Below are 55,511 nucleotides of genomic sequence, written 5' to 3'. Positions count from 1 at the left end.
CTGCCGGTGGGAGGATATTCGGTCAACCCTTATGTAGGGTGTCCCCACGCCTGCAGGTATTGCTACGCATCGTTCATGAAACGGTTCACCGGGCACACCGAGCCGTGGGGTACGTTTTTAGATGTAAAAAACTGGAAGCCGATAACGAATCCTCATAAATACGACGGTGAACGTGTTGTAATAGGGTCTGTGACGGACGGTTACAATCCGTATGAAGAAGAATTCCACCGTACCCGAAGGCTGCTCGAAGAGCTGCGAGGAAGCGATGCCGAGATTATGATATGCACAAAGTCCGATCTTGTCCTTCGCGATCTCGACCTGTTGAAGAGTTTTCCCAAAGTGACTGTGTCATGGTCTGTCAATACGCTCGACGAGCAGTTCTGCGCAGATATGGACAACGCCGTAAGCATTGAACGCCGTCTGAAAGCGATGCGTCAGACATACGAGGCAGGTATCCGCACCGTATGCTTCGTCTCGCCCATATTCCCCAGAATAACAGACGTAAAGGCAATAATAGAGGAGGTAAAAGATTATGCTGATTTAATCTGGCTTGAAAACCTGAATTTACGCGGGCAGTTCAAAGGCGGGATAATGACGTATATCCGTGAGAAGTATCCTGACCTCATACCGCTTTACGAGGAAATTTACAATAAAAAAAGGCTTGAATACTGGCAGGCATTGGAGCAGGACATTTCAAATTACGCCAAGGAGCAGGGCTTCCCGTATCGTATAAACGATCTGCCATACGGACGCTCGGAAAAAGGCAAACCTGTCATCGTAAACTACTTCTACCACGAAAAAATACGATTGACAAAATGAGGCTATGCCGGACTGATGCAGAAAAGTTGTAGCGCGGATAAAAGCACCATGTATGTGGATAATATCCGGCAATCTTCCGAGCGTATGCGGGAGATGCTCAACACGCTGCTGGATTTCTTCCGTCTGGACAACGGCAAGGAGCAACCCAACCTTTCCCCTTGCAGGATTTCCGCAATCACGCATATTCTTGAAACGGAGTTCATGCCCATTGCCATGAACAAGGGGCTGACTTTGATAGTGGAGAGCCACACCGATGCGGTGGTTTTGACCGACAAGGAACGTATCCTGCAAATCGGCAACAACTTGTTGTCAAACGCCATCAAGTTCACGGATAACGGTAGTGTATCATTGGCAGCGGATTATGATAACGGTTTGCTGAAACTTATCGTTGAAGATACCGGTACGGGCATGACCGAAGATGAGCAACAACGAGTATTCGGTGCATTTGAACGTCTTTCAAATGCCGCCGCAAAAGACGGCTTCGGATTAGGCTTCCTGCAACCAGCCGTTATCCAACAGCCGGGTTAAATGCGTCCTCCCTATCTCGGCCGTCCCTTGCAGGACGACACAGCGGTCTTTCTCCTGGAGCTTTCTTAATTCCTCCAGTGAAGCCGCCATTTTCTCCGCCATTGTTGCCATAACCGTTTTTATTTAGATTCTGATTATTTTCGTGCAAATACTCGTTTTTAGACACGTGTAAATACTCGTTTTTAATTATGTGCATTTACTCGTATTTGTTGCAAAAATACAATATTTGTTCCGATAATCAGCTACTAATGAAGTCTTTTTTTACTTGTTGTATCGTCGAAACGGCCTTTCCCGTGAGCTTCGCCACGTTCCGGATCGAGTAGCCTTTCTTTAACAAGGCGATCGCCTCCCGGTATTCCTCTTTCCTCTGTTCGGCCGTTTTCCGGCTTCCCGGCTTCCGTCCCAGCCTGCCCCCTTTCTGGATGTACAACTCCCGTCCGCTATTAAGGCGGTCGATGATCCCCTGGCGTTCGATCGCGGCCAGTTCCCCCAACAGGGTAGTGATCAGAGAGGACAAGGGGTTTACCGTCTTGTCCGGCCGTAACGTTTCCAGGTTCAGGTTTTGAATATACACGCATATTTTATGCGTGTGCAGCGTATCGAGTGACTTTAGGATCTCCAGGGTTGAACGCCCCAGGCGTGAGATCTCGGTCAGCAACAACATATCCACCCGGTTCTGCGGATCTGTGCAGTATTCCAGGCAACGGCTTAAAACCGGGCGTTCGATATTGGCCTTTCGTCCGCTTATCTTTTCCTCAAAGACCGCCGTCACCTCGTACCCCCGTCCGGCTGCGAACCTCTCCAGATCGACAACCTGCCGTTCGGTCGATTGCCTGGCCGACTGCGAGCTTACACGTGAATAAATAACCACATTCATCCCTTTTGCTTTTGTTCTTCCTTATCTATTGTTTTAATCACCTTATCCACCTCTTTCAAGGAGGCATTATTTCCGGATCTATCCAAAAAAGAAATTCGCTAATTAACCTATAATTACTATCTTTGCATTGTAATGCTTGGTAAAGCCTCTGTTATCAAAACACGTAACCAAGTCAAGGATATACCCGTTCATCAAGAACGGGTTTTTCTTTTGCGACAGCCCATTCATAAGACAAAGGATATTATAACAGGTCAGTAATCACAGCCGCCGGAATATCCAGCTTTGAGAAAGCGAACATCTTTTTCCCCAGATCCTTTAACGAGGCTCCGATATGGTACACGTCCGTTTCATCAACGATCAGGAAACGGTCGTGACTGTCCCGGTACGTCCTGATGTCGATAGGTGGGTACTGGCTGTTATGCCTGTCAAGATCAAGTTGGAGTTGCTGCGTGATACGCTGGGTGTAAATGGTGGCCGAGACACCGACGCTGCGTTTACTCAACATGAGCAAGACCGTTTCGTCCACATAGTTGTCGATAAGCACGATCGAACGCCTGGCCGACTTTACCAGATCGGTAGCGAACTTGTACGCATCGAAAATCTGGCCGTTATAAAAAATGCCTTCGACCGGGGGCAAGGCAGTACGCACAAAAAAATCTATCTTCTCGGTATGTTGAGCGACAGTCCTTTCAAGTTCTGACAAACGTTTATTAATGGAATACCCTTTTAAAAGATAGTCCTTTAAAACCTTATTCGCCCATTGCCTAAATAAAATACCTCTTTTACTATTGACACGAAACCCAATGGATATGATCGCATCCAAATTGTAATAAGTCAGATTGCGCATCACTTGCCGTTTGCCTTCCTGTCGAACTGTTCGGAAATCCCGAACAGTTGAACTTTCCTCTAATTCTTTCTGATCATATATGTTTTTTATATGCTCGCTTATATTTGCTTTGCTGGATTGAAAAAGATCCACAATTTGCGCCTGTGTCAGCCAAACGGTTTCATCTTCCAGCCTCACTTCCAACTTGACCGCTTCATCCGGCTGGTATAATATGATTTCTCCCTGTTCCATTACTTATTTACCTTTTCTTAATTCATCAAGCCTCTGCATCGCACCGCTGAACTTCTCACTAAACATCATATCATCGGGCAAAACAAACCAGGTGGGAATACCTCTCGACTGTGGATTACCTATACATTCATCTTGCCCGTTCTGTTTGCGGTAATCGTCCCATTCACTATAAGCGATGTTCCAACGAATACCTAATTTATAGGTATTTTCCCATTTAATAATAGCCAGTGAATAGGCCGGATCATCTTTGCCGTCATAAATCACTTCTACAACTTCAACCATCCCTTTAGGGGAATTTATAAACTTCGGATTTTTATACGAATAAGTGCTCATGTCTTTTATTTTTTATTTATAGCACACAAAGATACTCAAAAACAAATATATACATATATACATACGTATGATTAACGTATAAAAACATTTATGGTTATTCTAATCTTTGATTAATTCCGGTACAGAAACAAAACGTACCGAAAGGTGGAAACCGGATTTATTTCGGTACGCTTCCCCGATCGGCACAAAAAACACGCAAAAAACGAAAAATACTACTTTTAGTATTTTAGTATATTAGTTTTTGACTATATTTGCGGACATGACAACCATTTAAAAAACTGAATTTATGAGCAAAGCAAAAGTAATCTCCGTATTGAATCACAAAGGGGGAGTAGGAAAGACTACAACCACGATCAACCTGGGCGGCGCGTTACGTCAAAAAGGGTACAAGGTTCTTTTGATCGACCTTGACGGACAAGCCAACCTGACCGAATCGCTGGGCTTCTCCGCGGAGCTTCCCCAAACGATCTACGGTGCGATGAAAGGCGAATACGACCTGCCGATCTACGAGCATAAGGGCGGTCTTAGCGTCGTTCCCTCCTGCCTGGATCTCTCGGCCGTTGAAACGGAGTTAATCAACGAGGCCGGGCGGGAACTTATCTTAGCCCACCTTATCAAGGGCCAAAAGGAAAAATTCGATTATATCCTGATCGACTGCCCCCCCCTCGCTGTCGCTGCTCACGCTTAACGCACTGACGGCCTCGGATCGGTTGATTATCCCGGTTCAGGCTCAATTCCTGGCAATGCGTGGAATGGCCAAACTTATGCAGGTCGTCCACAAGGTGCAGCAACGTTTGAACTCGGATCTTTCGATAGCCGGGGTTCTGATAACCCAGTACGACGGAAGAAAGAACCTGAACAAGAGCGTTTCGGAACTGGTACAGGAAACATTCCAGGGCAAAGTGTTCAGCACCCATATACGCAACGCCATTACGCTGGCCGAAGCCCCGACACAAGGGCAGGATATTTTTCACTATGCCCCCAAATCTGCCGGGGCAGAGGACTACGAAAAGGTATGTAACGAACTGCTAACAGAAATAAAGTAACCATATGGCAAAGAAGAACGATTTAAAAAACAGTATGTCGGCCGGGCTGACCGGGGGATTAGACAGCCTGATCCAATCCACGGCCGGGCAAAAAGAGGCTCAAAAGCCGAAGAAAGCGAAAACCGTGCATTGTAATTTTGTCATGGACGAAACCTATCACCAGAACTTAAAGCTGATCGCGATCCGCAAAGGCGATTCGCTAAAATCGGTATTGCAAGAGGCTATATCTGACTACTTGGATAAAAACAGTTCCCTGCTATAACAGCGTATCGGGAATATACAGGGCAAACACTCCACAAAAGAAATTCTCCAGGAAAAAGGTACGCAAAAAGCACCCCTACACATCAAAAAGTATATTGAAAATGCGATTCCCTATAAAGAACCCGTTGGCGGGATTAATCTTGCGTATGTTTAACCTGCCAACGGGTACGATATTGATAAACTTTTTGTTTAAGGTTTAACGTTTACGTTGCTATTTGCATCAACCCATTCTGTTGTCTCTGCATTAAACTGGATCGGATTCAACACAGCCTCTCCCTGATCAGTATAACCACCACCGAAAATCAACGTGTAGATATGACGCTTGCCCGCTACCCATGTATCTCCGAACGGAACATAAATTGTTCCGTAACTATCTGCTGAACCCAACAGATAACCTCCGGACTGCTGGATTTTGCAGGTGATCGACAGGTAACATTGATGCGCACCGTCGGCTTTTATCTTGGTATTGGTGGCTTCTTCGGAAACTTTCCATGCTGTCAGCTTCTGTGGTATATTCAGCATAGGAGTTTTTTCGGAAATATCGGTAGCTGTGGTATTACTATTGACCTCGATGGATTTGCCTTGCACTACGGTAATAAAACCTCCTCCTGTAGAGCTTTCAGGCCAATCACCCACAGCCCAACTTCCCGTTCCATCGGCTGTCGCAGGCAATGTGTAGACGCCGCCCATTTTTACATTAAAAATCTTGATGTCCTTTATATTCACCTGCATGTTATCGTATTCGGTCTTTGCTTTGAATACGACCTGTGACAGAATATGCTTGAAGTTAAATTTCACTACTCCGTTGTTCTTGTCTTTTGTCTGGCCTTTGGCTATGGCATACATCACGTCGTAGTTTTCATGAGCATTGATACCAGATCCATACTCATCGGAGCAGGAATAAGTTATCTTTTGAGTATCCTTGGTGGCTTCCCACATATAACTCCACTGCATGGCTTCATCAACCGTTCCGGGATTGAACGCGTAAAAGTCCAAAGGCTCGGTAGGCCAATAACGAAGATCGCCCGCATTTTTATAATCCCACTTATTATCTTTGTACACGATATTCACTCCGTCATGTCCAAATTCCGTGTCGACCTTTCCCATGAAGGCAGTACCATCCGCCGTAAAAGCGAACACGTCGAAATCGGTGTTCTTCAAGTTGGTGTTGGTAGTAGGGGTAGCCCTCGTTTCCGCCGCATTACTTAACACGTTAAAACCAATCGCATTTCGTGAGGAGGTTTCCACATTCGCAATCTCCTCGTCTGAGCAACCCATGAGTAGTGCTCCAAAGATTGCCCAAAGCATTACTGTACTTTTTTTCATAAATAAAAATAAATTAAATTGATACATATAATTAATAAACTCGATTACTTAATAGTTGACATAGCGTTTACCCGGCATCCAATCCGCACTGAAAACTCAAATATCCGTTTATAACACTATATCCACATTCACATCATCCCAATCATCAACGTCCACATCAAATCCCGCACCGTCACTTCCCGGCTCGAATGGTACCTCATAATCAAAATTCAACACCAGATGCACATCACCGACATGCCCCGCTACCGGGACATCATGCACTTGGTCGCTCACGTCCTGTTCCAATACAGACATGCTGCCGGAACGGTTCTTGAGATACAGCCGGAAAACATTGGGCTCTCCTTCAAGTGCGGAATGTCCAAACGTATAGAATCCGCCTATAATCTGATTCCGTGAAACCATTCCATCAAAGAGCAGGCTCTCCGAAAGACCGGCGGGCAAACTGTCGCCGGACATGTTAAGCGAGCCGGACATGCCGGAAAGAGCGGCCCGCAAATCCGCCACCCTATCCAGTCCCCGAAGACCGTTCACCTCATACGTGTAGTGACATACCATGTTTACGGGAGTTAGCCGTACTATCTCCGCGCTTCCTCCCGGAATGTCCTTGAGGATAACTCCGTCTATATGGTCGCCACACAGCCAGGGTGGGGTGACAGCCATTGTCCGGTTATCCGGTGACCGAACATCACGCGTATCGGCAGTAAAAAGCGTGTAACTGCCGTTTCCTTTCCAAACCATCCCGTCGGTATCGTAGTTGAAGCAAATTACCCGGTAATCATTCTCGGGGAGCTCCACTTCCCCCCCCTCTCCTCCGGGGAAATCAAATATCCACGTGTTGCTTTCATCATCGGTCGGATAAAATACGACCCTCATGCCTTCAGGCTTGTCATGATTGGAAATCTTGGTCCAGTCGAATATTACCCGCACCGTGGCAAAGTGCGGATGATCGTAACATAAATCCTTATGCTCACAAGCCGTCAGTCCTATCCATAAAAATATGAACACCAGACTAAAGCGTATCCGTATCACTGCCTGCCTCCTTTCTTCCGGCTATAATTCCCCCGCCCGATCAACCACACCAAAGAGATACCCGCCTTGGTCGGGCCGAACCAGCGGCGGTTTTTAGTGGTCTGCCATACATAGTGACCGTCCAAAGGGATGTACTCCTTGTACGATCCTCCAAGGTAGCCGATTCCCAACGTGAAATCCACATTGAACCGATGTCCCACAGGTAACGAGTAGCCGTAAGCCACGCCTCCCCCGTAACTCCATTTATCCCCCAAGTAACCTTTCCCACCCAATTCGAAATCATAGGTGACGATCTGCCCGTACAATCCGACATGATGCCCGGAAAACGGTTTTTCCACCGCTCTCCGACCGAACCAGCGGCGCAACTCCACATCTCCCCCATAGATACGCCAATAATTATGCTTCCGATCACTTTTCCACCAGGCATACATCCAATTCCCGGCCACAGACCAGTTCTTCCCCAAACAGAACTCAACCCCGATGTCAGGTATCAAAACAGCGTCATAAAGCAAGTTTGTTTTCACCGCCATGCAAAACGGCCGTTTCTTTACCGGAGCTATGACGGTAACGGTATCACGGATGCACAACGTATCACGTGTATGTATATATACCGTATCTCTGACGGGATTTATCGGATCACTATCATAGCATATTTTCACCATCGACGAACGAAGTTTCGGAAAATGGAATTTATACAAATATGAGTATGGCCTCCCCCCTTTCAGTCTTTTCAGTTCTCCCCCCCAATAAGGGCTGTCCTGGTTTTCCAAACGTACGATCTTCTCCAACAAACGAAGGACATCCTCCCTCTCCGGAACATTCACATCCGCTCTCACCATCGTTATAAGTCCGTTCCAGTCACTTCCCGAAAAATGAAAATCCTTCTCCAATACCGGAATCTTTATATAAGGTGATATATACCGCCACAAAACCTCTGCTCGTTTTTCAGACAGCCTTCCATTCAACAGCCCCCCTCCTTCCGGGGAAGCTCCTCCTATTATTTGAATTTTCCTGATAAGACGGACGGAGTCGTTCAATGCGGAACAGATTTTAGCAAACCGCTCCATCTCGTTCCCATTGTCAAGTAAACATGTATCTATATTTACCTTTCCTTGATGAAAATAGATCCTTACCGAATCACGCTTCTCCTGAGCGGATATTTCTCCGCTTATACTCAACACGAGCACGAACAATACACATTTAATATAAAAAAAACATCTTTTCGTCATTTAATCATTTGTTAATATGACAATCCAAACCCAGGCTTTTACACCCCCTGAATTTCAACCGCTAAAGATATGCACTTATAAACCAACCTCCAAAGCAAAAAACAAGTATTTTAAACTTATAAATACTTAAAAAGACAACCACACAACAGCTACAACACTTACCACAGCAGCCAATCACGCTTACACAACAATTAAAAACACTTAACATCATAAAGAAAAGTACTTAAACATACAAAAAAAAAAAAAAAAACAGTTATTTTTGCAGGAAACATTATACTTAATAACACTTAAAACAATAAAACACATGAAAATCAGCACAAAAGCCGCTACTTTTCTAAGTTCAATAAAAACTCAAACTTACGACAAAAAAGAAAGAGAAATGATAATAACGTATCAACAAAAACGTGTCTTTCATCTATCCCTGCTCATGCTGGCCTTATGCGCACCCATATACATATATTCAGTTCCATTTCCTAATGAACAGTTTTATTATATTAACAGCGTATTATTCCTGTTTATCATTATGTGCACTCTCGCTTATTTTAAAAAGAGAGTAAATCTGACCACGACCTTTTCCATTATACTGATAGCCATACATATCGAGATTTTTATCGAAATAATTTATTGCTCAATATGTAGCGGATATGAATATAGTTATCAAAGAGCATTGATAATGAGTAACATTAGTATCTCTCTCTTATTTACCATGCTTTCCATCTGTGCCTATATGAGTAATATCTCCATCCTATTGTCCTCCCTTACCATAGCTTCCTATACAATCTGCACACTTATCACCGACGAACCGTTCCTATACAGTTATCTGCCTTTGATCATCATCATATACACCATGATCCCCTTATTAGGAAGATCCTTACACAGTAATATCAGCAGCTTGCTAAAAAGTAGCAACTTGCTAAAAGAGGAAGAGGAAATGCTTTTGAAACGTCTCCAAATGAAAAAGGAAGAACTATTCGCGTTCGCCGAGTTGTTAAGCGAGAATAACCCGGAAGAAAAGACAAGCTCCCTGTTAAGCATAATAGGGGAACAATCCAAAGAAAATCTTTTTACAGCCCTTGCCGCATACCAGAAAAAGGAAAAAAGTAAACTTGATACAATCAGGAGAATATATCCCAATTTATCCCCGTCCGAATTAAACATCTGCCGTTTAATACTGCAAGACAAGACCGTCAGCCAAATATGCGAATTATTACATCGGAGTAGCGGAAACATAACCAGCCAACGAGCGAACATACGTGCCAAACTCGGACTGAAAAAAAGCGACAATTTAAAAGAAGCATTACAAGAACGCATGAGGCTGTATGAAGAAGAACACCGGCAAGAGGACTTTTCAGCCATGCGTTAGGGATTGCAGAGTAAAGCCCACAGCCTTTAGGCGAGGACTTGCAACGGAAAGCCTGACCGTCCCACAGGAACGCCCAAAAGAAAAAGAATCCCCCGAACATTCATCCGGGGGACATCCAAGCCGTCACATCAATTATAATACAGATTCAGATCATCCGTGCCAATCTCCTTTCCGTCCCGGAAAACAAGGCGTAAATCAATCCTCTCTCTGTTTTCATTGCCACAAAGATAGACATACCGGCCAACATACGCATCATACTTATCAATCAGTTCTAACGGTATGACCGGCATGGGAAAAGGATACACCTATATTGCATATAGCGGAAAATTTGTAAGATTACCCTGTACTTTATAAGGCAACATAGAAAATCTCTCCGCATGCAATTCCGGTCTTTTTCCCAGTAATGCTGTCAACGAATTGGCCCGGACATTCCCTTCGGCCTTCACTTCTATCGGCACCATTTGGGCATTACGTTGAATAACAAAATCCAACTCAAGACGCGAATTGTCTGTGTTATGGTAATAAATCGGTGACACGCCCTTACTTTTCATCTGCTGCAATACATACTGTTCAGTCATTCCTCCCTTGTATTCCTTAAATATGTCGTTTTTAATCAAGACTTGGGCCGGATCTGTCTTGACCATAGCACCCATAAGCCCCAAATCAACCATATAGAGTTTGAAAGCCGACAGGTCTTCATAAATATCAAGCGGAAGCTCCGGTTTGGTACATCGAGGCACTTTATACAACAACCCGGCATTTACAAGCCATTGAATGGCCATCTCAAAATCATTGGCTCTGGCACCTTTTCGCAAAGCTCCGTAAATGAATTTCTTGTTTTCTTTAAATAATTGGGAAGGAATGCTGTTCCATACCATTCGGACACGCGGAACCTGTTCTTTGGGCGCATGTTTTGAGAAGTCAAGATCATAGCCTTGCAAAATCTCCGACTGTATTCTTCTGACTTCCAGCAAGGAATCCGTTTCTACATATTTGAGTACAACTTCCGGCATACCACCTACATAATAATATTGCCGAAGGAGATCCGTATATTTGTCATGCAGGAGGCTTATCGTTTCAAAATCCCCACTCATAAGCAATTTACAAGCTTCTTCTTCTCCCTTGGCGACAAGAAACTCTTCAAAGTTCATAGGAAATATATTGATGACATTTACCTTCCCTACGGGATAAGACACATCCTGATGAAGGGATATCCCCAAAAGTGAACCTGCCACAGCTATATGATACTCCGGAACCTCCTCTTTAAAATACTTCAAAGATTCCAGTGCTTCCGGGATATCTTGTATCTCATCAAGGATAATAAGCGTATCACCCGGAGTAATGTCAACGGAAGTCATCGCACGCAGCCCCCGTAAAATTCTGTCAACATTGAAATCCTGAGAAAAAAGCTGGCGTGCAAGGTTATTCTTACGGCATACCACATAAGCCTCTTTTTTGTATTCAAGTTTGGCAAACTCATGGAGCAGCCATGTTTTCCCAACTTGTCGGGCACCATTTAAAATCAGAGGTTTTCTATCCTCACGGTTTTTCCATTCTATAAGTTGTTGCAAAACAAATCTTTTCATCTACAAACAGCATTTTTATACATGTAAAAACAGCGTATAATACATTTATCCGCACTTATTTAAAGCACAAATATACTAAAATAAACAGATAATAGAAGCAATCTTATACATTTTTCCGCACTTTAATCAACTCCAATGGAAAGCAGTAGCCAATTTAGGATTGCCTTCTCCACGCTCGATGGCCACCAGCGTATTGATGCCCACGCCCGCCAGTTCGGAGAAGTTCCAGCTGATTGACCTTCAAACTCTTCCTGCACTCTTTAATCATCTTTCCTAGCTCTTTCATATTCACAACACATTGTGATTTTAGTCAGTTTTCATCCTAGTTCAAAGAAAAAAACAGCCGATAAAGCAACTATAATCATTGTATTCATATAGATTAACATCATATATTCAAGTTAATCTATATATTTACATGGATTATTTGTATATTTGCAAAAAAGGAACAACCATGTGGAATGAAATGAGCAATCCAGCTGTGCTGATGAGAATCGGCCAGCGCATCAAAGAGACACGTATCAGGCAGCATATCACGCAGGAAGAACTGGCAACGGCTTCCGGTGTAAGCCCCTTGACCGTTGCGAACATCGAGAAGGGCAAATCGGTATCGCTGCTGTTGTTCATCAGCGTACTCCGCTCGCTCGGCCTGCTGGAGAACCTGGAGCAACTGGTACCGGAAATCCGGGTCAGCCCGATAGAGCTCAAAAAACTGCAAGGAAAGAAACGCTACCGTGTACGCCATTTAAAACAAGATAACCATGAATGATTTGATAGTAGATGTAAAGCTATGGGGAGAAAGCGTAGGCTCTCTCTATTGGGAAAAGGAAAGCAATGCCGCCTTGTTCGACTATGAACGGAAGTTCATCCGCTCCGGTCTTGACATTTCTCCCATCATCATGCCCATCAGCCAGTACAGGAACACCCCCTACCGGTTCCTTGAAAACCGTACCGACTGTTTCAAGGGGTTGCCCGGCCTGTTTGCCGATTCACTGCCGGACACTTTCGGAAACCAGATCATCAATGAATGGTTTGCCAGCAAGGGATTGTCCGGAGAAGAGATTACCCCTTTAGACAGGCTTTGCTATGTAGGCAAACGTGGCATGGGCGCACTGGAGTTTGAGCCGTCCTCGCCAATCAACGGCATGAACGAATCATCAGTGCTCCATATCGAGGAACTGACTGAGCTTGCCAAATCCGTATTCACGGACAGAATGGCTTTTCAGGTCCAACTGCGCCAGGAAGGAAGAAACATTCTGGATATACTGAAAGTGGGAACATCTGCCGGAGGTGCCAAGCCCAAGGCCATCATCGCCTACAACGATATTACCGGAGAGGTACGCTCCGGACAGGTAAAAGCTCCTGAAGGATTCGGGTATTGGCTGTTGAAATTTGATGGCGGCAAATACAGCGAACACACGCAGATAACGGACAATCCACAAGGAATAGGAAATATCGAATATGCCTATCACCGGATGGCAAAAGCCTGCGGTATCGATATGATGGAATGCCGGTTACTTCAGGAAAAAGAGTCATATCACTTTATGACACGACGTTTTGACCGTATGGAAGACGGAGAGAAGATCCATGTACAGACATTGGCCGGGCTTGCCCACTATGACCGTGACCAACGCCATTCATACGAAGAGATATTCCGTATCATGCGGCAGATGAACCTCCCTTATCCAGAGCAGGAGGAACTATACCGAAGAATGGTGTTCAACGTCATGAGCCGGAACCATGACGACCATAGCAAGAACTTATCTTTCCTGATGGATAGACAAGGGAAGTGGAAACTGGCCCCAGCATACGACCTCTGCTACTCATACACACCGGGCGGCAAATGGACGAACCGCCACCAGCTGTCACTCAACGGCAAACAAGACAATTTCACGATGGAAGATCTGCAAAAGGTAGGTGAGAACATGGGTATCCGGAAACACAAACAGATTATCGAAGAGATACAGGAAACCGTATCGCATTGGCATGAGACTGCCAAGGATTGCGGGGTCAAGCCGGAACACGCCGATTTTATCGGAGAAAACCTGCTCTTGTTCGGCAAGCAACTGCATACGATCCATATGCCGGACATTGCCAACGAACAAGAGCAGGCTTTCATGAAGGCTATGCGAAATGATGACTTCAATACCATTCTGAAACTGAAGATGAGAGGATATCAGCCATCGGAGAACACACTGAAAAGCCTCCAGCCGGATGTATCCGCCACCACCTTCATCGCTGCCGCCAAAATCTTCCAAATGGAAGGGATGCTAAAAAGCCTTCAGGACATAAAACCCGCGCAAAGCCCGATTACAGGCGGCAATAAACGTAGCATGGAATTGGGGGATTAGCACACAAACTACATCGCGCACAATTCAATATAACAGTAAATATATTAATTGTTATATATCATATTTTGATTTAACAATTAATATATTTACCTTTGTAAAATGACAACGAATCACATCACCCAAGCCATGGCCAATCCGGAAATCATAGTGGAACTGGGCAGACGATTTAAGGAATACAGGCTAACCTATAGGCTCACCCAAAAAGAGGCTGCCGAGAAAGCCGGTGTCAGCCTTATCACCTTACGCCAGTTTGAGAACGGGAAGGCCTATAACATCAATATGGGCAACTTTCTTGCCCTGTTACGAGTAGTGGACTGTCTGGAACAGATGGATGATCTGATGCCGGAAATACCTGTTTCAGCCTATACAATGGAACGAATAATGAATAAAAAGCCGAAAAGGATAAGACATGGAAAATAATGTTGTGAGTGTTATGTTATGGGGAGAAGAAGTCGGAAAGCTCTATTGGGACGAAAGAAACAAAAGAGCCGTCTTCAACTATCATCCGGATTTCATCAAGAAAGGAGTGGAAATCGCCCCACTGACCGCTTCTGTCAAAGGACCGGCGGCAAAGGGTATGCCCATACTCGGAAACAAAGAAAAGACTTATCAAGGTCTCCCACCGTTTTTGGCAGATTCATTGCCTGATCGGTGGGGTAACATGGTCTTCGACCAATGGGCGGCACAAAACCATATCCCCAAGCGCAAACTCACACCGGTAGATAAACTGTCTTTCATCGGGAAACGGGGAATGGGAGCCTTTGAGTTCATCCCGGCCACTCCTGGATTGGAATCCTCTTCCACTCTCCAGATAGAGAGTTTATACCAACTGGCACGCCGTATCTTTGAGGAACGGGAGGAAATATCCGTGCAAGATGACGAAGCACTGCAACTGCAAAGTATCTATGAGATAGGTACATCAGCCGGAGGGCAGCACCCGAAAGCCATCATCGCCATCAATGAAACGACACATGATATACGTTCCGGCCAAGTCCCTTTACCGGAGGGCTATACCTACTACATATTGAAGTTTGCAGAAGGGGACGATTTTCCGTTCACGCAAATGGAAATGGTATATTATGAGATGGCAAAGGAAGCCGGGATTACGATGATGCCTTCCCGACTCATTCAAATTGAGGGAAAACATCACTTCCTGACGGAGCGTTACGATAGGATAAACGGAGAGAAGATACATACACAGACACTTGCTGCCATGAATCCGGATGCAACGAGCTATGAGGATTTGTTTGAAGTCTGCCGAAAACTGAACATCCCGGCAAGCGAACAGTCCGAACTCTACCGTAGGACGGTATTCAATATCATGGGCGGCAATGTGGATGACCACATCAAGAATTTCTCTTTCCTGATGGAAAGAAACGGCACATGGCACATCACCCCAGCCTACGACATGACATTCACCACCAATTTGGACGGTGCGGCATACGAAAACGCACACTCCATGAGCATTGCAGGAAAAGATAACGACATCACGGAAGATGACCTGATGCAATTTGCCAAACAGAACGGAATAAAGAATGCGAAAAGGATAATCGAAGAAGTCAGCCTTGCCATCAGCCATTTTTACGATTATGCCACCAATCATCAAATCGATGACTATTGGAAAGACCGCATCGAAGAGCATCTTTCCGGTTTGGTATCTCCGATCATAGGGAAAACCATGAAACACTACCTGCCCACCATTGTCGAACCCTACGAGACAGAGGATGGCTTTTTGGTATCAGAAATCAACATCATCGAAAACACCCGGCATGATTTCCGTATCGAGGCCTTCATAAACGGAAAGCGACAGAAATACATTGCCGGGCGTAAAAGCGATTTGGCTGCTGAAGTCATTGCCAAAGGCAGAAACAAGATGCCCGTTGAGAACAAGAAAGAACTTGTGGAACGGTTGTTACTGCCTTTAGCTAGAAGATAAAAACAGACGAATAGCGACACTATTACATTAATAAAAAGTCTGTTCTTGTTCGGCAAGCAACTGCATACGATCCAAATCCGGACATTGCCAACGAACAAGAGGAGGCTTTCATGAAGGCTATGCGAAATGATGACTTCAATACCATTCTGGAACTGAAGATGAGAGGATATCAGCCATCGGAGAACACACTGAAAAGCCTCCAGCCGGATATATCCTCCACCACCTTCATCGCTGCTGTCAAAATCTTCCAAATGGAAGGGGTACTAAAAAGCCTTCAGGACATAAAGTCTGCGCAAAGCCCGATTACAAGCGGTAATAAACGTAACATGGAGCAAACAAATTTACTATTCAATTTTCAGTTTTTTTCTATTTCTATACTACTGTACGCCATAAAATAACGAAGAAACTTATTCCTATATCAATTCATAATCAATAACATACAATTCACCAAGAATATTAGGGAATGCTACAGTATCATATATCACCTGCCCTACTCCATTAAAATTACCCGGAGATATTACAGATGCTACAACACCATGATAAGCTGTGGGAGAAAAAGAAAGATCTGCTAATCCATTTATCCCAATAACATTTTTCTGTACACCAGCATTATTAACATTACAAAAAATTGCATAATGAATAGTTTGATGTAAATTTACAGCAGCATTAGGAAGATGCACAAAATATAATATATCTCCATTATTACATTTAGCTAAATCATGATAGGTATTTATTTTTTGTATCATACTTTCTAAAGAAGCTCCAAAAGGATTAACTGAAATTCTTTTTCCTGTTGCCTGTTCTATAATTCCTCTAACTAAATTAGCACACCCTCCACCATTTGTAGGTAAATTAACATTCAAATTCTGAGTATTAGTAATAAATTGTGTAATCAATTGTCTATCATTTATACTTATAGCCATATATTATAACTCATGTTCTCCTACTCTCTCAAAGGCTTTTCGGAACCTGCCTATAAAAACTGTCTCTGTAAGCTTACCCCACAAATCTACCCTATAATCCCCAAACCGCTATCATCCCTTTTCTGAATGCCATGGAATTTTTTCCGAATACATAAGTTAGAAGATGAAAAAAGATTGTATTCAAAGTTTTTGGTTCTTTTTTGAAAAAAGAACCGCTGGCCAAAAATCCAACGGTTACTTTACTTTCGGAAAAATATGCAATGAAGTTTATAGGCCGAATGAGGAACGCAGCTTCTTCATGGCATTCTCCACATCAAAGAAAGACACATCCATAAGATCTTCTCCCCATGCTTCCGGAAAGTCAAGAATGGAACGTCCGTTATTAAGAACCGCATCACGGATGGCTTTCATCACATTCTGCCGAGTCGGTTCCAGCTTGAAGAAAAGGCAATGCCTGACTGCCATTGTAAGGGTATCATCATCTATAAAGAAACGGATGGTGACGGTCATGTGTACCTGCGTCCGTTTCTCCAGTTTCTTCTTTTTAGTTTCCAGTTTGGCCAACCGGGAAACATAGAATGAAGGGATATGTTTCCCGGATTCAACGCAAGTCTTCATCGCTTCATGTATTTCAGCGATGCCGTCACGTATATCCGTCAAGTCGGTGCAGTTGGATGCAACCGTATAAGCCGATAACTTTTTCATCTCAAAAGCCGTTTTTATATGGCAAAAGCCCTGTTTGTGAAACTTATAATATATGAATCTCCTTATCACCTACCTTCTCGTCCGATACGACCAATACCTCGTACTTCATCCTCTTGTAATTATAGACTACGGCAAGCGTATTAAAGCCACCGTTATCATACCGCCTGTCATAAACGGTATGTACATACTCATACATCGCATTCCCCATCATGAACTTTACGGAAACATCCGTAAAGTAAAATGCCACCGCATAAGCCAGCGTTTTCTTTTTATCAACCTTTTTTGTTTTCATAACCATTTGTCCTTTATTGTTTTCTGATAAAATATTCAATGGCCGAATGAACCAATATATAATGTGTGGGTGTCTGCCTGCACTGTTCCGCATAAGGATTATAGAACTGGAGAGCCAGCGCATGGTATAATTCCGGCAATTCCCGCTTGATTCTCGCCGTAAGCAGCCGATAGGAGCATTTTCTACCGTACTTCATCAGCTCACGCCATTTGTCCTGTGTTATTTCCGTGCAATTCGTCTCGTAAACCATAACTTCCGTTTTTAAGTTCAATATTCCGGTTGGAAAGCGGAAAGGGGTTGTTCCCTCTCCGTTTATTCTCTAATCAATTCAGGCAAGCTTTTACCGTTATACCGGTTTTCAGTCCTTTATCCAGCTGCACGGTCAACCCACGAACATTCACCTCTTGAATTTGAGAAAGAAGCACATAACCCCATTCCCATTCTTGAATATGGCAATAACCGAAAAAAAGCCAGTCACCGTCTTCCTGCTGTTCGGCTTCCGTTACCAACCATACCACCGAAGAAAAAGGAAGGAAAAACCTTGCGATGACTTCCGCATTAAGCCCCTGCCCCTCTTTTGAGTACAAAGGGTTGGCTTCAAACACATTCTTTAGTTGTTCCGTCACTGTAATCATATGTCACATTTTTAAAGGGTTAAACTTCTAATTTTATGCTTCAGCTAGATTTAAAGACCTTTTTTTAAAACCCCTTTCCGGGATGGCCTTTTCTTTCTGCCGACTTTTTTTTTGAGCTTTCATGCCCCATCTGAGTTTATAAGCCTTTTTTTACGGCACACAACAAGAAGGAAGGAGGGATTGAGAAAAGTTTTGGACGACAAAAAATGTTGGGGACAGCGAAGCCGTCCGGCGTTATTTTTTTCGGTACAAAGGGCGAAGACCGGAACTCTTTCGTATCCATCCACCGAAATAAATTTGCCGTTCAAAAACAAAGGCTCTCAGACGGGGCTATGAAAAAACGTACATTAGGGGAGGCAGAAAACAAGGAAAAGGGCAGTACGGAAATAAAAGAAGAATAAAATCCAACATTATTCACATTGATATATAATAGCCAAGTATTTCGCCATATCAATATAAATCCAACTATAATCAAAATCAAACAGTTATCTAATTTATTGGTTATTAAACATATAATACGCCAAAACATTTATTTTGGAGAATATAATATTAATTAAACAAAAAAATGTAAGCATTCGATAAACTCCCCCTTTCATTCTAAAAATGTGATATTACTTTTGTAATCAAAGTAAAAAAGCTCAATTGTTATGTCACATCAATGGACCATGGAAGATTTTGAATCTATTTATTCCCGTTTCAAGTCGAGCGGACTGTCAGTTATGGATTTTTGTTCGAATGAATGTATTCGTCCCAAACGTTTCTACGAGTGGCGTTCCAAGCTGTTGCGCAAAGGCGGCTTTATCCCGGTAAAGGTAAACAGTAAGGGCCAGGTCAGTCTTCCCCATAAGGAGAAATCCCTGCTGTCTGCCCCTCCGGTCAGCCCGTCGCCAATTCCCCAGCCGCTATGTGAGATCTCCTATCCCAATGGCGTTACAGTCCGCTTGAACAGCCCTTTGTCACCGGAGGTATTGCAAACCCTGATATTTTTGAATTCAAACCGTTAGCCTATGTTTTCTTTGAATGAATCCAACAGATATTATCTTTACCCGTATCCGACAGACATGCGTAAGAGTTTTTATACGCTTAGCGGCATCGTGACCAACCAGATGGGAAAGAATGTACGGGACGGTGACGCTTTCATTTTTATCAATGCGAATTGTACCTGTATGAAAATCCTCCAATACCTGCACTATCATCCTCTATCAAACAGGGTTGAGATAACGCTTGGGATAACCAATCCTCCCAGTGGCAGGATTGTAAAAAGACTACTGGCCGATGCCGTAACCAAAGGAATGATAGAAGTACTCTAACAATAGTAGTGCCACTATTTTATAAGCAGCACTGCAATTGTTCCTTACCCCAGCAAATGCACCTCCTGTAACCTCACCAACCCCAAATACATCTTCAAGAACACCTCCTGATACACCTTCAGATCCGGGAAATAGACGAAAGACTTCCGGGCAAAAGAGAGGCACGTGAATGGCCGTTCATTCGGAACCTCCATTTCCGGATAGCGTTTCTTCGCCTGGTCAACCGCCATCTTGTTCAGTGAAGCCACGAAGTTAGCCTGGCGTATCGGATTCCATTTCGGGGTTTCAAGAATCACCATCCCATCTTTCCGCTCAGGAATAACCAAATATTCATCCTGCACGTTACGGACGTAATAGCACACAAAAGACAAGGCCTCATAGACATTATCCCCTACATGAATACCGATAACCCGTTCTTCAACCGGTGTACCGGCAAAGCATTCCGCAATCTGTTTCATGGCATACCCATGCAACAAGGCAGCATCAGAAGCCAACAGATAAGCCGGTGCGGTACGCTCTCCTCCCTTATCGATGGCAGCAAAGACAGAAGGACTCCAACAGAGATGGATGAGCTTTCCTTTTTCTTTCTCACGAAGGGAAGCGACACATAAACGGTTATCAAAGACCAAACGGGCTTCTTTCGTTTCCGGATGGAACTGGAACACGTTCCGTACCCTGTCCGGCTTATGGATATCCATCATCAGATAGCCCTGCCAACCGGACACGTGCTTTGTCTTCAAGACGGTTTCGCTTTCCTCCACATCGAAAAGATAAGACAAGAGCTTTTCTCGCTTACAACATACGAAGAGAGAAAGCTCGTCCTGTTCTTTCATCTGCTGCATATCCAAGGAAAGAACAAAAGCCAATTGCCAAGGAGTAAGCTCGGAAAAGCCATGTAATTCAATACAAGACAACGCATCCTTCTCCGGTGAGTAAACGACATATCCCCGGCCACCTATCTCATATCTCAACATGAAATCCCCCTGTTCAGTGGGATGATAATTCTGTAAAACGGTCTGATAATTCATAAAGCAAATATATTAAGTTAGTATTCATCATAATGAGAAATCGGGACCACTCTTGCGTTTCCGTTTCTTTTTGGACGGTATGAGATCATCCTCTTGCGACTTCTTCCCGCTGCCGGTAATGTCAAGTTCCGGAATGGCCATAACTCCCCCACCCTGCATATAGAAAGCCTCACGATCCACCCGCTCACGGAACTCCCCTACCCTATCGATATGTGGCGAGAGACCGACAGCCACACCATCGAAATGCTTCTGGATATTCTGATAAGTGAGCTTACGGGAAAGATCCGCACCTTTAAAGACATGAGCATTTTCCACGTTTTCCATATAAAAGGAAATCCCGTATGCGCCTTTGCTGTTTACATGTTCCGTCACACGGATCGATTCTTCCGCCAACCTTTTCTTAAAATCCTCATAGCCTAAAGAAGCGTTCAATGCCTTAAACACATGGTCATAGAGATAATGCTTCTGTTCATCGGCGCTCATGCCCCGGCCATCAAAACGAATATTACCAAAACGATATTTCTGAGGAAGTGAAACGTCCTTCAGGTAAAAGCCTGAATCCTTGATGCCATAGACATAATAGGATTTGTCCTTCTTGGTGACCAGACGCATATACAATCCTTCTTGTTCCAGGTTCCTTCGGAAATCGGATGTACTTTCGGAAAAAGAGTAGATGCGGTCAAGCTGTTGTAACAGTTCATCCTTGAACAAGGGGTTGAAAAAACCTCCTTTTTCCAGCAATGCGAAAAGGTTGTCATAGCTTTCATCCCCCAATAGGACACGCCATTCTTCATTGGCCAATTTTATTTCTTGCAAGGGTTTATTCAAAGACCGGTATGTATCGGATTGTTCCAGGACAGCCGATACCTTATCCTTGTAATTATAACTACGCATGGCTTTCTTCAAGGCCGCATCGAAATAATAGTTACGGTATTGCGCCTCTCCCAACGTGGTTCTCTTGCCTCCTTCCCTTTCCAAAGGCAACAGACCGTACTTCTGCTCCAGTTCCCTTGAGATCTTTTCGGAACGGCTGTAATTATTTCCGGAAGGAATGCTTTTGCCTTCTTCATCAATTGTGGTCAGCAGCACATGCACATGGCTGTGTGCCTTGTCGGTATTTAGGACAACGGCATAACAGGACTTTCCGTACCCCATCCTCTCGATATATTCCCCGGCAAGAGAAAGCCACTGTTCATCGGAAAGGCTTTCTCCCGGATAGAGGCTCAGAATAAATTCCGCATAAGGTAGTTTCACCCGGTCATTCAACTGGGAGATAAGTTTCATGTAGGCTGGCATGGCGGCCAGTTCGTCACCAGTGGAGGTGTAAAGCACTTTTCCGTTTCCTTCCTTGACCTTGGAAAGCTGGTATTCAATTTTCCGGCTCATGGACAGGTGGGATGAGAAAGAAGGTTGTATCTCGGCTATCATAACAATTTCCGGTTAATGGTTTCTACATCCGAAAGGTATTGGTTAATCCGATCCAATGAATACAATATATTTTCATCGGACGGAAGCGTATTGATATGTTTGGCAAGCTGGTTGATATTGGCTCCTATTTTACGAAGTTCATATATCATTTGCACATCGGTTTTCGATATGCTTCTGCCTTTCAAGGCAGACTCTCTGATAAAGGAAGAAAGGGATTTTCCCTCTTCCTTTGAACGTTGAAGAAGCTGTTCTTTCTCGGCTTCCGTCAAGCGGATCTTTATACTTATATCTCGATTCTCTTTCATATATACAGAGTATGTGAGTGTAACGAACATTGGTCGGCAGCTCGGCTGTCGCAAGGTTTTTTGTACCCACAAAAACATACCTTGCATTAGCAAAGATATACAATAATACTCAGCTGTGAAACAAAACCAGACAAAAGTCTTGATTTCTTAATCCAGATTAACCGCTCACTTTGTTACAAAGTAACTACGCACATTGTAACAGGCGAACGGAAAGCCATTAGTTACAAAATACATAATTACTAATTATATTATTACAAAGTATGAACATACATACTTAATTATAAGATTAAGTATGTACATATTTATATTTATATTTATATATGTAATTACTTATACAATTAAGTAAAAAAGTGTATAATAAATTAATTATAAAAGTATGCAATTATTTAATTTATTATTTATATATTTGCGCACATACTTAAAAACGTACATTATGGGACAAATATTACCAGGAGTAGTCGTAGCTTTTGAGAATCCCAAGGGCGGGGTAGGGAAGTCTACGCTGACAGCTTTGTTTGCAGGTTATATTCATTCGCAGTCAAACGAAGAGGGGGGCTTATCCATTGCCGTGGTGGATATCGACGACATGCAGAACACTATCGGAAAATTACGTGAGGACGAAGCCGAGGACGGAATCATGAAAAAGGAAGAAGAATATGAGGTTATCAATATCTCTTCCTCAGAGTTCATCAACCAACTGGATTTCCTTCAGGACAATTACGACATTATACTTGTCGATTTTCCGGGTAACCTGAAACAAAACGGTGTAGTTGAAACGCTGCACTTCGTTGACGTGATCATCATTCCCTTCGAACCGAACCAGACCGATTTAAGACCTACATTGACCTTTTACTATAACATCTATGAAGGGATTATCGAAAGCCGTCGAAAGATTGGTAAAAAGACTACCGTGCGTGGTGTTATGAACCGTGTTCTTCCGAATGTGCTGGAGTTCAAAGAAATTTTGAAAAATAAAAAAACCTTGCCTTTCGAGTTGATGCAAAACTACATCAAGGATTCAAGGGTTGACTATCAACGCAATTTAAGTACGCTGAGTAAAGCGTACCATCATCCCTGTGATGCTTTCTGTGAAGAGGTATTGGAATTAATCTGTAACCATATAGGAGAATAAAGCTATGGCAACCAACAAAGAAAGGACATCATCAGCCGCCATGAGAAAACTCTTGCTGCAAAGCGCCAGTAAGAAAGAGCAGGAAATCCAGCAGATCGGAAGTGTTGCGGAAAGCACTATCCCCCAACCTGCGATTGAGCACCCCATCCATGAAGAGGTGAAAGAATCGGCTCCAGTCAAAGAAACCGTCCAAGAACCTCAGCCGGAACAAATGGAAAAGCCGGAATCCAAACCTTCCGTGCAGTCTTCTCCAAAAACAGAAGAAAGCAAAGTCTGCGGAAAAAAATTCTCGGAATATCTGGAAGAGCGAAAATTAAAGAACACCGAAGTAATCCGGATATCCAGCGAAACCCACAGAAAGCTGAAGCAGATTGCTATGGCCACTGGATTAGGAATGCACAACATCGCAAACAACATTCTTGAAGACATATTGACCAGCCATAACAAGGAGATTCAAGCGATACTGAAGAAGTATATGAGCATCTGATTCTACTTTCGGAAAAATATATACGCCTGTTCGACTGCATCCGTCGGGCAGGCGTTATTTTTGCACACCGTTTTAGTGAAGGCCGGCATTGAACCGGGACACTTTTACACAACTGCGGAAAAATCCCTTTGCCTATTATCCTGGACAATATGTTAAAGAATTCAAACCTCTACTTGTTTCCACCTCAAAATTTTTTCCGAAAGTAAGAATACGGTAACAAAATCATTTCTTCGTTTTATTTAGGTTTTTAGGGATTTAAGTATTTGTGGGACACTTTTACACAACTAATAAGGGAGGTTTTCCGTATAATCAACTATATTATTGCAAGTTAGCACTTACTGGCATCTTCTCGTAACCGGGACACTTCTGCACAACTAACCGACTATTCGGGACACTTCTGCACAACTGAACAGGAAAGTCGGGATACTTTTACACAACTAGAATCTGCATTCGGGACACTTTTACACAACTAAATCAGGAATCCGGGACACTTCTGCACAACTAAACCGGCCATTCGGGACACTTTTACACAACTGGGGGATCGGAAACAGCCGTAGTCGGGACACTTTTACACAACTAAATCAAGAAACAGCACGAAAAAAATGCTTTGGAATCTTCATTTATAGGGAGTTAGATTCACTATCTCCGTAAAAAAACGTATCTTTGCATCAGTAAACAACAAGTGTCCGCCTATGAAGGAAAGTAATACACAAAAAGAGTTGAGCAGAGTCCCCAGGACTCTCAGCGAGTCTTCCAACACGAAAGTATTGGAAGTTCTATTTGATGCAGGCGGCACTGTCATGTCTGACATTATCATTTACGTGGCATCTTCACAAATGAAAGATCTGTTCGGCGACTGCTGGTTCTCCATCAACGATTTTTGTGAGGTCATGGGGTATGAACGAACCAAGTTGCAACGAAAACTGACCGAGAAGCAGCTTGATTTCCTGTTCAGCAACCAACGTCCGGTATATATCACCGAACAGAACGGCCAAAAGATAGAGCATCCGATAGAGAACACCTTTGAAGCGGCGTTATACCGTTTAGGGACATCCAACCTCAGTGTAGCATACGCCATGAACGGCAAGACGCAATATAAGTTCATTCAAATACTGGACCGCTTTGAGATAAAGGATAACTTCGGCACGAAAAAGCGCACCAAGCGGAATTACAACGTGCATCTGAGCAAAGATCTGATGAATACTTTGCTTACCGAATACAATCTGCTGGAACTGAAAGACTACCGTAACCTGCCCAACCGCAAAGGCTACCGCAAGTTTTATCTGAACCTGGCGAAAATGATTTACCTGATCAAGTATAAGATTGACCAAGGACAAGCACCTTATTTCACCGTTACGGTTGACCAACTTGCCAAGGAATTTGATGTAACGGTAAAGGACAACCATGACCGGAAGAAGAAGGTGACCAGCATCTTAAACGGTATCAACAAAAAGCTGGAGAGAACCAAATTCCAATACCAGTACATCAAAGGAAAAGGGGAGAAGTGGCCCTACACCGTACAGTTTTTCTTTGACCAGGAAACATTGGAATATTTCGACGAAAAGATAAAGGCGATACTGACCTCGCAATATCACGATGCGCTTAAATCATGCTTCTTGTTAAACAAGAAAGGCATTCCCGTGAGCAGACATTATCAATATAAGGATTTCTTTAAATTGGGAACCGGCGAATATTATCATGAATTTACCGCATGGCTTTATTCTGAAGAGGACAAGGAGATTAAGGAGAACATCTACCGGGATATCTATATAAAGGTAGTAGGCATTCGTCCAGAAGACCTTGCCGTCAACTTAAATCCCTAAAAGTTGGAACAAAAACCATAAAATAGTATCTTTGCAGCGGATTGTCAGAAAATTGGCAGCCCGCTTTTTACATACGTCCGTCTGTCTAACAAAAGAGTGGCATCTATCGTTAAGGAATTAACAACAACAGGCGCATGCCTGTACCAGTATGAAACTGGTACGGGGCGTGCCTTTGTTGTTGGAACGCCACGTCCATGTTAGAGGGTACGTTTCCGTACCCTTATATAAACATAAAACAAATTCAATGGTTCAAACAATTGCCACCCTGATAGATGAGACGCTCATGGTAATGGGCGCCCATCTTCACGTGCGGATGACAGACGAAGAAAAGGCGTATCTTGATGCTCATTTCGAGCTTATCCATATCAAAAAGGGAGAACACCTCGTCACCAGGGGCGAGGAAGTATGCTACCTCTATTATCTGGAATCCGGCATCGTCCGGTTATGGTTTCCGGACAAAGAGAATAGAGAGATTTCAGCACGGTTTATCCAAGCCAAAGAGTTCATCAATTTTTTCCTTTCACATGAAGAACACCATGCCCACTACAATATCAAGGCATTGGAGCCATGCAAGATCTGGAGATTGCCCAAAAAAGATCTTCATCAGCTATATGAGTTATCCATCAATTTCAACAAGCTGGCCAGAATACATTTGGTAAGATCCATCAACCGCAAAATAATAAGGGAAGAGGAGTTTTACACACTGGATGCCGAAGCGCGTTACAAAGCGCTTTTGGCCAATGAAAAATGGCTGTTACGTTCAATACCCTTAAAAGACATAGCAAGTTATATCGGCATCACGCCACAAGCATTGAGCAACATCCGAAAGCGCATATAAACCAAACCCTATAAGCCGGGCAGGACAGTTTTACACAACTAATCCTATCCGGCTTTTTTCTGTAGAATTATTCCACACCTGCCGGTTTACGGCACATGTATTTTTTAATGCACATTAAATAAACACGAAAGGCCCTTTAAAAGCCCTTCATAAAATTTGTCCTCCCGTATATAATCTATATGTTTGGAGCGAAAACAACGCGATAAGCACCTTGATTCGGTTCTGCCGACAGGAATCCGCGTAAATTGGAAACACCGTATGAGACAAATAGAAAAATATATAACATTAATAACCTAAAGAGTAATTCCCATGGAACACATCAGACTGACTGCTATCAGCCTTAGCCTGCTGTTATGCACCGTAAGCGCTTTTGCGCAACGCCATTATGAGAACATCCCGGCACTTGAATTGAACTACGGCACTAACCTGTTCGGCAATGCAGGCAACTATTACAACCTGTCCTTTTCCAGATACATCAACCGGACAAGCTATTGGAAAGCCGGGTTTAGCTATTTTGAGAAACCTTACGAATATACAGCCAACCTACCGCAAGTCTCTACCTTGAACCCGGAAGAAACGATTCCCGAAACGATACATGACAAGGGTAAGGACTTTTTTGTGGACGGCGGTTATTACAGAACCCTGGCCTGCAACCTGAAATCCGTTTACTGGGGCATCGGCCTGGGAGGATTCATCGGTACAGAATACGTCCGCCACCCCGATAAGGAATACAACTTCATCATCGGCCCGAAACTGGAAACGGAACTGGAAGTATTCATCCTGCCCCGAACGGCATTGCTTGCCCGCATACAACAACATTGGAATCCCCTATCCATTGACAAGTGGAACACTGTCTGGAACGTAGGAATAAAGATACTGCTCTACTAACCGACAAATCATATCACCATGCTTATTATCATATTGTTAGCCGATACAAATGTATCCGGCCTGATCTCCTTATACCGTGAAATAGGCGCCATGCTGATAGGGGTAGGCTTTCTATGTGCCGGACTAGCGGTACTTAAAAAGCTGATAAGCAACCACGAGCGCACCAAAGAGGCCATCATCACCTATATCACGGCATTGGTCACTTGGCTCATTATCTGGCAACTCTTATGAACGTAGTGGATTTGATACTGGTTGCCATACTCGCCTGTGTCACGCTTCACTTTTACTTTCGGAAAAAGAAGAAAGCACTTTCTTCCGGAAAGGAGAAAGAGAAGCCGATAAGGGAGGCGGTGCGCAAGGAAGGGCAGGAGAGAGCCTGTCCGGTCATCTGCGTGGTATTTCAGCCTGAGCTGGAAGAAGAGGAATTGGCTGCCGAGATAGCCGATATGTACCTGCATGGAAGAGCCTACTACTACTCAGGCAAACCACTGCCGGAACAGCCGAAAGAAGAGCCCATATCCATCAAGTATAAGGATGTGCAATGGGAGAGACTGAAAACGATTCATGTTTAATTAAAAAATAGGAACAAAATGAAAGCAATCGAAAATGTAAGAGAAAAAGCGAACCAAGTCATTAACCGCTATGGAAAGGTTATCTTCACCTTTCTCATATTCTTCACGCTGTTGGGAACGGCACAAGTGGCGGAGGCACAAAGCGGCCTGAAGATTAACAGCCTATCCGAAGTGACAGACAAAGCCAAAGAGGGTGCGGACACCATTCTGGACGTAGCCAAATACATTTTGGCGGCGGTACTCGGCATCGCTCTGGTCTTTGTCATCTATTCGCTTGCCACGAACAATCCCCATGCCAAGGAATACCTGCTCGGCTGGATCATCGCCGTGGTAGTCATCATGGTAGCCTTCCTGATTATCTAAAAACGAAGAGCCATGAGAACCATGCGTAAAATCAACAAGCCGATCAAGTTCTTCGGTCTGTCATCGGGACAGTTCGCCATCTTCATGCTGCTGACGGCCATCATCATCATCGTGAGCATATTCAAGCAGCTGCACCCGATACTCATCATCGGAATCATTTCCGCCATTCTGTTTCTATCCGGTCTGCTGTTCCAAACCTTGAAAAAGGAACACAAGGCCGGTAACCCGGACTACCTGACCGGCCTCCGGATCAAGAACGCCACCCCCCGGCAGATAACGGACAAACGGCAGATTTTCAAATTCATCCTAAAACAGCAACCATGATAGGAATCATCATACTCATATCCCTGCTAATCTGTGCGCTGTGCCTGCTGATTGCTCTGCTGTATATCCGGCAGACAGAGATAGAGGTGAAGGACAAATCCGTGGATCTGGAAAGTGTCTTGCCTATCCAGACCATCACGGAGAACGCCGTCATCAACGGGAACGGTGACATCACCGTCGGCTACCGGCTGCTTCTGCCCGAAGTGTTCACCTTGTCGGAAAGCGAGGCGCAATACATCCATGAGCGGTTGGAGGCTCTTTTGAAGCTGCTTCCGGCAGGCACGGTCATCCATCAGCAGAATTTCTACTATACGGGGCGATACCATCATGCAGAATACTCTTCCAATGCCCTGATAGCGGAGAACAACCGTCATTTCAACGGCAAGGAGATACTGAACAGTTACACCAACCTGTATGTGACGTTCACGAACGGCAGCCGAAACGGTAAGATACGCAAAAGCGCATCGGGCACCTCGCTGATGCGAAAGCTGCACTACCCGTTCAAGCAACCTTATAAGGAATATCAGCAACGGCTGACAGAAATGGAAGCCTTTCTGATGAACTTTGAGAACGGTTTGTCGTCCATCCAGCAGTTTGAGATACGCAAGATGGATGATACGGAACTGAACAACGCCATCTACGACTACGTCAACCTCTCTTACGAGACACCGGAAAACGATGCCACGCAGAAGAGCGTCAACCCTATGGCTGTCAGTGAAAGCGGAAGCATGAAAATAGGGCAGCAGCACGTTTCCATCCTTTCGCTGACCAACGAAGGCGAGCATCTTCAGGAACTGGCCGTGCCGCACACCGGCAAGTCGAAGGCATACGGGGGAAACATAGAGATACCGGACAGCATACGGAGCAAATGCTCGATGCTGTACCCCGTAGGACTTGGCCTGCCGTTCAACCACATCGTAAACATCGTGATAGAGATAACCGATCCAGATGCCACCGTAACGGCCATCGGTGCGGAGAAAGACGCGCTGAACTACATCACCAACTTCTACCCTCCGGCGGCAGAGAAGCAACGCGAGCAGGCAGCCTTCTGCGATGAGATTACCCAGTTCGACTACCAGACCGCCTATACCGCCTTCAATGTCGTGCTGAACGATACAGACCGCACCTCGCTCATGCGGAAAACCGCACTGGTACAGCAAGGCTTCAGCTTTATGAACCAAAGTTCGTGCTATGTGGAGAACGCCGAGCTGTGCAACCTGTTCTTCTGCAACATACCCGGCAATGCCAGGGCCAATTACCGGGGCTTCGTCAACACGACCAAGCAGGCCATCTGCTATCTGCAAAAAGAGGGGATGTACCTTTCGGACGAGAAAGGGCATATCTACCATGACCGTTTCGGTACTCCCGCCAAGATAAACCTCTGGGATTATCCGGCGCTGAACAACAAGAACCGCATCGTTATCGGCCCGTCCGGTTCCGGTAAATCTTTCTGGCTGAACAATTACATCCTGCAAAGCTATGAGCTGGGCCGGGATGTGATGATCATTGACATCGGCGGCTCTTACCGCTCGATGATAGCCTTGAACCGGGGCAAATACTTCGACTCTACCGAGCAGAAGAAATTTGCGTTCAACCCCTTCTTGTGTGACCGTGACAAGAACGGCAAATACCTGTACATCGACACCACGGATGCCGAGTCTGCCGATGACCAGATAAAGACCATCGTCGCCATTATCAGCTACATTTGGAAGGTACGTGAACCCATGCTGCCTGCCGAAAACGCCATTCTCAGGAAATCCGTCATCGGATTTTACGACTATGTGAACAATTCTTCAATAGGAGAGAAGCATGAGCGTATCTTCCCGACGCTGATAACTTACCGGGCTTATCTGAAGGAAGTGTTCAGCAAACGGATGACCGAGTTTGAGAAACAGAAATTCGAGATAGAGGAGCTGTTGCTTTTACTGGAACCCTATACGGACGGAGAGCTGTCATTCCTGCTGAACGCTACCGAGAACGTGGATATCGTGCATGACCGGCTGATAGCCTTCGATATGGAAGATGCCTCTAAGAAAGAGTACTTTCCACTCGTTGCCATCATCACCCTGCAAATGATCGTGGATAAAATCAAGAAACGCCAGGGGTTTGCCAAAGAGCTAATCATCGACGAAGCACTCGACTTCCTGCAAGACGAGAAATTCGGAGACTTCATCGCCTACCTGTACCGAACCTTCCGTAAAAAGGAGGGAAGCATCACGCTGGCCGCACAGAACATCCTGTTTTTGAAAAACATGCCGTCCAGTATCAAGGACTCCATCATCATCAACTGCGCGACCAAGATTATCCTCGACCATTCAGAACACCGGCAGAACCTGCCGGAAGTGAAAGCCGTGCTTTCCATCACGGACGAAGAGGCCTATATGATCGAGTCGTTGCAGCGCACGGAACGCTGGAGAGAGTTTTTCATCAAGATGTCGAACGATGCCTTCATCTTCCGCAACGAGGTGTCCGACTTCGCCGCCGTAGCCTTCGATTCGCGCCAGGCGACAGTAGTACGACTGAAGCAGTTGTTCAACGAAAGCGGCTCGACCTATACGGCCATCAACCGCTATCTGGAGGAAAGGAGGAAAAAGTATGGATGACGCCACCCAAGGGCTGACCGCCCTTCTAGGCTGGTCAACCGACTTCAACGGCAGCGCATACAATCTTGCCGGAAGCATTGCCGCCGCACTTTTGGGCGTTGCGCTCATTTTCGTGGTATGGGCACTCGCCACGAAAAAGGAAAATGCCAAGAGCTATCTGACAGCCTGGCTGGTATGTGTCATATTCACCCTATTATTCATCACCAACAAATAACCGTCATGAAAAGAATCATTCTCATACTCGGACTTGCCGCCTCGATAGGGCTGATGGGAACCGGCAGTGTTCATGCCCAGTTCGTCGTGCATGATCCCGGCCACACCCTGCTGAACTCAACGGAATGGATCGCCAATGTCAAGAAATGGGTTACACAAATCAATGAAATGATCGATGCCCAGGAACTGCGGCTCGGCCTGCAAAAGATCGACCAGTTGAAGGAACTCAAATCATTGAAAGAGCTTGCCGACCTGCTGGACGACGTAGCCTGCCTGAGCAGCGACTACAGCTTTTACCTGAACGTAGGATCGAATTACCACTGCCTGAAATTTCTCAACTTTCAGCGTGTGACCGTCAATCTGAGCCTGAGTACCGACCTGCTGTTCAAGGTGGCCACCGTGACCAGTTACTTCTCGATGAACTCGGAAGGGCGCATGTCCTTTATCGAGCAGGTGAAGGAATCGGTGGAAAAAGCCGCCGAAGAGATGCGTGAGTTTAACGAATCCGTGCGTTCCACGGTCATTTACAAATCCATGAAGGGGCATAACCGGAAGACCTATTACCAGGGACGGTTGGCCGCTTTCACACGACACACCAATTAAAGCGTTATGAATCAAGATAATTTTCTCTGGGGACTTCAGATCACGGACGGTCTGACGATGGAACTCGTTTCGCAAATGACAGTCATCGCCTTCGGTGTTGGTGTCATCTGCTTTATCTGCAACCTAGCATACAACTATCTCTATCACGGAGCCAGCCAGCTGTTAAGCCCGAATGAGGACAAATTTCCCGACATGATGGAAATCGCCCGTTGCCTGGTACTGTTCTTCTGCCTAAGCATATACACCCCCATCGCCCAAACCATCGTAGGCACGATGGAAGTAATCAACGAAGCCACCTCGCTGACCTCCGAGCGTGCGCAGGAATTTGCCCAGTTCATGGCACAATCAGCCATCGAACAAGGAGAGATGATTGCCGAATACGACAAACACAGCCTCCAGTCGGAGGTAGCAGCCGGAGAAGACAGCACCGGCGCCATGCAGCACGAACTGGATAAAAAGATGGAAGAGGACGAAATGACCGGTGTACGCTCCAGCGTGGAGAAGATTGTGCAGCTGCTCAACCCCGCCAACCTCGCCACCCTTGTGCTTCATGGCATTTCCGCCCTATTGGTAGGAATCATACAAGTAGTCATCTTGGGTATCGGCGTGGTCATTGTCAAGCTACTGGTCATTCTCGGCCCGTTTGTCTTTGCCGTAAGCATGTTGCCGGTCTTTCAGAAACAGTTGAGTATCTGGTTCGGTACGCTCTGCTCCGCCTGTATGGTATTCACCGTCATCAATATTCTGAACCAAATCATATGGCAGACCTTCAAGGCCATCTATACGGAAAGTGCCGACATGGTGGACGCAGCTACGCAGCAGATACAATATTTAGGAATGGATCTCGCCCTGATTGGTGCTTATTGCAGCTGTTTCTGGCTATCCTCCAAAATCGTAGGACACAGCGATGCCGGGAAAATCATTTCGAAAACCGTGTCAATCGTCACCACGGCGGCCACCATCGCCCTGATGGGAGGCGCAGCGGCAGGCGGCAAGCTGACCAACGTAGGCGGTGCCGCCTCTATCGGGGCAAGTTTCATAAACGACAACAATAAAAAATAGAACTATGAATCTGATGAAATTCAAAGGAGCAGATGATGCGGTCAAGCTGACTATCCGGCTTTCAGCCGGGTACTGCATCATTCTGACTATCGCTTTTGCCAGCAGTATCATCTTCCTTATCAACAAAATAGAAAAAGCATACGGCCAGGCTCTCGTCATCGACAGGCAGGGAGAAGTCTATGAGGCAAGCAGCCTGTCTGCCAGCGATATGCGGCAATACGAATACATGAACCATGTAAAGACCTTCGTAACCCACTGGTATGCCTTTGACGAGAGCAGCTACGAGAAGAACATTTCGCTTGCGCTCAACCTCATAGGCAACAAGGGGAAGGAGCTGTTGAACGAGTACAACGATGTGAATATGCTGAACTCACTCATACAAAAGAATATCCGTTACGGGGTACGCATCAAGGATGTAGAGATTAACACACAAACGATACCCGTTTCCGGAAAGATAATCTTCACGCAGACCGGGTACCGGGCACGGGGAAGCATCTCACGTAATATCGAAGCGGAGTTCACCATCTATGATATGCTGTCCCGCAGCGAGGAAAATGCGCACGGAGCCAAGATAGAAGATTGGATTGTCCGCTATTCCGAACCCGTGGAAAGCAACGGCACCAACACATCGCAGGCAGCTTCTCCGGGCAAGAATGAAAACCAGTCAGAAACCTCTAAACCAACCGACCATGGAACCGAATAAACTTATCAAAGACAAGAACAAGCTGTTGATGGCCATCCCGGTAATCCTGGGCATCCTCTTCCTTTATGTATTCTTCATCCGTGAGGACGGGAACGTGCCGTCAGGGAGTGACAGACAGGCCGCCTCGCAAGCCTTTTTGGAACCACAGTCGGAAATGGCCGACAAGGTGAACGACAAGATGGAAGCCTATAAGCAGGACAAACTGGAAGAGCAGGAGAAGGCACGCATCCTGAAAGAGTCTCAGGTCAAAGGATCTGATTTTTACTTCGAGCTGCAAAACCAGCAGGAGCGGTATGACCGTGCCACACTGGAGCGCATCCGCCGTATGCAGAACGATCCGTACAGCGAAGTCATGGCAGAATACGGAGGTGGCCGGAACGGACGCTTCTCTCATCAGCTGGAAAGCCAACTGGACGGACTGGAGGACGAGCAGGCGCTCAACGAGATTATCCGGGAAGCCAAGAAGAACTCACGCATCCGCAAGGAACTGGAAGAATCCGACAAATACCGCAAGCGCATGTATGAACGGATTGTCAATTATGACCAAGAGGGAAAAACGGAGAAAGCCGCTGCCAACCCTTCCGGCCATCCATCCGCCGACAGCCTGATGCAAAAAGGCCCGATCTACCATGCCGAAAACGGCAAGCGGGTACGCCGCCAACCGACCTCCGCACCGGGAAACAGCAACCTCTTCAGGGCTTGCATCCACGGCGACCAGACCGTAGTCACGGGCAGTACGGTACGGATGCGGTTGCTTCAGGACGTAACCCTATCCGGCATGAAGATACCGGCCAACACGCTGTTTTACGGTATCGCCACTTTGGGAGCCAACCGCCTCGATGTGGTAGTCAGCAACCTGAAGGTAGGAGACAACCTCAATCCCGTATCGGTGGTTGTCTTCGACAATGATGCCATGGAAGGTTTGAACCTGCCCAATAACCTGAAAGCCAGTGCAGCCAAGCGTATGGAACAAGGTCTTGTACAGAACATTGACATGCCGCTCTCTTCCATCGGCACGATGGCCAGCGAAGTGACCAGCGTAGTCAACGCCACCACCCAGGTAGCCAAGCAAATCTTGAACATGAGCCTCTCACAAGTGAAGGTACATCTCAAGTCCAACTACGAAATGTATATCCAAGAAGAGAGTCAGGAATCGAAGTTGCGTAGGCAAGCCGTGCAAGCGGAGTTACAGAAGCTCTATGAGCAAATGGAACAAGAGAAAACGAACAAGAAAAATCATCCCCTTCAAACATTGATAGACAAATTATGATAGACATTCTCAATTACCTGCTTGCGCTGTCAGCGGTCTTTTTCGGCTATCGGATCTACGTATCACGCCGGAACGGACGAGCCTTTAAAGAAATCCGTCCGCTGACCGTTTCTTTCGGCATTACCCTGCTTCTTCTATGGGGCATTACCGTATTCACCGCCTTTTTTTCAAGAACCGTTTAACATATCGACAACATGAAGAAATATATTTATCTACTGTTTTACTGCTTTGTGTGCAGTCTGCCGCTCTTCGCTCAGGAAAACGGCACTCCCCGGAAACAAGCCATCAGCCAAAAAGACATCTTTATCTCTTTCGACTGTGTGAAACACCTGGTATTTCCTGTGCAAGTATCTGATATCGCCATCGGCGAACAGGAGCTTGTCATGGCCAGCCGGGTAGAAGAGGCGCCCCATATCGTCAGGCTCTCGGCGCAAGCGGAAGGATTCACCGAAGAGACCAACCTGACCGTAGTCTGCATCGACGGAAGCGTTTACACCTATCACATCCGCTACCTTCCCGAAGGCGGCACGGATTCGTACCCGAACATTTACGAGGACAACGGGAAATGGCAGCACCATGACTATCAGGCAGAAGTCAGCGACCTCCATCTGGCCGAGTTCTTCTTTCCGGAGGACATCGCTTACGGAACGCCCGGCAACGAGGTGTCCTTCACTCTGGCCGCCTACAACAACCAGTTGAAAGTATCAACCGCCAAAGATGCCGTGGCATATTCCAACCTGTTTGTGGTGGATAAGGCCATGAACACTTACCACATCACCATCAAACGGGGCAATACCTCCGTATTCACCTACAATTTTGATGACCAGCGCAAATATACCGCCCATGTGGATGTGAACAGCGAGGAAATGGAAAGATGCATCCAAGAGCTGCGCACCAAGAAGCGCAACATCTACAGCCTGGGGGTCATCGAGAACAAGTTTGAGTTGTCAATGGCCAATCTGTATGTGCATGAGGACTTCATGTTTTTCATCTTTGACCTGAAAAACAAATCATACATCGACTACGACATCGAGTTTGTCAAATGTTTCCAGCGTGACCAAAAGAAGAGCAAGAACGCCATCCAGCAAGAAACGACCATCGAACCTATCTATCAGAAAGATTTTGATACGAAAATCAAGGGCAAGAGCCGGAACCGGCTGATACTTGGTTTCGACAAATTCACGATACCCGATGATAAGGTATTCGAGATCGAGATTTACGAGCGAAACGGCGGGCGGCACATCAAGCTGGCCGTGTTGAACGAATACATCCTTTCCGCAGAACCCTTATACAAGCCACAGCCATGAAACTGAGAGAAGCATTAGACACCTATATGTTCGACAACGTGGGACAGTTCGGCGGCATCGCCGAATCACTGGGCTATCAGACCGAATACCGGGACGGATATTTCCGGTTCCGCAAAGACGGGGAAGAGCTGAGCATGAGCGTAAGCGAAATCAGGGAAAAAGCCGGAGCAAAGTACGATGAAAGCCTTCGTGACCAATCAAAAGAACGTGTATCCGCCCTTTTTGACAAGGAACGTGCCAATGATCCTAAATATGTCGCCGAGCTGGAGAAGGATGGCATCAGCATCAAGCGGTGGGAGAACCTGAAGGGACATGACAAGGACGGCTTTACCGTCATCGACCATCGCCTGAAGGTATGCTACACCGGACAGTCGCTCTATGAATACGCCTACAAGCAAGGGAACATCCTCGACGGGAAAGGCACCAAGCTGGAAAAGGGTGTCATGTCTGATTTGATGGAGATACACGGCAAACCGGGGAAGCTCCGTTTCAACGATGACGGAATCTCCGTATTCTACCGCAAAGAGGCGTTGGTTATCCCGGACAAGGTGCTGGGAAAGAAGTTGGGCAAGAAAGAGAAAGAACAGCTGCTTGCCGGTGACATCGTACCCATCACCGTAAATAAGAAGGACATCCTGCTGCAAGTTGACCGGGATCTGAACTCCGTCATCCTGCGCACCAACCAGGAAATCAAGATTCCCGACATCATCGGGCAGACCAGCGAATATGGCGGCTACAAGTTAACCAAAGCCGACAAATACCTGCTCGCCAACGGCCATGCACTGGAGAACAAGCTGCTGCACAGTCCGGAAGGCTACTTCATTGCCGACATCCAACTGACGGATGACAGGAAAGGAGTCATGATACAGAACATACAGAGTATCACTCCCGGCAAGGCACAAGAGCTGATCAAGGCCATGACCCCCAAACTGGAAGCCCATGCGGCCAACATAGAAGCTGCAAAAGAGCAAAAACACGAAGAGGGGCGCAATATGGAAGCCGAGTTTAAGGAAGCGGTGGGCAAACATGACTTTGAAAAAATCGGGAAGCTCAAAGAGGAAGGATATAAACCCAGTGAAGAGTTTATCAAAGGAATCGGTAAGGAACACGGTCTGGATGAAAGGCAAACCCATGAAGTCATCCAGCTGTTCGGCACCAAGCCGGAAGAACAGGGCGAACATGAAAGGCAGGCCACACGTCTGTTGGATGCCGCACAGACCGACAACTTTCATGTCATCCAAGAGATACAGAAAGAAGGGTACCGGCTCACTCAAGAAGACCTTACCCGGATGCGTGAAACGGGTGTGCAAGCCAACACACTGATAGCCGTACAAAAGATTTTCGGGATGGAAGGCAGCACAAAGACACTGGGAGATGTCAAACTGGCCAGCACACCCAAACCCGACAACAGCAAGGAAATGGCCCGTCCGATAGCCAGCACCATCAACCGGGCTTTCAATGACTTATAACCTAAAAAATCAGGAATTATGGATTACGATGAATTAGTACAGAAAAACATTGCAGGAGAAATCAGTGACTTAGAGTTTCTACTTGCACAGGAAGAGCTTGCACAAGCCTATCAAGAAGAGATGGCTGCCAAGCAGCAAGAGACAAACAACCAAACGGCCAGAGAATGGCTGCTTGATTACGAGAACAGAAATCTATACCAATAAATCATGGATACAGCAAGTGATAAAGCATTACAGCGTTTCGCCGAACTGATGATCGAAAAGATAAAGCAGGTGGAAGACAACTGGCAAAAGCCTTGGTTCGGGATAAAGGGTGGGGGACTTCCGCAAAATATCGAGGGAAGAACCTACAACGGAGTAAATTCTTTCATGTTGTTTCTACTTTCGGAAAAAGAGCAGTACAGCCTGCCGGTCTATATGACCTTCATGCAAGCCAAAGACAACGGCCTTAACATACTGAAAGGAGAAAAGTCATTCCCAGTCATTTACTGGAATTTCTCAGTAAGAGACAAGAACGGAAAGAAAATACCTTTCGACGTATATAAGAACCTGGATAAAAACGAGCAGCAGGAATATAAGGTCACGCCGTTTCTGAAGACATACAATGTGTTCAACGTACAGCAGACCAATCTTCAGGAAACGAAACCGGAGAAATGGGAAGCATTGAAGGAGCAATTCAAGATACCGGCCATCAAGGACGAGCAAGGGATGCTCACCGTGCCTCTGATTGATGCGATGGTACGGGAACAGCAATGGATCTGCCCCATTTATTCCAAGGAAGGAAATAGTGCTTACCATGCAAGGGGAGAAGATAACCATATCGTCGTACCCCTGAAGGGGCAGTTTAAGGACGGAGAGAATTTCTACTCCACACTACTGCATGAGATAGCGCACTCGACTGGAGAACCTGAGCATCTGAACCGGGAAAAAGGCGTGATTTTCGGAGACAAGCAATATGCCAAAGAGGAACTGGTTGCCGAACTCACCTCCGCTACCGTCGGGCAAAGCCTGGGAATATCCACCCATATCCGGGAAGAAAATGCCATGTATCTAAAAAACTGGCTGGGAGCCTTGAAAGAAGATCCCAAATTCATCTACAACATCCTTGCCGATGTAGGAAAAGCCAGCAATATGATTCAGGAACATACCGCACGGATGGAACAGTACCTCACACCGGAGGAACGGTTCACGCAGGCCGTCCTGCAAGACAACCGTCCGGTATTGGAGCAGATGAAAAACGAAGGTTTTACCCCTTCATCACGGTTATTGGAAAGTGTTGCGGCAAACCATCCTACAGCCGACAACCTTGAAACGCTACACAGCACTTTCGGCATTTCGCTGCCTTCCATGGAAGCGGAGCCAGCCATGAAAAATATGAATGAGCCACAGCTCGGATTATAAACTTTTAAAAACCATCATTATGTTTACAGGACAAATTATCGGTTATGTCGGTGCGGATGCCCGGCAGAACAAGAACGGAAAAGGATTCAACTTCCATGTATCCACCAAGTACAAGAACGTGAACAACGAGGAACAGACCCTATGGGTATGCTGTTTCGTGAATTACGAGAGTAAAGTCTTTGAGTATCTGAAAAAAGGGACACAGGTATATGTCTGCGGCGATGTGTATGCCGATGTATTCCAGAAGGATGACGGTAGCCACATCCCATCCGTCAGCCTGACCGTCTCACGCATTGAGTTACTGGGAAAGGCAGAGAAAAAAGAGAGCGGTGACGGAACGGCATCCGGACAACCCCAATAACAGCAACGGCCATGGAAAGAGAGAAGAAAGACCTGTCATTCATCCTGATCCTGCTATCCACGCTCATCGGGACAGCCGTACTGTTTCAGTGGGCTATCGTTACGGGATTATACGCTCCACTACGTAATCCGGCCATGTGGGAAAGGCTGATGGAGAAGGATATCCTATTCCGGTTTCTCTACGTTATCCTGATCGGAGGCCTCGCTTTTCTCTTTCCGGTTGGCAAAGTGAAAGACGAAAACAAGAAATGGGTTTACACCAGTATGACACTGGTTACGGCATCCATGCTGGTTGTCGGATTCAGCCGGTTATCAGCGTGGTATAACCTATTTGTATTTCCCATTCTATTCGTAGCGTACACGCTGCTTGTCATCAAGACTCTGCCTTATTTCATCCGGCGTCATGCCCAATCCGATGATAGCATTTTCGGGTTAAGCCGGGAAGAATCGGCTTTCTACTTCCGCTTTGAAACCGCCTCCGGGCCGCTGGTCATCCATAAGCCGCAGCAGAATGTCTATATCGACGGCGGTCCGGGAAGCGGTAAATCAGAGAGCTGGATCAAGGGAATCATCTACCAGTGCGCCGAGCGCAACTATGCCGGATTCGTGTACGATTGGGAGGGTGATCCCACCAAGGACAAGTCACCCATCCTCTCACGTATCGCATACGGAAGCATCGAACATTTCCGGAACAAGGGGATGGAAACACCCCGTTTCGCCTATATCAACTTTGTGGATATGTCACGCACGGTCAGGGTGAACGTACTTTCTCCGCAATACATGTCAAAGGGAAACGAATCGCTATTCATCCGCAATATCATCATGACACTGATGAAGAATCTGGAAGCAAGCTGGAAGGAAAAGACCGACTTTTGGGCCAACAATGCCATCAACTACGTCTATTCAATCGCCTATAAATGTTTCAAGGAAAGGAAGCTTGGTATCTGTACGCTGCCCCATGTGATAGCCCTTGCCCTTTCTGACAGCAACCTAGTATTCCACTGGCTGTCGGAAGATCCTGAAATCGCATTGAACATGTCCTCCATGCTGACCGCCTGGAAACTGGGTGCACAACAGCAGACAGCCGGAGCCGTATCATCCGCACAGACTCCGTTGGTACTCCTGAACAACAAATACATCTTCTGGGTGTTGTCGCCACTTCCCGAAGAAGAGTTCTCTTTGGATATAACCAACAAGGAACACCCAACGCTGTTATGCGTAGGCAATGCGCCCACCATCAAGGAAGCCGTTTCCCCTGCTATTTCCTGCATCGGCAGCGTCTTGATGTCACAGATGAACAATCCCGGCAAAGCGACCAGCATATTCATGGTAGATGAATTTCCGACCATCCTGTTGCAAGGCATTGACACTTTCATCGGAACCGCCCGGAAGCACAATGTCGCTACCATTCTCGCCGTTCAGGACTTCAACCAAGCGGTCAGGGACTATGGAGAGAAAAGTGCCAACATCCTGAAAGCCTCCTGCGGAACGCAGGCTTACGGTATGACCGGAAATGAGAAGACCGCCAAAGACATCGAGAACTTGCTTGGGGAGAAGAAAGAAGCGCAAGAATCTTATTCACACCAAGCCGGTGGCAATAACAGTGTCACGGAGAGCCTGCAAAAAGAAAAAGTCTTAAAGGCAAGGGACATTGCCGGACAAGCAGCCGGACACTTCATTGGCAAGATTGCCGGAGGCAAGCCGCCATTCTTCAGCGTGCAGATGGATATGTGCCGTTTTGAAGAGAAGGAGATACCCCGTTTCTCCTTACCGGTCAAACTGGGCAACGGCAAAGAAGAGATGGAACTGGAAATCCTGGAAGAGATTATCCAGCAGAACTACATCAAAATCATTGAAGATGTCAACGCCATCCTCAAAAAGATAGAGGACAAATTAAAAGAAAAGTCAGCAGTTCCGCCAACCGGGACACACAAGACAGAACAAAAAATCATCCGATAACATTCAACAAAAGAATCCTACCATGAGAAAAATTCATTCATTATTAGCGGCAGCCTGCTTATTGGCCGCTTCATGCAACAAAGAGGAAATCCAATCGGAAACAGACAAAGCCGGCATGTATCACATCACCGTAGCCGTAACCGGTTCCTCACCCAAAGGCAGTGTGCATATATATAATCTTGACGGCGTGAGATTCAGGAACGAACGCACCGGTACCTCCGCAGCTTCCGTAGATGAGAGTTTCACCGATAAAGCGGAATACAGCACGGAAAAGCCTGTCAGCCAAATTACCGTGCAAGGCATTCTCTATTCAAAAGAGAGTGCTATCATCACCATGCAGATAAAAAAAGACGGGGAAAGCGTATTCAACCAGAGCAAACAGTTGGAGGCCGTTCCCGGTATAGACACTACTGTTGATTTGGTTTACAGTACCTTGAAATAAAAATGCAGACGAATCAAAAAACATATACTTTCTCTTCCATATTTAGATGATATTTCTTATCTTTATGAAAGATAATCTTTCTCATTTATAATCTAAGCTCAGATAAAATGAGATTCAACTAATCCAGTCAACGTTATGAAAGTCGATTTCAATCAGATAAAAACAACCATTTCTCTGCCCGATTTCCTGCTGGAACTAGGATGGAAAATCGTGGAAGGCTCTTCCAACTCCTGTCCCAAAATGAGCAACGGAACGCATACCATCGTCATCAAGCGGAACTCGCAGAACCAATACACCTATTGGGACGTGCATAGTGACAGCGTGCGTGGCCGCAGTATCATGGATCTGATGCAGGAACATCTATTTGAAACAACCGGAAAAATGCCGTCCTTGCGCGAGGTGGGGGAGATCCTTCAGAACTACATCAACACCAACCGCATCACGACACCCGAAAAAAGCCGGTATGAAGTAGGTAACACAAGCATGAGAGCGGACGAACTTCAATTCTACTTGAGCCAGCTACAACCCTACAAGGGCAATTATCTCCAGAAAAGAGGTATCCTGAAAGAAAGCATTGAAAGCCGGTTCTTCAAAGACACTTTCTTTATCCGTGAGGTAAAGAACAAAGGGAGTGTTTACCGCAACGTGTGCATCAAGATGTACAATGAAAACGGTGTGCAAGCCATTTCTCAACGAAATGAAACATTCAAAGGGATTATCGGTGGCAAGTTCGACTGTCTGGCGACCAGCAACCATGACAAAAGCCGCCCGATAGACATTCTCTACATTGGGGAGTCATTTATAGACTGTATCTCCCACTATCAATTACGCCATTCCGGAAACGACCTCAATCTTGTATATGTATCTACGGAAGGGACATTCACGGAAGGACAAATGAGGCTATTACGCCTGATTCTTGACAAGAACCAGGTAAAGGAGCTCCGGAGCATCTTTGACAACGACAAACAAGGGCACAAGTACACTCTATGGCTGCATCGTTACTTTCATGGCGATACGACTGATGTCGAGAGCCTGAGTAACGATGAACTCCGCAACAAGGTACGGAAACTGAAGAACGTCGAACTTTCGGAAAACAAGGATTGGAACGATGATCTGAAAATCTCGTGTGGCATCTGTTCCTCCACGGAGGACGGCCAGTAACCTCATAGATTTGCTCCATCACATAATACGACAACCTATAAAATCAGATCAATATGAATATCAAGCATTTATTTTTTTGTATGCTGCTCATTGCCTTTTCCTCATGCAGCAAACCCGGCTATGAGAAGGCCATTGCGGAATGGGTTCAGACAGATTCTCACGGCACCTGGACGGATTTAAAGTTCGAACTACTGGAAGTGTTGGAAACAGAAGACGTCACCGTATCGGACAGCCTGTGCTACCTGAACAACAAAAGCGCACAATTATCCGCTGTCATACAGAAAGCGGAAAGTCCCCGTGCCTTATTCAAACCGTCCTTTTCCGCCTATATGGAAGCCGAAAAAAGCCTGAAAGCAACGGATGCCATGAAAGCCATGTACCTGCACCGTGACAGTACGGAAGTTATCGGCAAGATATTAAAATGCAGGTATGCCATCGTCCAGCCACACTCAGGGGTGCAGCAGAAAAAGACGGCTTCTTTCCTATTGTCCCCCGACATGGAAAAATGTATCGGCAAACTAAAGCCGACAAGCAAATAATCCGAGCGTAACGATGTGTAGCGACAACGTTTTTTGGGGTTCTTTTTTGGGCGTCTTCCAAAAAAGAACTCCCACACATTTAGATGTGTGGGCTATTCATTACACTACCATCCTTTCCCTTATCAACGGTATATTATCCCGTACCAAATTCAGAATCCGGTCATGATAGGCTGATAATTGGTTAGACTTTCCACGACACTGGCACACCTCCATCCTGCTAAGTGAAAACTCCACCGTTTCCATGCGCCTTCCATCCACCGTTGCCGACATTATCAACGAATCTTCTCTCTTATAATAGGCGTTGCTGAATACACAATGATGCAGCAACTTTCCCTCTTTGTAAAAGTCCGAAAGGCTTTCCAATACCCGAACCATAATATTTCCATCCGCAAACGAAAGATTAAAGAAACGTGATTTGGCAGCAATATAGTCTTTTTCATCCTTTTCAGAATATTTTTTCTTACATTTCCCCATCACCCAATCATGCGCTTCTTCTACATTCAACGGACACAAATAATGAGGATTTCTCGCATCCAATTTATTTTCTATCAGCATATCCACATAGTCCAGCCACAAGTCCGCATCATGTATCACATAGTCATGTCTTAAACAGATTTTTACATACGTCCAATACTTATCTATACCGTATTTTCTCTCTAAAAATCTCAAGAACAAATTCATTTGCCCTGCCTTATATAATATCTCCATCCGATTATCAGTTAATAATGTCATAAAGAAGGAACTCGGACAAATATCATAAAAGGCACCCTTAAATCCATTCCTCGTAAGTTCGGGTATCACTTTCATTCTCGGATAGATAACTGCCGGGCAAATATCATAAATACGGTCATGATGCACATTCCGCTTACGCAATTCCAAAGAACTTCCATATATCCATGCATCGTAATAAAATATAGACATGCCCCGCAGCAAAGACAGCGTTTCTGTCTTGCCCTCTTTATTCATCCAACACTGTACCGCCTCAATTATAAAGTAATTAGCCGGAGACCCTTTTTTCAGCCGGCAGTCCACCATAAAAAAACGGATAACTTGATATTGCTTGTATGTAGTAATCACACAAAAATATTCTTTATATACAGCCGTCCTTTTCCTGCTATTCTCCAATTTCAGGTTCATACCGCAATGAGGACATTTACAGTTTTTCTTATCTTCCTTATCCCGCCATGTATGCCCACAATCCAAACAAAAGCAATTCCCCTTTGCATCACGCTTGAAATAATGCACAAAGCAATGTTTATAGGCATAACGCTTTTGAGCCTCTGAAACGGGAGCTAACTTCCTGCTCCCATTCACGATTTCCATTTGTAATTTTGTCTTGGGTTTCATATCAAAAAAGAGTTAACTGGGTTTGTACTTCGGTGTTGTTCTCACGTTTAGCTTGTTGACGCTTCTTCAACTTTGCCAATTCTTCCTCCTGCAATTTTTTGATAGCAGCCTCACGAGCCGCTTTCTTTTCTTCCTCTGACAATTCAACATGATGATTTACGACTACATTACATTTCAATGGGCTACCCACCTCAATATTATCTTCCTGATAATAGTGCAACGCCATACCAAAAATTTCATCATCACTAAAACCACAGCAACCGCTTTTCTTCACTTGGTTTAAAATATAGGTAATGCAATTATCTATATTCTTTGTAGGTTTTTGATAGACTGGAGCAAACAGACTATCCACCGCTGCCATATTATCAAGGTATGCCTTGATGGTACTTTTAAATTGTTCTGACACTTTCATAGTATATCATTTTTAGATTTCATTTCACAATAAGCCAATTTCACGAGAAACAAGGAGAATAGGCAAATAAGAGCCAACAACGTAACCGACACAACCTTTATCGGACTTGGCGTTATTACCGCTCCGACAAACATAGCCACTGCACAAAGAGCGATGATGACCGAAAAAACAAATTGAATGATTTGCATATACTTCTGCTACTTAGTTTGTTAAACTTCTAATTTTATGCTTCAGCTAGATTTAAAGACCTTTTTTTAAAACCCCTTTCCGGGATGGCCTTTTCTTTCTGCCGACTTTTTTTTTGAGCTTTCATGCCCCATCTGAGTTTATGAGCCTTTTTTTTACGGCACACAACCCCCCGGAAGGAGGGATTCAGAAAAGTTTTGGACCACAAAAAATGTTGGGGACAGCGAAGCCGTCCGGCGTTATTTTTTTCGGGACAAAGGGGCGAAGACCGGAACTCTTTCGTATCCACCCACCGAAATAAATTTGCCGTTCAAAAACAACGGATCTCAGATGGAGCTATGAAGAAAGCACATTAGGGGAGGCAGAAAACAAGGAAAAGGGCAGTACGGAAAGTAAAACAAACCATACGGTTTTGCTTGCAAAACCGTATTCCTATCTCCCTGCCACAAGTGACAGGGGGGGAACGGGTTAGCAACGGACTGCCGGGACAAACGGTAAAAGGAAGGAACTGCAATACGGAAGAAGGAGGTTGTTTCGGCAATGCCGAAGCTCCGGATGATGACCATTGCAATCCCGCCCACGTTTGGAACTTCTCTTTTCTGGTTTGCCCATAATCAGCCGCATAGCGGATGACTACGGGCAAACCGGGAATGAGAACAGTCATTCCGATGAAGGGGAGGGTGGGGAAGAATACTGCGTGAACGCAAAAACACTCTCGGATATGTAGCAAAAAAAAGCGGCACTAGGCCGCTTCAATCATTTGCTTGCTTTTTTCTTTTTAGAGACAGCCTTCTGTTTAGGCTGATCCGGTTTTTCTTCTTCTTTTTCCGGAGCCGGATAAAACTTGGTGGCTACCATCACAATGCGGTTACGCTTCTCCCCACTTTTAGAATCCGTCCATTCTTCCGGCTTAAAGTAGCCTTCAACGGTTATCAGCTCACCTTTTTTCAATACATCGAAGGAATCCAGTGCTTCATTCTTTCTCCAGGCTTCAATCCCCATGAAAGCGGAAACATAAGAGGTTTCTTCACCTGTCTTGTCTGCACGGCTGACCGCGATAGAAAAGCGTGCTACGCTTGCTGTTTCAAAACTACGGATTTCTGCATCCTTACCGATAAAACCTGTTACTGCGAATGAATTTTCAATCTTTTTCATATCTCTGATTTTTTAGAAGTTAATTAATCAATTTTACAGTGCAATAACTGATTGTTGGCTTTGGGGGACACCATGAAAAAAGATATAAATACTCTTTTTATGCTGGCCGGAAAAAGGAAGATTTGTAACTTTTTTATTGGTGAAGATGGCAGCAAATAATTCGGGTTAAATACGCTTTTTATGCAAGGCAAAAAAAGGAAGATTTCAGACGAATAACAACGTGGTGTTTGTGAATCGTCCCCTTATCCCCGTAAAAGGGGTTAGCAACAATCTATATTTGCAACGGAAAATGATTTGACTTCCCTAAAAAATGATATGAAAAAGACAAAACTTGAAAATCAGCAACAGGTTTGGAAAGGATGCAAAAAACAACCGGTCAGACAGCAAGCATGGCACATTCCGAAAATATGGTCAGCCGCCTATCGACACACCGGAAGAAACCTCTGCAATTCCTTTTAAAAAAATGAAGCCGAAGAATGAAGCATACAATATTCCACGTATCGAAAAAAGTGACTGCACGATAAAATGAAAGGCTGCAACGGAAGAACAGACTTGCGGATTCTGCGGGGAGAACATAACCATACAGGCATACAGCCACTACAACTGTTTCCGGAAAAAGAAGATTATACAACCGGAAAAACAGAAAGGCATCCACTCGGAGAAAAGCAAGCAAACGATTGAAGCGGACTGCCGATTTAGCGGCGAAATATCCGACTACCTATATACAGCCCTAAAAGGCTGGGGCATATGGGTAAGCAACAGACTGCCGGGCAAATAAAAGGAGAGTGGCATAGCCGCCGGAAAGAGGTTGTCTCGATGTGGCCGAAGCTCCGAAAGCAGACCGGATATGCCTCTCTCCTTTGCCTTCCCCATTCCTGGATTTCACACAATCACGGAGCCTGCGAGTGACTATGAGAAATCCTGAAACGGGGACAGTCACTCCGCTGAAAGGGTGGGTGGGAAACATGTGACTTTCTCCAAAATAACAAATAGGGGTATAAAGATCTCAAAAGAAAAGAAAGCCGTTCCAGAAAAGACTGGAGCAACTATCACCATCTACTGTTCTTTAAGTTAATTGCAGCAAATCCAAATCATCAGTGACCAATCCATCCAATACATGTTGGATTTTATCAAATATAGCCTTATCTATGCCATACGTGGCGCATAACGATTGAAATTTGCTTACAGCATCGAACACCTGTAATATCTTCTTTTCGGGCTCCTCTACAAAATCCTCGGCAAAGTTGACGAAATCACTTGTAGTCAAGGCAGACCTTTTGCCCATCACGCCCATCGAATGAATGTGTGCTGAAGAATTTTCCCATGTATTTGCCGTGAACATTACATCATATGCAGGTGATAAACGCCATACCCCTGCCTTATCCATGATAAACGATATGTTCTTATTATGATCATCGGATATACCTGCGACATAATTAAATACCATTCTGATAAATATCTGATCTTTGTCTTCCTGGGGAAGTTTCAGAGTCTCTGCTATCCAACACAGCTTCATATAATCATCTGCACCCGGCATAATGGCCGCAAGGGTCTGACTAAAGAGCTTTTCTCCATTCTTACGATCAAATCTTTCCGTTACGAAATGATTTCTTCCATCAATTTCTTTCAGGAAGCATGGCATCATGTTGATTCCCGCCGCCTTTGCCATTTCGCTATATACCATTTCTATCTCTGTGGTAGGAGAGTCATCTGCTTCTTTAAATTTGATGATATACTGCTTAAAATTTTCAGGCAAATCCACCTGGCCGGAACGAAACTCTTCCGTTTCGAGATTATAGGCAATCACTGCCTTCGGGCGCATGCCACCGGCAGAAGTTCCAAGATATATCAACTTTTTCATCGTGAGGCTATCCTCCGGTGATATGACAGCAGCATCTCGATCATTATATATTTTAGAAGCCAAAGTTGCCAATGATGACATATTTACTGACTCATGGATGGCATCATCATTAAATTCCGGTTCAAATTCCAATGCTCCCATAGCCCTCTTGCCAATATAAGAGAGCTTCAATAGAGGCAATGATTCCGTAACCTTTATATTATTATCCGTGAGCCATTGGTCAAATAGGGAAGCCCCCCATTTGTCAGGAAGCGCATCTGCAAGAAATTCCGGAAGCCCTTGATATAATTTATCTTTATTCCCATAGAAAGACGCAAACAAAGGGGTTCTCTTAGGGTGTGTGGAAGGGCATATATCATAATCTTGTTTCCTATATTCATCCGTAAATTGGAATACAGAACAATGCTTTTCAAAGTCCCAATTCAATTTGCCAATGCAAGTCCCCCACAGATATACATTCACTATAATCGGCTCTTTCTTCATACCATCTTACGTTTACCGTTAATTCTTTGTATTCTTTTACCTGTTTTTTCATTGATTAGGAAAGGGGAGTCTGGAAGTTCCGGAACCAAACCGACAACGCCTTCAAGAGTTCCACTTATACGCAAAATCTTAAGCAATGTACTTAGGGCAATATCACTTACTTTACAAGATTCTATTCTCTTAATAGTAACGATAGATACTCCTGCCTTATCCGCAAATTCTTGCTGGGAAAAACAGCAGCTAAGTCTTATAGACTTAACTCTCTTGCAGATTTCCTTTACAATACATTCATCTGAAAATTCGTATATTGTATATGTATCATATAATCTTTTCATAGAAAAACATATTTAGGTATCATTTTTGATACAAAAATACCGATAAATCTGAAAATCACCAAATTAAGAAACACTTTTTTTATAATCTTCTGCCGCATTAGCAAACGATTGAAGCGACCTTGTGCCGCTTCAATCGTTTGATTGCTTTTTCTTTTTAGTCCGGGGGTTCTTATTTTTCCGGAGTCGGGTAGAACTTAGTAGCTACCATCACAATGCGGTTACGTTTCTCCCCACTTTTAGAATCCGTCCATTCTTCCGGCTTAAAGTAGCCTTCAACGGTAATCAGTACATCTTTTTGCAGTATCCAAAAAGCATAGCGGTCTTCCATCTTACTCCAGGCTTCAACTTTCATAACAGAGGAAACAAATGTTTTTTCTTCATTTATCTTGCCTATGCGACTGACCACAATAGAGAAGTGTGCAACCTTTACTATTTCGAATAAATGGATTTCTGCATCCCTACAAATCCTGCCTGTTACTGCGAATGAATTTTCAATCTTTTTCATATCTCTGATTTTTTAGAAGTTAATTAATCAATTTTACAGTGCAATAACTGATTGTTGGCTTTGGGGGACACCATGAAAAAAGATATAAATACTCTTTTTATGCTGGCCGGAAAAAGGAAGATTTGTAACTTTTTTATTGGTGAAGATGGCAGCAAATAATTCGGGTTAAATACGCTTTTTATGCAAGGCAAAAAAAGGAAGATTTCAGACGAATAACAACGTGGTGTTTGTGAATCGTCCCCTTATCCCCGTAAAAGGGGTTAGCAACAATCTATATTTGCAACGGAAAATGATTTGACTTCCCTAAAAAATGATATGAAAAAGACAAAACTTGAAAATCAGTAACAGGTTTGGAAAGGATGCAAAAAACAACCGGTTAGACAGCAAGCATGGCACATCCCGAAAAGATGGTCAGCCGCCTATCGACACACCGGAAGAAACATCTGCAATTCCTTTTAAAAAAATGAAGCCGAAGAATGAAGCATATCATATTCCACGTATCGAAAAAAGTGACTGCACGATAAAATGAAAAGCTGCAACGGAAGAACTGACTTGCGGATTCTGCGGGAGAACATAACCACACAGGCATACAGCCACTACACCTGTTTCCAATAAAAGAAGATTACACCACCGGAAAAGCAGAAAGGCTCCACTCGGAGAAAAGCAAGCAAACGATTGAAGCGGACTGCCGATTTGGCAGCGAAATATCCAACTACCTATCTACAGCCCTAAAAGGCTAGGACATATGGGTAAGCAACAGACTGCCGGGCAGTCACTCCGCTGAAAGGGTGGGTGGGAAAAAACTAAGTGGACGCAAAAAACAACCTTACCATTGGGGGATAAACTTCCCCCTATTTTCACTTCACATATTCTTTACCCCACTTCAATTGATTCAACAAACTTCAACAACAAAGCGACTGTTACCGTATGAAATGAAAGCTGATTGAACAACTTATGCGCTTTCAGCATCTCAATAGCGGCTTCAGCCGTAACAACTCTCTGTTCATAAAGCCGAATTGTCGCATATAACTGGTCATTTGCGACAGGCCCCATTATTAGGTCATAGTCACCGTTTTCTCTTCCTCTGCGGTTGTTGACAACAAACTCCAGCCATTCTTTTGTCGCACCCATAAACCGAAGAACCGGATATTCCCTATCAAGAATATCATCGGGAACTTCATAAACAGAGACGATTGCTTTTTCGCTCTGTTCCCTGTTCTTCTTCAACAAAGCCCATTTTTTTGCTTGTTCAAAGTTGGTTGTCGTATAAAATCCCTTCCCAAAGTCCGTAGCCTTCCGTCCTTTCTGTATATTAGGGCGTTTCACGGTAACTGTAGATCCATGAAATAGTCTCATTTTCTTTTATTGATATAAGTCGTTATAGTATCTAATATATATTCGGGGTCTTGGGTATGAAGCATTTCAAAAGTCTCATCCAAAAAATCAAAAACCCCATAGTCCGAAAACAACAACAAGGTTTCTTCCGCACTTTGTTTCTTTTCCTCCCTATAATTCTCAATGCAGAACATCTTGAAAAGCAGGATCTTCGTGTCACCGTTATACCGTCGTTTTTCTTCTGTTTTTTCCTTCTCCAATGTTTCATAAAGCGACAATGTACTTGAATACCATAACTTGGTACTCTTATCCAGCAAAGATTTATACAACTTGGAAGAATATATATAATACAGTGCATCGCCTAAAGGCAATGCCTTTTTCTTCATGACCAGTTCTACCAGCTCTCTCATCACGAATGGGAGCATGGTTGAGTCAAGTTCTCCTTGATTTTTATGAGTAATTTCCATATTCTTGTTGTTATTACTTTAGCATATTTTCGAAAACACCTTCTTCACAGTTCTTTATACACACCTGACACTCGGCCACCACTTCTCTTAATATTCGGGCACATTCTTCATTCGAATGCCCTTGCAGTAATTCATAGGCATATCGCATCAGTTCATTAGCTTCCATTGTTTCCATCCTTATCAATAATATTCAAGTTCATCATTATTTTCTGCAACGACTCCATATTTGGAGTTCCTAACCAACACACACCTATGCAAAAGGTCATATTGTTCTCTGTATCTGAAAAACGCATATTGTTTTACCTTTTACAAACATTGTTGTCCCATTAAAATCTAAAAGAGTTCTTTGAAATATTTGAAATTTAGTTAGTTACAGCGATTTTCCGAGCGAACGGACTTGAATTTGTAGCTTTGCATCAGATTAATCCGATGGCATATGTTCCAAGACAAATACGTTTTCGCTCAATTGGCTTCATTTCTGAATCGAAGTAAGTTTAACCGCATAGTCACCAAGTATGATGGTGATAAATATGTGAAGCACTTCACCTGCTGGAATCAACTACTTGCTTTGATGTTTGGTCAACTTTCTAATCGTGAAAGTCTGCGAGATTTGATAGTTGCTCTTGAAGCTCATCATTCCAAATGTTATCATTTAGGAATGGGTAAAAATGTATCAAAGTCATCGCTGGCAAGAGCAAATCAAGATAGAGACTATCACATCTTTGAAGAATATGCTTACTACCTGGTTAGCGAAGCACGACAAAAGTGTGCTAATCATATTTTCAAACTTGGCGGTAACGTTTATGCTTTCGATTCGACTACTATTGACCTGTGCCTTTCAGTCTTTTGGTGGGCAAAATTCCGCAAAAAGAAAGGTGGTATCAAAGTGCATACATTATATGATGTGGAAACACAGATTCCTGCATTCTTTCATATCACGGAAGCATCCGTACACGATTCTAAAGTTATGATTGAAATTCCTTATGAACCAAGCTCTTATTACATCTTTGACCGCGGTTATAACAACTTCAAAATACTGTATAAAATTCATCAAATTGAAGCCTACTTTGTTGTCAGAGCAAAAAAGAATCTCGGGTACAAATCCATCCAATGGAAACGTAGGCTGCCTAAGAATGTGCTTTCAGACGCAAGTGTATTTCTGACAGGATTCTATCCTAAACAATATTATCCAGAGCCACTTAGATTGGTTAAATATTGGGATGAAGAACAAGAACGAGAATTTACATTCATAACCAATGCGATGCATATATCTGCGCTTCAAGTTGCTGAACTTTATAAAAATCGCTGGCAGGTAGAGCTGTTTTTCAAATGGCTCAAGCAGCACCTTAAAATCAAAAGATTTTGGGGAACTACAGAGAATGCTGTTCGAATACAGATATATGCTGCTATATGCGCTTACTGTTTGGTGGCAATCATTCAACACGATATGCAACTGAACAGAAGTACATATGAAGTGTTACAAATACTGAGCATCTCATTGACTGATAAGACTCATCTGAGAGACCTCTTTGATAAAACTAAATTTCAAAATGACAAAGAACGATTCGGACCAAATGGGCCAAGTTTATTTAATTTTTAATTCGTCCCAATTTTAATGGGACACTAATGTTTTACAAAGGTAAAACAATTAAGTAAAATTCATCTATCATTGCTTTTCATATTTATTGTGTCTTTCTCTTTTGCATCGGAAGTATTAGCACTTACAGCAACCAGACAGTATGACATCGCCACGTTTGATCATACCGCTGGAAAACAACGATATACAATCTGAATCAAAACAGATTGTATATCACCAATTTCTTTTTTTGTGCCTTGTTAAACGTATAAGAAGTTCCTCCGGCAGATTTTCCATCCCAATAGGCAATCAGCCTACAGGCGTGTGAAATCATGTAATCATTACGGTGGGCATAGCATTGGGCATAATAATATTCGGATAGAACTACCACCTTGTCGGCTTGGCGCAAAATATCAGCATACCTCTGTTTGTCCTCTTTGTTGAAATACACATCTTGCCCGACATAAGGAACAACCGCCACCAAAACCATATCGGGATATTGTTTCCTTTGTTCAAGTACGGTATGAGCAGCCATCATGTCAAATCCAACCGCACAACCAATATAGAAAAAACGGATTCCATTCTCATAGCAGAAACGTACCTCTTCATTCAACGATACGGACAAAGCATATTTATTTGTTCGTATCGTTCTATGACCGGTAAAAGCAACGGACATCATTTTCATCCATTTATCACGTGCCTTTCTACATATATCCAACGAACCTGCCGAAGTTTCATACACCATTCCATTCACCTCATAACGATAAGTGAACCAAGTAGTATCTCCAAAGATATCCTTCTGCTTCTCTATATAACTCTCTTTTTCTTTCATCTTATAACATACGGACAACTGTTTTACCTAAAAAGAAACCTCCCAAAACCTCACCTCCTATTTTTTCCAACTGACATGCGAAACGAGCATACGAAAACCCTTTTGTTAAAATATCGTCAAATACCAAGATTTTCTTACCCCGAAAAAAGTCCTTGTCAAATTCTATCACTTGTACTTTTTGAAGCGACTTGCTGTCAAATTTCTCGTGAATAGCCAAACGATCTCCACTGACACGTATATGTTCATACGCATTGATAGCACCTGAAAACTTACACACAGCCGAAGCAAACCCCTTATAACGAAGTTCATTCTTATCAGCGGAAGAAGCCGGAACACAAGCAAAAACAATATTCTTAACATCATCACCAAAAACTTGATGTAACTTATTCGCTATCATCCAAGCTATATTCAAATAAGCTTTTCCATCCTTAAAACTCCATATCATCTTACGAATTTGCCATTCTCTTTCCGTTGCCTGCCGATATTGCATAGGAAGATACTCAAAGAAAGAAAACATCATCTTATGCCATTGTCTGTCTAAACTAGGATATTTACTCTGATGTGCCATAGTCTTTTATCTATTAAAATTAAACTTATGCTTCAGCTAGATTTAAAGACCTTTTTTTAAACCCCTTTCCGGGATGGCCTTTTCTTTCTGCCGACTTTTTTTTTGAGCTTTCATGCCCCATCTGAGTTTATGAGCCTTTTTTTTACGGCACACAACAATAAGGAAGGAGGGATTAAGAAAAGTTTTGGACGACAAAAAATGTTGGGGACAGCGAAGCCGTCCGGCGTTATTTTTTTCGGGACAAAGGGCGAAGACCGGAACTCTTTCGTATCCATCCACCGAAATAAATTTGCCGTTCAAAAACAAAGGATCTCAGATGGAGCTATGAAAAAAGCACATTAGGGGAGGCAGAAAACAAGGAAAAGGGCAGTACGGAAAGTAAAACAAGCCATACGGTTTTGCAAGCAAAACCATACTCCTATCTCCCTGCCACAAGTGACAGGGGGGAACGGGTTAGCAACGGACTGCCGGGACAAACGGTAAAAGGAAGGGACTGCAATACGGAAGAAGGAGGTTGTTTCGGCAATGCCGAAGCTCCGGATGAT

Annotated in this window: 67 protein-coding genes and 3 pseudogenes (1 of these 70 running past the window's edge); 41 read left to right on the top strand and 29 right to left on the bottom strand. The window is 44.4% G+C overall.

What is annotated here, in order from left to right:
- Together DW036_RS24550 and DW036_RS24545 are read left to right on the top strand one after the other, a co-directional pair.
- Positions 1-819: the 3' portion of a radical SAM mobile pair protein B gene (locus DW036_RS24550; RefSeq protein WP_004329298.1), read on the top strand. The gene continues 57 nt to the left of window position 1, outside the view; only the last 819 of its 876 coding nucleotides appear in the window; its start codon lies beyond the left edge, outside the window; the stop codon is at positions 817-819.
- Positions 820-1,311 (top strand): annotated as a pseudogene (locus DW036_RS24545) (sensor histidine kinase); the annotation flags it as partial.
- A gap of 274 nt (positions 1,312-1,585) precedes the next feature.
- Here the strand turns inward: DW036_RS24545 and DW036_RS24540 are convergent.
- The 3 genes from DW036_RS24540 to DW036_RS24530 form a co-directional block, all read right to left on the bottom strand.
- Positions 1,586-2,224, bottom strand: coding sequence for a recombinase family protein (locus tag DW036_RS24540; protein WP_007564634.1), 639 nt, complete (start codon positions 2,222-2,224; stop codon positions 1,586-1,588).
- 241 nt (positions 2,225-2,465) lie between these two features.
- On the bottom strand, positions 2,466-3,302 hold the full coding sequence (locus DW036_RS24535; protein ID WP_007564633.1) for a virulence RhuM family protein: 837 nt from the start codon (positions 3,300-3,302) through the stop codon (positions 2,466-2,468).
- Between the two features lie 3 nt (positions 3,303-3,305).
- Positions 3,306-3,635 (bottom strand): hypothetical protein, encoded by a 330-nt coding sequence (locus DW036_RS24530; protein ID WP_007564632.1) that lies wholly within the window; start codon positions 3,633-3,635, stop codon positions 3,306-3,308.
- A 286-nt stretch (positions 3,636-3,921) separates the two neighbouring features.
- Here DW036_RS24530 and DW036_RS24525 point away from each other — a divergent pair.
- Both DW036_RS24525 and DW036_RS24520 read left to right on the top strand, forming a co-directional pair.
- A pseudogene (locus tag DW036_RS24525) lies at positions 3,922-4,681 on the top strand (ParA family protein).
- 4 nt (positions 4,682-4,685) lie between these two features.
- On the top strand, positions 4,686-4,943 hold the full coding sequence (locus DW036_RS24520; protein WP_005648607.1) for a hypothetical protein: 258 nt from the start codon (positions 4,686-4,688) through the stop codon (positions 4,941-4,943).
- 188 nt (positions 4,944-5,131) lie between these two features.
- Here the strand turns inward: DW036_RS24520 and DW036_RS24515 are convergent, their stop codons facing one another.
- The 3 genes from DW036_RS24515 to DW036_RS24505 all read right to left on the bottom strand — a co-directional run bounded on the left by DW036_RS24515 (position 5,132) and on the right by DW036_RS24505 (position 8,526).
- Positions 5,132-6,268 (bottom strand): fimbrillin family protein, encoded by a 1,137-nt coding sequence (locus DW036_RS24515; protein WP_181993396.1) that lies wholly within the window; start codon positions 6,266-6,268, stop codon positions 5,132-5,134.
- Between the two features lie 108 nt (positions 6,269-6,376).
- The gene (locus tag DW036_RS24510; protein ID WP_007564613.1) at positions 6,377-7,297 is read right to left on the bottom strand and encodes a DUF5119 domain-containing protein; all 921 of its coding nucleotides are present in this window, start codon (positions 7,295-7,297) and stop codon (positions 6,377-6,379) included.
- Complete coding sequence (locus tag DW036_RS24505; RefSeq protein WP_007564611.1) at positions 7,294-8,526, bottom strand: DUF3575 domain-containing protein; 1,233 nt, start codon at positions 8,524-8,526, stop codon at positions 7,294-7,296. Before DW036_RS24505 ends, DW036_RS24510 begins: the two co-directional genes overlap by 4 nt.
- 304 nt (positions 8,527-8,830) lie before the next feature.
- Between DW036_RS24505 and DW036_RS24500 the strand changes: the two genes are divergently transcribed.
- Positions 8,831-9,889 (top strand): LuxR C-terminal-related transcriptional regulator, encoded by a 1,059-nt coding sequence (locus tag DW036_RS24500; protein WP_007564609.1) that lies wholly within the window; start codon positions 8,831-8,833, stop codon positions 9,887-9,889.
- Between the two features lie 305 nt (positions 9,890-10,194).
- On the opposite strand, the gene DW036_RS24495 is transcribed toward DW036_RS24500, so the two are convergent.
- Together DW036_RS24495 and DW036_RS26140 are read right to left on the bottom strand one after the other, a co-directional pair.
- A complete protein-coding gene (locus DW036_RS24495; protein WP_005868811.1) occupies positions 10,195-11,475 on the bottom strand; it encodes an ATP-binding protein in 1,281 nt (426 codons plus the stop codon).
- 126 nt (positions 11,476-11,601) lie between these two features.
- Positions 11,602-11,761 (bottom strand): annotated as a pseudogene (locus tag DW036_RS26140) (helix-turn-helix domain-containing protein).
- Between the two features lie 129 nt (positions 11,762-11,890).
- On the opposite strand from DW036_RS26140, the gene DW036_RS24485 reads away from it, so the two are divergent.
- The 5 genes from DW036_RS24485 (at position 11,891) to DW036_RS24465 (ending at position 16,157) form a co-directional block, all read left to right on the top strand.
- Positions 11,891-12,241: a helix-turn-helix transcriptional regulator gene (locus DW036_RS24485; RefSeq protein WP_005868812.1), complete on the top strand. Its 351-nt coding sequence runs from the start codon at positions 11,891-11,893 to the stop codon at positions 12,239-12,241.
- Positions 12,234-13,823 carry a type II toxin-antitoxin system HipA family toxin gene (locus DW036_RS24480; protein ID WP_005868813.1) on the top strand — a complete coding sequence of 530 codons (1,590 nt, stop codon included), beginning with the start codon at positions 12,234-12,236 and terminating at the stop codon, positions 13,821-13,823. The genes DW036_RS24485 and DW036_RS24480 overlap by 8 nt, the downstream gene beginning before the upstream one ends.
- A 99-nt stretch (positions 13,824-13,922) precedes the next feature.
- Positions 13,923-14,243, top strand: coding sequence for a helix-turn-helix transcriptional regulator (locus DW036_RS24475; RefSeq protein ID WP_005868815.1), 321 nt, complete (start codon positions 13,923-13,925; stop codon positions 14,241-14,243).
- On the top strand, positions 14,233-15,759 hold the full coding sequence (locus DW036_RS24470) for a type II toxin-antitoxin system HipA family toxin (RefSeq protein ID WP_005868817.1): 1,527 nt from the start codon (positions 14,233-14,235) through the stop codon (positions 15,757-15,759). The genes DW036_RS24475 and DW036_RS24470 overlap by 11 nt, the downstream gene beginning before the upstream one ends.
- Positions 15,760-15,869: 110 nt before the next feature.
- Complete coding sequence (locus DW036_RS24465) at positions 15,870-16,157, top strand: hypothetical protein (RefSeq protein WP_007569214.1); 288 nt, start codon at positions 15,870-15,872, stop codon at positions 16,155-16,157.
- Positions 16,158-16,172: 15 nt separating this feature from the next.
- On the opposite strand, the gene DW036_RS24460 is transcribed toward DW036_RS24465, so the two are convergent.
- The 5 genes from DW036_RS24460 to DW036_RS24440 all read right to left on the bottom strand — a co-directional run bounded on the left by DW036_RS24460 (position 16,173) and on the right by DW036_RS24440 (position 18,314).
- Positions 16,173-16,682 carry a hypothetical protein gene (locus tag DW036_RS24460; RefSeq protein WP_007569216.1) on the bottom strand — a complete coding sequence of 170 codons (510 nt, stop codon included), beginning with the start codon at positions 16,680-16,682 and terminating at the stop codon, positions 16,173-16,175.
- A 267-nt stretch (positions 16,683-16,949) separates the two neighbouring features.
- Positions 16,950-17,387, bottom strand: coding sequence for a hypothetical protein (locus tag DW036_RS24455; protein WP_005868821.1), 438 nt, complete (start codon positions 17,385-17,387; stop codon positions 16,950-16,952).
- Between the two features lie 43 nt (positions 17,388-17,430).
- Positions 17,431-17,679 (bottom strand): hypothetical protein, encoded by a 249-nt coding sequence (locus tag DW036_RS24450; RefSeq protein WP_005868823.1) that lies wholly within the window; start codon positions 17,677-17,679, stop codon positions 17,431-17,433.
- Positions 17,680-17,692: 13 nt separating this feature from the next.
- A complete protein-coding gene (locus tag DW036_RS24445; RefSeq protein WP_005868824.1) occupies positions 17,693-17,929 on the bottom strand; it encodes a hypothetical protein in 237 nt (78 codons plus the stop codon).
- Positions 17,930-18,002: 73 nt separating this feature from the next.
- On the bottom strand, positions 18,003-18,314 hold the full coding sequence (locus DW036_RS24440) for a DUF2958 domain-containing protein (protein ID WP_005868826.1): 312 nt from the start codon (positions 18,312-18,314) through the stop codon (positions 18,003-18,005).
- A gap of 647 nt (positions 18,315-18,961) precedes the next feature.
- Between DW036_RS24440 and DW036_RS24430 the strand changes: the two genes are divergently transcribed.
- Both DW036_RS24430 and tnpB read left to right on the top strand, forming a co-directional pair.
- A complete protein-coding gene (locus DW036_RS24430; protein WP_004319780.1) occupies positions 18,962-19,318 on the top strand; it encodes a hypothetical protein in 357 nt (118 codons plus the stop codon).
- A 3-nt stretch (positions 19,319-19,321) separates the two neighbouring features.
- Positions 19,322-19,624, top strand: coding sequence for an IS66 family insertion sequence element accessory protein TnpB (tnpB, locus tag DW036_RS26135; RefSeq protein WP_083444256.1), 303 nt, complete (start codon positions 19,322-19,324; stop codon positions 19,622-19,624).
- Between the two features lie 44 nt (positions 19,625-19,668).
- On the opposite strand, the gene DW036_RS24420 is transcribed toward tnpB, so the two are convergent.
- The 3 genes from DW036_RS24420 to mobC are packed head-to-tail and all read right to left on the bottom strand — an operon-like array spanning position 19,669 to position 22,415.
- The gene (locus DW036_RS24420; RefSeq protein ID WP_005868869.1) at positions 19,669-20,652 is read right to left on the bottom strand and encodes a hypothetical protein; all 984 of its coding nucleotides are present in this window, start codon (positions 20,650-20,652) and stop codon (positions 19,669-19,671) included.
- Between the two features lie 27 nt (positions 20,653-20,679).
- Positions 20,680-22,080, bottom strand: coding sequence for a relaxase/mobilization nuclease domain-containing protein (locus DW036_RS24415; protein WP_005868870.1), 1,401 nt, complete (start codon positions 22,078-22,080; stop codon positions 20,680-20,682).
- Positions 22,077-22,415: a plasmid mobilization relaxosome protein MobC gene (gene mobC, locus DW036_RS24410; protein ID WP_008770294.1), complete on the bottom strand. Its 339-nt coding sequence runs from the start codon at positions 22,413-22,415 to the stop codon at positions 22,077-22,079. Before mobC ends, DW036_RS24415 begins: the two co-directional genes overlap by 4 nt.
- Positions 22,416-22,818: 403 nt before the next feature.
- Here mobC and DW036_RS24405 point away from each other — a divergent pair, with 403 nt between their 5' ends.
- The 25 genes from DW036_RS24405 to DW036_RS24285 all read left to right on the top strand — a co-directional run bounded on the left by DW036_RS24405 (position 22,819) and on the right by DW036_RS24285 (position 43,904).
- Positions 22,819-23,517, top strand: coding sequence for a ParA family protein (locus DW036_RS24405; protein WP_005868872.1), 699 nt, complete (start codon positions 22,819-22,821; stop codon positions 23,515-23,517).
- A gap of 4 nt (positions 23,518-23,521) precedes the next feature.
- A complete protein-coding gene (locus DW036_RS24400) occupies positions 23,522-24,004 on the top strand; it encodes a DUF3408 domain-containing protein (protein ID WP_005868873.1) in 483 nt (160 codons plus the stop codon).
- Between the two features lie 692 nt (positions 24,005-24,696).
- Positions 24,697-25,827 (top strand): hypothetical protein, encoded by a 1,131-nt coding sequence (locus DW036_RS24395; protein WP_005868874.1) that lies wholly within the window; start codon positions 24,697-24,699, stop codon positions 25,825-25,827.
- A gap of 244 nt (positions 25,828-26,071) precedes the next feature.
- Positions 26,072-26,665 carry a Crp/Fnr family transcriptional regulator gene (locus tag DW036_RS24390; protein WP_005868875.1) on the top strand — a complete coding sequence of 198 codons (594 nt, stop codon included), beginning with the start codon at positions 26,072-26,074 and terminating at the stop codon, positions 26,663-26,665.
- 309 nt (positions 26,666-26,974) lie between these two features.
- On the top strand, positions 26,975-27,553 hold the full coding sequence (locus tag DW036_RS24385) for a conjugal transfer protein TraO (RefSeq protein ID WP_005868877.1): 579 nt from the start codon (positions 26,975-26,977) through the stop codon (positions 27,551-27,553).
- Positions 27,554-27,571: 18 nt separating this feature from the next.
- The gene (locus DW036_RS24380) at positions 27,572-27,784 is read left to right on the top strand and encodes a hypothetical protein (protein WP_005868879.1); all 213 of its coding nucleotides are present in this window, start codon (positions 27,572-27,574) and stop codon (positions 27,782-27,784) included.
- Positions 27,781-28,125, top strand: coding sequence for a hypothetical protein (locus DW036_RS24375; protein WP_005868881.1), 345 nt, complete (start codon positions 27,781-27,783; stop codon positions 28,123-28,125). Before DW036_RS24380 ends, DW036_RS24375 begins: the two co-directional genes overlap by 4 nt.
- A gap of 18 nt (positions 28,126-28,143) precedes the next feature.
- Positions 28,144-28,488 (top strand): hypothetical protein, encoded by a 345-nt coding sequence (locus DW036_RS24370; RefSeq protein WP_005868883.1) that lies wholly within the window; start codon positions 28,144-28,146, stop codon positions 28,486-28,488.
- Positions 28,489-28,500: 12 nt separating this feature from the next.
- Positions 28,501-28,812 carry a hypothetical protein gene (locus DW036_RS24365; RefSeq protein WP_005868885.1) on the top strand — a complete coding sequence of 104 codons (312 nt, stop codon included), beginning with the start codon at positions 28,501-28,503 and terminating at the stop codon, positions 28,810-28,812.
- On the top strand, positions 28,809-31,415 hold the full coding sequence (locus DW036_RS24360) for a TraG family conjugative transposon ATPase (protein ID WP_005868887.1): 2,607 nt from the start codon (positions 28,809-28,811) through the stop codon (positions 31,413-31,415). Before DW036_RS24365 ends, DW036_RS24360 begins: the two co-directional genes overlap by 4 nt.
- Complete coding sequence (locus tag DW036_RS24355; RefSeq protein ID WP_005868888.1) at positions 31,408-31,629, top strand: hypothetical protein; 222 nt, start codon at positions 31,408-31,410, stop codon at positions 31,627-31,629. The genes DW036_RS24360 and DW036_RS24355 overlap by 8 nt, the downstream gene beginning before the upstream one ends.
- Positions 31,630-31,634: 5 nt before the next feature.
- Entirely contained in the window at positions 31,635-32,231 is a 597-nt protein-coding gene (locus tag DW036_RS24350) for a hypothetical protein (protein ID WP_005868889.1), read from the top strand.
- A 6-nt stretch (positions 32,232-32,237) separates the two neighbouring features.
- The gene (locus tag DW036_RS24345; RefSeq protein ID WP_005868890.1) at positions 32,238-33,293 is read left to right on the top strand and encodes a hypothetical protein; all 1,056 of its coding nucleotides are present in this window, start codon (positions 32,238-32,240) and stop codon (positions 33,291-33,293) included.
- 4 nt (positions 33,294-33,297) lie between these two features.
- Positions 33,298-33,996 carry a hypothetical protein gene (locus DW036_RS24340; RefSeq protein ID WP_005868891.1) on the top strand — a complete coding sequence of 233 codons (699 nt, stop codon included), beginning with the start codon at positions 33,298-33,300 and terminating at the stop codon, positions 33,994-33,996.
- Complete coding sequence (traM, locus tag DW036_RS24335; protein WP_005868892.1) at positions 33,983-35,266, top strand: conjugative transposon protein TraM; 1,284 nt, start codon at positions 33,983-33,985, stop codon at positions 35,264-35,266. Before DW036_RS24340 ends, traM begins: the two co-directional genes overlap by 14 nt.
- Positions 35,263-35,448 carry a hypothetical protein gene (locus DW036_RS24330; RefSeq protein ID WP_007564699.1) on the top strand — a complete coding sequence of 62 codons (186 nt, stop codon included), beginning with the start codon at positions 35,263-35,265 and terminating at the stop codon, positions 35,446-35,448. Before traM ends, DW036_RS24330 begins: the two co-directional genes overlap by 4 nt.
- A 12-nt stretch (positions 35,449-35,460) precedes the next feature.
- A complete protein-coding gene (locus DW036_RS24325; protein WP_005868893.1) occupies positions 35,461-36,573 on the top strand; it encodes a DUF4138 domain-containing protein in 1,113 nt (370 codons plus the stop codon).
- Positions 36,570-38,042: a DUF3945 domain-containing protein gene (locus DW036_RS24320; protein WP_049703626.1), complete on the top strand. Its 1,473-nt coding sequence runs from the start codon at positions 36,570-36,572 to the stop codon at positions 38,040-38,042. The genes DW036_RS24325 and DW036_RS24320 overlap by 4 nt, the downstream gene beginning before the upstream one ends.
- A gap of 18 nt (positions 38,043-38,060) precedes the next feature.
- Positions 38,061-38,246 carry a hypothetical protein gene (locus DW036_RS24315; protein WP_005868897.1) on the top strand — a complete coding sequence of 62 codons (186 nt, stop codon included), beginning with the start codon at positions 38,061-38,063 and terminating at the stop codon, positions 38,244-38,246.
- 3 nt (positions 38,247-38,249) lie between these two features.
- Entirely contained in the window at positions 38,250-39,443 is a 1,194-nt protein-coding gene (locus tag DW036_RS24310) for an ArdC family protein (RefSeq protein WP_049703625.1), read from the top strand.
- Positions 39,421-39,804 carry a single-stranded DNA-binding protein gene (locus tag DW036_RS24305; protein ID WP_007564694.1) on the top strand — a complete coding sequence of 128 codons (384 nt, stop codon included), beginning with the start codon at positions 39,421-39,423 and terminating at the stop codon, positions 39,802-39,804. Before DW036_RS24310 ends, DW036_RS24305 begins: the two co-directional genes overlap by 23 nt.
- A gap of 11 nt (positions 39,805-39,815) precedes the next feature.
- Entirely contained in the window at positions 39,816-41,762 is a 1,947-nt protein-coding gene (locus DW036_RS24300; protein ID WP_005868904.1) for a type IV secretory system conjugative DNA transfer family protein, read from the top strand.
- Between the two features lie 22 nt (positions 41,763-41,784).
- Positions 41,785-42,204 (top strand): hypothetical protein, encoded by a 420-nt coding sequence (locus tag DW036_RS24295; protein WP_005868906.1) that lies wholly within the window; start codon positions 41,785-41,787, stop codon positions 42,202-42,204.
- Positions 42,205-42,339: 135 nt separating this feature from the next.
- Positions 42,340-43,365, top strand: a complete 1,026-nt coding sequence (locus tag DW036_RS24290; RefSeq protein ID WP_005868908.1) for a toprim domain-containing protein — start codon at positions 42,340-42,342, stop codon at positions 43,363-43,365.
- 53 nt (positions 43,366-43,418) lie between these two features.
- Positions 43,419-43,904: a hypothetical protein gene (locus DW036_RS24285; RefSeq protein ID WP_005868909.1), complete on the top strand. Its 486-nt coding sequence runs from the start codon at positions 43,419-43,421 to the stop codon at positions 43,902-43,904.
- A gap of 99 nt (positions 43,905-44,003) precedes the next feature.
- On the opposite strand, the gene DW036_RS24280 is transcribed toward DW036_RS24285, so the two are convergent.
- The 4 genes from DW036_RS24280 to DW036_RS24255 form a co-directional block, all read right to left on the bottom strand.
- The gene (locus DW036_RS24280; protein WP_005868910.1) at positions 44,004-45,251 is read right to left on the bottom strand and encodes a PcfJ domain-containing protein; all 1,248 of its coding nucleotides are present in this window, start codon (positions 45,249-45,251) and stop codon (positions 44,004-44,006) included.
- Between the two features lies 1 nt (position 45,252).
- Positions 45,253-45,663, bottom strand: a complete 411-nt coding sequence (locus tag DW036_RS24275; protein ID WP_005868911.1) for a PcfK-like family protein — start codon at positions 45,661-45,663, stop codon at positions 45,253-45,255.
- A gap of 538 nt (positions 45,664-46,201) precedes the next feature.
- Positions 46,202-46,513: a hypothetical protein gene (locus DW036_RS25845; RefSeq protein WP_165852472.1), complete on the bottom strand. Its 312-nt coding sequence runs from the start codon at positions 46,511-46,513 to the stop codon at positions 46,202-46,204.
- Between the two features lie 92 nt (positions 46,514-46,605).
- A complete protein-coding gene (locus DW036_RS24255; protein WP_005868746.1) occupies positions 46,606-47,004 on the bottom strand; it encodes a single-stranded DNA-binding protein in 399 nt (132 codons plus the stop codon).
- A gap of 331 nt (positions 47,005-47,335) precedes the next feature.
- Here DW036_RS24255 and DW036_RS24250 point away from each other — a divergent pair, with 331 nt between their 5' ends.
- Together DW036_RS24250 and DW036_RS25840 are read left to right on the top strand one after the other, a co-directional pair.
- Positions 47,336-47,533, top strand: a complete 198-nt coding sequence (locus DW036_RS24250) for a hypothetical protein (protein WP_007564676.1) — start codon at positions 47,336-47,338, stop codon at positions 47,531-47,533.
- A gap of 218 nt (positions 47,534-47,751) precedes the next feature.
- Positions 47,752-47,913 carry a hypothetical protein gene (locus DW036_RS25840; protein ID WP_005868748.1) on the top strand — a complete coding sequence of 54 codons (162 nt, stop codon included), beginning with the start codon at positions 47,752-47,754 and terminating at the stop codon, positions 47,911-47,913.
- Between the two features lie 157 nt (positions 47,914-48,070).
- Here DW036_RS25840 and DW036_RS24245 read toward each other — a convergent pair whose 3' ends face one another.
- From DW036_RS24245 to DW036_RS24235, 3 genes are all read right to left on the bottom strand, one after another.
- A complete protein-coding gene (locus tag DW036_RS24245; RefSeq protein ID WP_005868749.1) occupies positions 48,071-49,348 on the bottom strand; it encodes a type II toxin-antitoxin system HipA family toxin in 1,278 nt (425 codons plus the stop codon).
- The gene (locus tag DW036_RS24240; RefSeq protein WP_005868750.1) at positions 49,345-49,683 is read right to left on the bottom strand and encodes a helix-turn-helix domain-containing protein; all 339 of its coding nucleotides are present in this window, start codon (positions 49,681-49,683) and stop codon (positions 49,345-49,347) included. Before DW036_RS24240 ends, DW036_RS24245 begins: the two co-directional genes overlap by 4 nt.
- A 169-nt stretch (positions 49,684-49,852) precedes the next feature.
- On the bottom strand, positions 49,853-50,188 hold the full coding sequence (locus DW036_RS24235) for a single-stranded DNA-binding protein (RefSeq protein ID WP_005868751.1): 336 nt from the start codon (positions 50,186-50,188) through the stop codon (positions 49,853-49,855).
- 331 nt (positions 50,189-50,519) lie between these two features.
- Between DW036_RS24235 and DW036_RS24230 the strand changes: the two genes are divergently transcribed.
- The gene (locus DW036_RS24230) at positions 50,520-50,717 is read left to right on the top strand and encodes a hypothetical protein (RefSeq protein WP_007564664.1); all 198 of its coding nucleotides are present in this window, start codon (positions 50,520-50,522) and stop codon (positions 50,715-50,717) included.
- Positions 50,718-51,061: 344 nt separating this feature from the next.
- Here DW036_RS24230 and DW036_RS24225 read toward each other — a convergent pair whose 3' ends face one another.
- From DW036_RS24225 to DW036_RS25835, 3 genes are read right to left on the bottom strand one after another with little or no spacing between them, the layout of a single operon-like run.
- Positions 51,062-51,544 (bottom strand): DUF3990 domain-containing protein, encoded by a 483-nt coding sequence (locus tag DW036_RS24225; protein WP_005868753.1) that lies wholly within the window; start codon positions 51,542-51,544, stop codon positions 51,062-51,064.
- Positions 51,541-51,990, bottom strand: a complete 450-nt coding sequence (locus DW036_RS24220) for a DUF3791 domain-containing protein (RefSeq protein WP_005868755.1) — start codon at positions 51,988-51,990, stop codon at positions 51,541-51,543. Before DW036_RS24220 ends, DW036_RS24225 begins: the two co-directional genes overlap by 4 nt.
- A gap of 13 nt (positions 51,991-52,003) precedes the next feature.
- Entirely contained in the window at positions 52,004-52,165 is a 162-nt protein-coding gene (locus DW036_RS25835; protein WP_007564662.1) for a hypothetical protein, read from the bottom strand.
- 261 nt (positions 52,166-52,426) lie between these two features.
- On the opposite strand from DW036_RS25835, the gene DW036_RS24215 reads away from it, so the two are divergent.
- Complete coding sequence (locus tag DW036_RS24215; protein WP_005868407.1) at positions 52,427-53,590, top strand: IS4 family transposase; 1,164 nt, start codon at positions 52,427-52,429, stop codon at positions 53,588-53,590.
- A gap of 193 nt (positions 53,591-53,783) precedes the next feature.
- Here DW036_RS24215 and DW036_RS24210 read toward each other — a convergent pair whose 3' ends face one another.
- The 3 genes from DW036_RS24210 to DW036_RS25830 form a co-directional block, all read right to left on the bottom strand.
- Entirely contained in the window at positions 53,784-54,398 is a 615-nt protein-coding gene (locus tag DW036_RS24210) for an SLOG family protein (protein ID WP_005868759.1), read from the bottom strand.
- Position 54,399: 1 nt separating this feature from the next.
- Positions 54,400-54,966, bottom strand: a complete 567-nt coding sequence (locus DW036_RS24205) for a phosphoribosyltransferase (RefSeq protein WP_005868760.1) — start codon at positions 54,964-54,966, stop codon at positions 54,400-54,402.
- Between the two features lie 338 nt (positions 54,967-55,304).
- Positions 55,305-55,511 (bottom strand): hypothetical protein (locus DW036_RS25830; RefSeq protein WP_117704145.1); only part of this gene is annotated, 207 nt, incomplete at its 5' end.

It is taken from the genome of Bacteroides sp. AF39-11AC, assembly GCF_003474285.1.
GTDB lineage: Bacteria > Bacteroidota > Bacteroidia > Bacteroidales > Bacteroidaceae > Bacteroides.
The sequence above is the reverse complement of the archived record's forward strand: the minus strand, read 5'-3'. Positions and strand labels throughout refer to the sequence as shown.

Excerpts from the sequence above, each read along its gene's own strand:
- DW036_RS24350 (WP_005868889.1), top strand. The coding sequence starts at position 31,635 with ATGAAAAGAATCATTCTCATACTCGGACTTGCCGCCTCGATAGGGCTG.
- DW036_RS24540 (WP_007564634.1), bottom strand. The coding sequence starts at position 2,224 with ATGAATGTGGTTATTTATTCACGTGTAAGCTCGCAGTCGGCCAGGCAA.
- traM (WP_005868892.1), top strand. The coding sequence starts at position 33,983 with ATGGAACCGAATAAACTTATCAAAGACAAGAACAAGCTGTTGATGGCC.
- DW036_RS24480 (WP_005868813.1), top strand. The coding sequence starts at position 12,234 with ATGAATGATTTGATAGTAGATGTAAAGCTATGGGGAGAAAGCGTAGGC.
- DW036_RS24400 (WP_005868873.1), top strand. The coding sequence starts at position 23,522 with ATGGCAACCAACAAAGAAAGGACATCATCAGCCGCCATGAGAAAACTC.
- DW036_RS24390 (WP_005868875.1), top strand. The coding sequence starts at position 26,072 with ATGGTTCAAACAATTGCCACCCTGATAGATGAGACGCTCATGGTAATG.
- DW036_RS24205 (WP_005868760.1), bottom strand. The coding sequence starts at position 54,966 with ATGGCACATCAGAGTAAATATCCTAGTTTAGACAGACAATGGCATAAG.
- DW036_RS24225 (WP_005868753.1), bottom strand. The coding sequence starts at position 51,544 with ATGAGACTATTTCATGGATCTACAGTTACCGTGAAACGCCCTAATATA.
- DW036_RS24210 (WP_005868759.1), bottom strand. The coding sequence starts at position 54,398 with ATGAAAGAAAAAGAGAGTTATATAGAGAAGCAGAAGGATATCTTTGGA.
- DW036_RS24325 (WP_005868893.1), top strand. The coding sequence starts at position 35,461 with ATGAAGAAATATATTTATCTACTGTTTTACTGCTTTGTGTGCAGTCTG.
- DW036_RS25835 (WP_007564662.1), bottom strand. The coding sequence starts at position 52,165 with ATGGAAACAATGGAAGCTAATGAACTGATGCGATATGCCTATGAATTA.
- DW036_RS24320 (WP_049703626.1), top strand. The coding sequence starts at position 36,570 with ATGAAACTGAGAGAAGCATTAGACACCTATATGTTCGACAACGTGGGA.
- DW036_RS24375 (WP_005868881.1), top strand. The coding sequence starts at position 27,781 with ATGAACGTAGTGGATTTGATACTGGTTGCCATACTCGCCTGTGTCACG.
- DW036_RS24345 (WP_005868890.1), top strand. The coding sequence starts at position 32,238 with ATGAATCAAGATAATTTTCTCTGGGGACTTCAGATCACGGACGGTCTG.
- DW036_RS24515 (WP_181993396.1), bottom strand. The coding sequence starts at position 6,268 with ATGAAAAAAAGTACAGTAATGCTTTGGGCAATCTTTGGAGCACTACTC.
- DW036_RS24215 (WP_005868407.1), top strand. The coding sequence starts at position 52,427 with ATGTTCCAAGACAAATACGTTTTCGCTCAATTGGCTTCATTTCTGAAT.
- DW036_RS24445 (WP_005868824.1), bottom strand. The coding sequence starts at position 17,929 with ATGGTTTACGAGACGAATTGCACGGAAATAACACAGGACAAATGGCGT.
- DW036_RS24255 (WP_005868746.1), bottom strand. The coding sequence starts at position 47,004 with ATGAAAAAGATTGAAAATTCATTCGCAGTAACAGGTTTTATCGGTAAG.
- DW036_RS24470 (WP_005868817.1), top strand. The coding sequence starts at position 14,233 with ATGGAAAATAATGTTGTGAGTGTTATGTTATGGGGAGAAGAAGTCGGA.
- DW036_RS24305 (WP_007564694.1), top strand. The coding sequence starts at position 39,421 with ATGAGCCACAGCTCGGATTATAAACTTTTAAAAACCATCATTATGTTT.
- DW036_RS24420 (WP_005868869.1), bottom strand. The coding sequence starts at position 20,652 with ATGAATTATCAGACCGTTTTACAGAATTATCATCCCACTGAACAGGGG.
- DW036_RS24535 (WP_007564633.1), bottom strand. The coding sequence starts at position 3,302 with ATGGAACAGGGAGAAATCATATTATACCAGCCGGATGAAGCGGTCAAG.
- DW036_RS24330 (WP_007564699.1), top strand. The coding sequence starts at position 35,263 with ATGATAGACATTCTCAATTACCTGCTTGCGCTGTCAGCGGTCTTTTTC.
- DW036_RS24505 (WP_007564611.1), bottom strand. The coding sequence starts at position 8,526 with ATGACGAAAAGATGTTTTTTTTATATTAAATGTGTATTGTTCGTGCTC.
- DW036_RS24440 (WP_005868826.1), bottom strand. The coding sequence starts at position 18,314 with ATGATTACAGTGACGGAACAACTAAAGAATGTGTTTGAAGCCAACCCT.
- DW036_RS25840 (WP_005868748.1), top strand. The coding sequence starts at position 47,752 with ATGGGTAAGCAACAGACTGCCGGGCAAATAAAAGGAGAGTGGCATAGC.
- DW036_RS24455 (WP_005868821.1), bottom strand. The coding sequence starts at position 17,387 with ATGAAAAAGTTATCGGCTTATACGGTTGCATCCAACTGCACCGACTTG.
- DW036_RS24475 (WP_005868815.1), top strand. The coding sequence starts at position 13,923 with ATGACAACGAATCACATCACCCAAGCCATGGCCAATCCGGAAATCATA.
- DW036_RS24430 (WP_004319780.1), top strand. The coding sequence starts at position 18,962 with ATGTCACATCAATGGACCATGGAAGATTTTGAATCTATTTATTCCCGT.
- DW036_RS24245 (WP_005868749.1), bottom strand. The coding sequence starts at position 49,348 with ATGAAGAAAGAGCCGATTATAGTGAATGTATATCTGTGGGGGACTTGC.
- DW036_RS24380 (WP_005868879.1), top strand. The coding sequence starts at position 27,572 with ATGCTTATTATCATATTGTTAGCCGATACAAATGTATCCGGCCTGATC.
- DW036_RS24280 (WP_005868910.1), bottom strand. The coding sequence starts at position 45,251 with ATGAAACCCAAGACAAAATTACAAATGGAAATCGTGAATGGGAGCAGG.
- tnpB (WP_083444256.1), top strand. The coding sequence starts at position 19,322 with ATGTTTTCTTTGAATGAATCCAACAGATATTATCTTTACCCGTATCCG.
- DW036_RS24365 (WP_005868885.1), top strand. The coding sequence starts at position 28,501 with ATGAGAACCATGCGTAAAATCAACAAGCCGATCAAGTTCTTCGGTCTG.
- DW036_RS24220 (WP_005868755.1), bottom strand. The coding sequence starts at position 51,990 with ATGGAAATTACTCATAAAAATCAAGGAGAACTTGACTCAACCATGCTC.
- DW036_RS24315 (WP_005868897.1), top strand. The coding sequence starts at position 38,061 with ATGGATTACGATGAATTAGTACAGAAAAACATTGCAGGAGAAATCAGT.
- DW036_RS24300 (WP_005868904.1), top strand. The coding sequence starts at position 39,816 with ATGGAAAGAGAGAAGAAAGACCTGTCATTCATCCTGATCCTGCTATCC.
- DW036_RS24495 (WP_005868811.1), bottom strand. The coding sequence starts at position 11,475 with ATGAAAAGATTTGTTTTGCAACAACTTATAGAATGGAAAAACCGTGAG.
- DW036_RS24235 (WP_005868751.1), bottom strand. The coding sequence starts at position 50,188 with ATGAAAAAGATTGAAAATTCATTCGCAGTAACAGGCAGGATTTGTAGG.
- mobC (WP_008770294.1), bottom strand. The coding sequence starts at position 22,415 with ATGTTCGTTACACTCACATACTCTGTATATATGAAAGAGAATCGAGAT.
- DW036_RS24520 (WP_005648607.1), top strand. The coding sequence starts at position 4,686 with ATGGCAAAGAAGAACGATTTAAAAAACAGTATGTCGGCCGGGCTGACC.
- DW036_RS24530 (WP_007564632.1), bottom strand. The coding sequence starts at position 3,635 with ATGAGCACTTATTCGTATAAAAATCCGAAGTTTATAAATTCCCCTAAA.
- DW036_RS24450 (WP_005868823.1), bottom strand. The coding sequence starts at position 17,679 with ATGAAAACAAAAAAGGTTGATAAAAAGAAAACGCTGGCTTATGCGGTG.
- DW036_RS24295 (WP_005868906.1), top strand. The coding sequence starts at position 41,785 with ATGAGAAAAATTCATTCATTATTAGCGGCAGCCTGCTTATTGGCCGCT.
- DW036_RS24385 (WP_005868877.1), top strand. The coding sequence starts at position 26,975 with ATGGAACACATCAGACTGACTGCTATCAGCCTTAGCCTGCTGTTATGC.
- DW036_RS24500 (WP_007564609.1), top strand. The coding sequence starts at position 8,831 with ATGAAAATCAGCACAAAAGCCGCTACTTTTCTAAGTTCAATAAAAACT.
- DW036_RS24355 (WP_005868888.1), top strand. The coding sequence starts at position 31,408 with ATGGATGACGCCACCCAAGGGCTGACCGCCCTTCTAGGCTGGTCAACC.
- DW036_RS24340 (WP_005868891.1), top strand. The coding sequence starts at position 33,298 with ATGAATCTGATGAAATTCAAAGGAGCAGATGATGCGGTCAAGCTGACT.
- DW036_RS24310 (WP_049703625.1), top strand. The coding sequence starts at position 38,250 with ATGGATACAGCAAGTGATAAAGCATTACAGCGTTTCGCCGAACTGATG.
- DW036_RS24290 (WP_005868908.1), top strand. The coding sequence starts at position 42,340 with ATGAAAGTCGATTTCAATCAGATAAAAACAACCATTTCTCTGCCCGAT.
- DW036_RS24285 (WP_005868909.1), top strand. The coding sequence starts at position 43,419 with ATGAATATCAAGCATTTATTTTTTTGTATGCTGCTCATTGCCTTTTCC.
- DW036_RS24485 (WP_005868812.1), top strand. The coding sequence starts at position 11,891 with ATGGATTATTTGTATATTTGCAAAAAAGGAACAACCATGTGGAATGAA.
- DW036_RS24240 (WP_005868750.1), bottom strand. The coding sequence starts at position 49,683 with ATGAAAAGATTATATGATACATATACAATATACGAATTTTCAGATGAA.
- DW036_RS24460 (WP_007569216.1), bottom strand. The coding sequence starts at position 16,682 with ATGGCTATAAGTATAAATGATAGACAATTGATTACACAATTTATTACT.
- DW036_RS24405 (WP_005868872.1), top strand. The coding sequence starts at position 22,819 with ATGGGACAAATATTACCAGGAGTAGTCGTAGCTTTTGAGAATCCCAAG.
- DW036_RS24395 (WP_005868874.1), top strand. The coding sequence starts at position 24,697 with ATGAAGGAAAGTAATACACAAAAAGAGTTGAGCAGAGTCCCCAGGACT.
- DW036_RS24465 (WP_007569214.1), top strand. The coding sequence starts at position 15,870 with ATGAAGGCTATGCGAAATGATGACTTCAATACCATTCTGGAACTGAAG.
- DW036_RS24360 (WP_005868887.1), top strand. The coding sequence starts at position 28,809 with ATGATAGGAATCATCATACTCATATCCCTGCTAATCTGTGCGCTGTGC.
- DW036_RS25845 (WP_165852472.1), bottom strand. The coding sequence starts at position 46,513 with ATGACTGTTCTCATTCCCGGTTTGCCCGTAGTCATCCGCTATGCGGCT.
- DW036_RS24275 (WP_005868911.1), bottom strand. The coding sequence starts at position 45,663 with ATGAAAGTGTCAGAACAATTTAAAAGTACCATCAAGGCATACCTTGAT.
- DW036_RS24415 (WP_005868870.1), bottom strand. The coding sequence starts at position 22,080 with ATGATAGCCGAGATACAACCTTCTTTCTCATCCCACCTGTCCATGAGC.
- DW036_RS24370 (WP_005868883.1), top strand. The coding sequence starts at position 28,144 with ATGAAAGCAATCGAAAATGTAAGAGAAAAAGCGAACCAAGTCATTAAC.